Raw genomic sequence first — 57671 nt, 5'->3', positions numbered from 1 at the left:
CGTGCGCATCGGTGAGGACTTCATGGGGGGAGACGGGTATTCCGAGCCCGCGGGCCTTTTCGAGGTGCAGTGCTTCGTTGATGACGAGGTGGGGGTAGTCATGCGGGTCGATCTTCAGGATCGCCGCCCGGCCGAGGGCCTTGACGGGCGTCGTGATCATCGAGGCGGAGGCCTTGGACTGCACCCCGGGAAGTCCGACCGGGTCGACGAGGTCGCTGATCGCGCGGAAGTCGACGCGGCTGTCGCTGAGGTCCACTGCGGGAACGAGCTCCCGCGGTGTTTGCCCGTGAGGCACGATCCTCACATCTCCGGGAGTATCGCCGCCGATGGCGAGGAGGAGCGTGAGTTCGTCATCCAAGGAGGTCTTCACCGCCCGCGCCATGACGCTGAGCCGGTGCCCTTCGGGGAGCAGGCCGGCGAAGAAGCTCGGCACCGCTCCGCCGCCGGCTGTGATGGTTTCGTCCGTCAGGGGCAATGATGTTGAGACGGGGGTTCCCGAGTAGCTGGGAAGATAGGTGAAGGCGATCTCGCCTCCTGCGCTTCGGCGGAGGCGTCCGGCCAGCGCATCGCCCTTGTACACGTCGGCCGTGTCGATGAAGCGGAGCGAGGAGAAGATCATGAGTCCCTGACCTCGAGTCGGAGGCCGAGCGCCGATAGCGTGGACAGGACCGCTTTCAAACTGGGGGAGCCCGTTCCCCTTTCGATGTCGCGCACCGTCTTGTCCGACAGGCCGACGAGATCTCCGAGCTGGGTTTGGGTGAGTCGGTAGCTCTTGCGCATGTCGCGTATGGATCGGCCGATCGTCGCGGCGGTCGTGTCTGTGTCTTGAGGATGCACGGCTCCCTCATTTCTCGGATGAAAGAGCGGAAGAATTCTTCGGAATGCTTCCGTTTCTCTGCTCAGTCTACGATGGCGAGGTGTTAAACGGAAGAATTCTTCGGAATGTGGGGCTGGGTGGTCCGCGGTGAGGCCCCTGCGATCGGAATCCGAATAATTCTTCGGTCGTTTCGAGTCGCCTGCTCCTCCGCCTCCTCCTCAGCGCCCCTTCAGAAGAAACTCCGTCCCGCCCTCGAAAACCGCGCGGCCCGCGTAGCGCAAGGGGCGGCCCGGCCGAAGCCGAACCGCCCCCGAACGCCCGAAGAGCGGGAATCAGAGCAGCGTGAGCGCCTGACGGGCGATCGCGAGCTCTTCATTCGTCGGGTAGACGAGGAGGAGGACCTTCGAATCGGGCGTCGAAACGACGCGCGGCTCGCCGATGCGCCCCTCGTTCTTCTCGACGTCGATCTTCACGCCGAAGGGCTCGAGCGCCTCGGCGAGCTCCCGACGGACTCTCCAGTCGTTCTCGCCGATGCCCGCGGTGAAGGTGATGACGTCGAGGCCGCCGAGCTCGGCCGTGTAGGAGCCGACGTACTTGAGGAGGCGGTTGATGTAGATGTCCATGGCGACCCGGGCCTTCGCCTGGGTCTCGGGATCCTCATCATTGCCGATGAGCCCCCACACCGAGCGCATGTCGGTCTCGCCGGTGAGGCCCTTCATGCCCGATTCCTTGTTGAAGAGGTGGTCGATCTCGTCGATCGACATGCCCGCCTGGCGGGCGAGGTGGAAGACGACCGCCGGGTCGATGTCGCCGGTGCGCGAACCCATCATGAGGCCCTCGAGCGGGGTGAGGCCCATGGAGGTGTCGATCGGCTTGCCGTCCTTCACCGCCGAGACCGAGGCCCCGTTGCCGAGGTGCATGACGATCTGCTTGAGGTCGTCGCGTCCGAGGAGCTTCGCGACCTCGCGCGAGACGAACTGGTGGGAAGTGCCGTGGGCGCCGTAGCGGCGGACCGCGTACTTCTCGGCGACCTCGGCGTTGAGGGCGTAGGTGGAGGCCTTCTCGGGGAGCTGCTGGAAGAACGCGGTGTCGAAGACGGCGACGTGGGGGATGTCGGGCATGAGCTCGCGGGCCACATCGATGCCCTTGAGGTGGGCGGGGTTGTGCAGGGGCGCCATCGGGCAGAGGCGTTCGATGAGGTCGCGGACCTCGTCGGTGACGAGGGCGGGGCCGTCGAAGTACTTGCCCCCCTGAACGATGCGGTGGCCGACGGCGACGATTCCCGCCTCGGAGAGCACGGGGCCCTTCGCGTCGAAGAGGCGGAGGACCTCGCGCATGCCGACCTCGTGGTCGGGGATCGGGAGCTCCTCCTCGGTGACGTCGGCCCCGTGGACGTGCTTGATCGTTCCGAGGGCCTCGCCGATGCGCTCGACGATGCCCTTGGCGATGGCGTCGCCGGTTTCGGGGTCGACGAGCTGGTACTTGATGGAGGAGGAGCCGGAGTTGATGACGAGGACGGTCTGGGTCACGGGGTGGCCTTTCGGGTCGGGGCGAGGCGGGGCTCGACGATGGGGGCGAGGGCGGGGCCGCGAGATCCCCTCGATGAGGAAAGGTGATGCTCTCGCCGGGAGAGAGGGGGAGTGGAAGGGAGTGGTGCTTTCGGTGACGGCACGGCTGTCCGGGTCAGCCCTGGGCCTGGACGGCGGTGAGGGCGACGGTGTTGACGATGTCCTCGACGAGGGCGCCGCGCGACAGATCGTTCACCGGCTTGTTGAGGCCCTGGAGGACCGGGCCGACGGCGACCGCGCCGGAGGAGCGCTGAACCGCCTTGTAACCGATGTTGCCCGCCTCGAGCGAGGGGAAGACGAAGACGGTCGCGCGTCCGGCCACGGGCGAGCCCGGGAGCTTCTTCGAGGCGACGGCCTCATCAACGGCGGCGTCGAACTGGATCGGTCCCTCGATCGCGAGCTCGGGGGCCTTCTCGCGGGCGATCCGGGTCGCCTCGATGACGGCGTCGACATCGGGGCCCGAGCCGGAGTCCCCGGTCGAGTAGGAGAGCATCGCGACCTTCGGCTCGACTCCGAACTGCGCGGCGGTCCGGGCAGAGGAGACCGCGATGTCGGCGAGCTGCTCGGGGGTCGGGTTCGGGTTGACGGCGCAATCGCCGAAGGCCCAGACCCGGTCCTTCATGAGCATGAGGAAGATCGATGAGACGATCGAGACGCCCGGAGCGGTCTTGATGATCTGGAAGGAGGGGACGATCGTGTGCGCGGTCGTGTGGGCGGCGCCCGAGACCATGCCGTCGGCGTCTCCCATGTGGACCATCATCGTGCCGAAGTAGGACACGTCCCGGATCTTCTCGCGCGCCTGCTCGAGGGTGACGCCCTTCTTCGCGCGCAGGCGCGCGAATTCGGCCGCGTATTTCTCGACGAGCTCCGGATCGGAGGTCGAGACGACGCGGGCCTCGGACAGGTCGATGCCGAGCTCGCCGGCGCGGGTCGCGACGGCGGCCGCGTCGCCGACGAGGGTGACGTCGGCGATGCCCCGTGCGAGGACCTCGGCCGCGGCGAGGAGGACGCGGTCGTCCTCGGGCTCGGGCAGGACGATGCGCTTGCGATCAGCGCGGGCGCGATCGATGAGGTCGGCCTGGAAGGCGAGGGGCGTGACGGCGGCGGGCTCGGGCAGGGCGAGCAGGGCGTCGGCCCCTTCGGAGGTGAGGGGCAGGGGGAGCACGAGGACGTCCGCGGTGACCTGCTCGGCGAGCGCTGCGGGGAGCGCCACGGCGGCGAGGGTCGCCTTGGCGGCTGCGGCGCGCCGGGCGAGGATGCGGATCTCCTCTTCGATGAGGTCGACGCTCGCGCCCTCGGCCTCGAGAACGAGGACGATCCCGGCCTTGGCGGCTGCGGCTAGATCGAGGTTCCAGCCGGTCGGGTCGAAGGTCCTGGCGTCGGGGGCGCCCGCTCCGTCGATGAGGACGGCATCGGTGTCGGCTCCGCGGACGGCCTCGAGGGTCGTCGCCAGCGCGGTCGCGGAGCTGAGGGCCGCGTCGGGGGGCGTGACGCCCTCCAAAGCGCTCAGGCGAGCGAGGGTTCCGCGTCCGGTGAGGAGAGCTGCGAGTTCGTCTGCCGCGTCGCGTGCGGCGTTCGCTGATTCAGGCCCGACAACGATGTAACGGGAAGTCACGAAGGCTCCTTCATTCACGTGAAAATGTGCGCGACGTTTCGCGTCGCGTGAATATGGTAGCGCCGCGCGCGTGGCGGGGGCGCCGCCGGAGCCGGAATCGACGAAGCGCCGAGGGGCGTGAACGGATGGGCGGAGCCAGTGGGGTCCGCCGGGCTCGGCGCCCTTCGGGGCGTTGCGCCCTCAGGCGCCGGCGTCGATCCCGTGGCCTGCGAGGAGGATGTCGACGGCCTCGTCCCACAGTTCGACGAGGGAGAGGGACCGGTCCCGCAGCCACTGCTCCTCGAGGCCCCCCATGAGCGCGAGGAGTTGGCGCCCCAACGCGGGGGCCTGCGGAGTCGCATCCGCGAACAAGCCGGACAGGAGGCGCAGGGACCAAGCGTCCCGGGCGACGAAGTAGTCGTGGCTGGGGTGTTCGTCCCCGAGTGACTCGTTGCGCAGGATCGCGTAGAGGCGCACGATCATCGGCTGGGTCTCGTTGTGTTCGACGAGCGCGTGGAGCATGGCGACGGCGGTGCGCGTGTCGAGGGCCGCGCGGCCCGCTTCGACGGCCTCCCAGTCGACGCCCCCGGCCGCCTCGGCCATGACGGCGAGGTCACGGGCGTCGCGGGCGTCGAGGACCATGTGCAGGACGCGCTGCTTGGTACCGATGTGGTGGATGAGTCCGGCGTTGGACAGGCCGCAGCGCTGGGCGAGCTCTCCGACCGAGAAGCCAAAGTACCCCTTGAGGGACAGGAGCTCACTGGCCGTGTCCACGATCTGGGTGAGACGTTCGTCGGGGTTCATCCGAGGCTGCCGTGGCATCTGCCCTCCTGGGAAGCGATGATGGGTGGTCGTCGCGGTCAGGTTACCGTCTCTCCCGCCCGCGACGACCGCATCCGCTCCCAGCCAGGGGTCAGGCCCCGTCTGCCCGCAGCTCGTCGTTCGCCTCGTAAATGCGGAAGGGTAGGAAGACGAGCAGCCGCGCGACGGCGATGAGCACCGGCAGGCCCAGGTAGGACAGGGAGACCACGGTGAGGACCGCTGCCGGCTGGCTGGTCGCGGTGCCGTCGAAGCCGACCATGCCCAGCATCCAGCCGACGGCGGCGGCGCCGACGCCCTGACCGATCTTGATGCCGATCGAGGAGGCCGAGAAGGTCAGTCCCTGGACGTCGTGCCCTGTCGTCATGCGGATGTTGTCGCCGACTGCGGCGACATAGGCCATGAACGTGCCCAGGAAGGACGCGTTACCGACCGCCGCGATGACGAGGGCGATGACGACGCCGGTGAGGCTGTCGCGCACGAACCACGCCAGGAGGTAGCCCGCGATCGCGATAACGGTGGAGATGACGTTGATGCGCCACACCCCGAAGCGGTCGGTGAGGGAGGGCAGGACGGCGAGGACGACGGCCATCGGTGCGAAGATGGCCGTGGTGAGCACGCCGAGGTGCTCCTCGTTGCCCAGGACGTAGGTGGCGTAGTAGACGCCCGCGCCACCGGTGAGGCCGAGGTTGATGTAGAACAGCGTCGTGATCCCGAGGATCATGAGGAAGTACTTGTTGCGCAGGACGGTGACCAGGTCAGCGCCGACGCCACGGGTCCTGAGCGACGCCTGCTGCTTGTCCCGGGCAACCTCGGCCCGTGCCTCCTCCTTCGTCCAGGTCCTGAGCTCCTTGACGGCGAAGCAGGAGATGAGCAGCAGGACGACGATGACGCACCCGTAGAGGGCACCGACCGCCGCCCACCCGGCCCGGCCCGTCCCGAAGTGCCTGACGAGGGGCAGGGTGATGGCGTTGATGACGAGGATCGCCAGGATCGTGCAGATAAACCGGATGGACCCCATGGAGACCCGGGTCGGCTCGTGCGTCGTCGTCAACGCGACGAAGGCGTTGTAGGCGATGTTGGCGGCCGTGTAGAAGAAGGTCCCGACGAGCAGGTACAGCACGAAGAAGTATCCTGCGCGGGCCGACTCGGACAAGCCCTCCGGCACGTTGAAGAGCATGAAGGTGCCGATGGCCAGGGGGAAGGTGGACCAGAACAGCCAGGGTCGGGCCCGTCCCCACCGGGTCCTCGTGCGGTCCAGGAGGAGGCCGAACAGGAGGTCGGAGACGCCGTCGGTCAGGCGGGCGACGAGCATGAGCGTGCCCAGGATGGCGGCGCCGACGCCCATGACGTTCGTCATGTAGAACATGGCGAAGGCGGAGATGAAGCTCCAGGAGAAGTTCATGCCCGCGTCGCCCAGACCGTAGCCGATCTGGCGGATGAGCGGCAGGCGGGTGGACTCGGGCTCGGTGCGTGTCTCGGATGTCATGCTCGGACCTGCCCGTCGAAGGTGATCGCACCCGCGTCGTGGGCGTGGAAGGCGACCTCGAGCTCGACGGGGCCGTCGGCCAGGACGATGCGTCCGGCGTCGGCGTCCCAGGAGCCGAGCTGGGTCAGGCGCACCGGCACGTCCACCTCGCGGCTGCGGCCGGCGGGCACCTCGACCGTGGCGAAGCCGAGCAGCTGGGTCTCGTCGGCGTGCTCGCCGCCGCGGCCGTAGACCTGCACGACCTGGATGCCGTCACGCCCGCCGGTGTTGGACACGGTGGCGCGCACGGTGAGGACGCGGTCGGCGCCCTCGCCGGTGGAGGCGGTGACCCGGGCGTCGTCGAGCCGGTAGGTCGTGTAGGACAGGCCCCAGCCCAGGGGGAAGGCCGCCTCGACGCCGAGGCGGTCCAGGAGCCTCTGGCCGTGCCACCGGTCGTAGGTGACGGTCGTCCACGTGCGGTCGAAGGCGGGCAGGTGGTCCTCGCTGGTCGGGATGGAGAAGGGTAGGCGGCCGGAGGGGTTGACGGCGCCGCTGAGGACGTCGGCGAGGGCGTGGCCGCCCTCCATGCCGGCGTACCACATCATGACGATGGCGGGGACCTTCGAGCGCCAGGCCTCCATCATGATCGTGCCGGCGCCTACGAGGGCGACGACGGTGCGCGGGTTGGCGGCTGCGACCGCCGTGATGATCTCCTCGTCGACGGCGCGCAGGCCGAGGGCGGCGCGGTCGCCGCCGTAGCCGTCGGTCATGATCGAGTTGGAGTCGCCCGCGGGCTCGGAGGCGCCCTCGGGCAGCGGCGGGTAGAGGCTGCGCAGGACGGGGTTGGTCATGGTGTCGGTGCCGACCCACTCGCCCTCGTCGTGCTTGGTGAAGCCGGCGACGACCACGGCCACGTCCGCCTTCGCGGCGGCCTCGGCGGCGGCCTGAGGGTCGTCGGCCTCGACGTGCAGGACCTGCGCCTGCGGGTAGCGGGCCGTCAGGCCTTCCAGCGGTGTGACGTAACTCGGGGGACGGACCTTGGAGGAGCCGGCGTCGCCCATGTTCTCGGCCGTGGCCAGGCGACCGATGACCGCGATCGTGGTCGGCTGCTCGGGCAGCGGCAGGACGGGCACGCCGTCGACGTCGTCGTTCTTGAGCAGGGTCATGGAGCGGTTCGCGACCTCGCGCGCGAGGGCGCGGTGCTCGTCACTGGCGAGGAGGGTCAGGTCCTCGGGGACGTCGTCACGGGTGGCGTAGGAGCGCAGCTGGGCGCCCAGGAGGCGCACGGCGCTGCGGCGCACATCGTCCCAGGAGACCTCACCGGCCTCGAGTGCCCCGGTCATCTGCTCCTTGCGCTGCTGGGTGAAGGGCTCCTCGAGATCGAGACCGGCCTTGAGGGAGGCGGGGCCGTTGCGCAGGCCCCAGATGAAGTCGGAGACGGTGATGCCCTCCCAGCCCCACTGCTCGCGCAGCACGGTGGTGAGGAGGTAGCGGTTCTGCCCGGCCCACTCGCCGTTGACGGAGTTGTAGGCGCTCATGATCGCGGCGACGCCCTCGTCGACGGTCCGCTTGAAGTGGGGCAGGTACTGCTCGTGGAGGGTGGCCTCGTCGACGGTGACGTCGACCTCGAAGCGCTTGTTCTCCATGGAGTTCAGGGCGTAGTGCTTGGCGCAGGCCATGGCGTGGCGCTGGATGCCGCGGGTGAGGGCGGCGCCCATCTCGCCCAGGATGCACGTGTCCTCGCCGTAGGTCTCCTGGATGCGCCCCCAGGCGGGGTGGCGGGGCAGGTTGATGCACACCCCGCCGAAGAAGTTGCCGCCGACGGCGCGGACCTCGGTGCCGATCGCGTCCCCGACCCTCTCTTCGAGGTCGGTGTCCCAGGTGGCGCCGCGCGCCATCGAGACGGGGAAGGCGGTGCCGTTCGCGCTGACGCATCCGCGTGGGCCGTCGACGAAGCGGGTCCCGGGGATTCCGAGGCGGTCGATCCGACCGTGGACGTAGGGGACGGTGTTGTATCCGATCTGCATCATGTCGGACATGCCCTCCCAGAAGGGCGTGTCTCCGTCGAGCAGGGACAGTCGTTCCTCGTCGCTGAGCTGGTCGTAGAGTTTCTCGGCCTCGGCGAAAGGGTCGGCGCCCTGTTCGACTGCGCGGACCGAGTCTTCGAACGGCGTCGCCGTCATGGGATCCTCCTTTGATGTGCTCCATTGCAATCAACAAACCGACTAGTTGGTCGGTATGAGAATTACAGACCCCGCCCCGCCGTCTTGTCAAGAGCCGCAAGGGGAGGGGTTTCCTCCCGGGCGCCCGCGCTCCCCCGCGACCGTTAAGGTGGTGGGCGTGATTGACTCCAGCGAAGGCGACAGGATGCCGGGCCCGGCCATCTGGTGGCAGTGGGCGACCGTGCTCGTGTCCCTGGGTGGCCTGGCCGCGGTCGTCGGCTTCGCCCTGACGAATCATCCGCACCGCGCGGTTCTCGCGCTCGCGGCGACCCTTGGCGCGATGGCGCTCTTGCGCCTGCTCCTTCCGGGGCGCCCCTGGTTCGCCTCGAGGAATCGCTGGATGGATTCGGCGGTCCTGGCGGGCATCGCCCTGGCCCTGTGGTACTTCTCGCCCTTCACGGCGACGATGGGCATCGGCTGAGTGATCGTCTGAGCGGGCGCTTCCGCCCGCGGGGATCGGGATCGTCGAGGGCGAAGGCGCCCCTCGGGCGGGGTTGGACGGATCGGGTCTTGAAAGCGCGCGCCCGGGAGCGCACAATCAAGTAATCTCGATGTCGAGATAAATTTTGCAGGAGCGCCGCTCCCCGAACCGCAGCCCCGGAGGACACATGTCGAAAATCAAGGTCGCCGGTCCCGTCGTCGATCTCGACGGCGATGAGATGACCCGCATCATCTGGCAGTTCATCAAAGACCGCCTGATCTTCCCCTATCTCGATCTCGACCTGCGCTACTACGACCTCTCCATCCAGAACCGCGACGCCACCGACGACCAGGTGACCATCGACGCCGCCAACGCCATCAAGGAACACGGCGTCGGAATCAAATGCGCGACCATCACCCCCGACGAGGCGCGCGTCGAGGAATTCGGCCTCAAGAAGATGTGGAAGTCCCCGAACGGGACGATCCGCAATATCCTCGGCGGCGTCGTCTTCCGCGAGCCGATCATCATCGACAACATCCCCAGGCTCGTCCCCCACTGGACCAAGCCCATCGTCGTCGGCCGCCACGCCTTCGGCGACCAGTACCGCGCGACCGACTTCAAGGTGCCCGGCGCGGGTACGATCACCCTCACCTACACGCCCGACGACGGCTCCGAGCCGATCCAGCACGAAGTGATCCGCATGCCCGAGGGCGGGGGCGTCACGATGGGCATGTACAACTTCAACGAGTCGATCGCCGACTTCGCCCGCGCCTCCTTCGAATACGGGCTCGACCGCAACTACCCGGTCTACCTCTCGACGAAGAACACGATCCTCAAGGCCTACGACGGCGCCTTCAAGGACATCTTCGCCGACGTCTTCGAACGCGAGTACAAGGAGCGCTTCGAGAAGGCGGGCCTGCGCTACGAGCACCGCCTCATCGACGACATGGTCGCCTCCTCCCTCAAATGGAGCGGTGGCTACGTGTGGGCCTGCAAGAACTACGACGGCGACGTCCAGTCCGATACCGTCGCCCAGGGCTTCGGATCGCTCGGGCTCATGACCTCCGTCCTCGTCACCCCCGACGGGCGCACGATGGAGGCCGAGGCCGCCCACGGCACCGTCACGCGCCACTACCGCCGTCACCAGCGCGGCGAGGTGACTTCGACGAACCCGATCGCCTCGATCTTCGCCTGGACCCGCGGTCTCGCCCATCGCGGCAAGCTCGACAACGCGCCCGAGGTCATCGGATTCGCCCGCACCCTGGAGGAGGTCGTGATCTCGACCGTCGCCTCCGGACGCATGACGAAGGACCTCGCGCGCCTCATCGACCCGGATGCGCCGTGGCTCACCACGCAGGGCTTCCTCGAAGCGCTCGACGAGGACTTGAAGGCTCGACTGGTCTGAACGCCTCATCGCCGATGAGCGCCTCCTTCTCGCGCCGGCGCCCCCAGGGGCGGGTTCGGCGCGCGGGTGCCGCGGGCGGCGTCGAGCAGAAGATGCGAGCGCTTCCGCCCGATGCCGCCGGGGCGGCGGGATTCCTCCCGCCGCCCCGCACTCATGTCGGGAGCGTGTTTCTCGCATTGTGGGATGGCCCTGAGGGCATTTCGCGTCCCCGAGCCTCTATGGGCATGCTGGGCCTAAGCATTGGTCAAACACACGTCAGGATCGGTTATGCGAAAGTTCATTGAGAAGAGCGGCATCCTCTTCTGGGTGCTCGTGGCGATCATCCTCGCCCTCATTCTCGGCTCGCTGAAAGTCGGCGACGCCCATCTGGTTCCGCTTTCAGTCGGCAGGATCTTCGCGACCTTCTCCTCCCTGTTCAGCCAGTTCCTCTCCTTCTCGATTCCGCTCATCATCATCGGCCTCGTCACTCCTGCGATCGCCGACCTCGGCCGCGGCGCGGGCAAGTGGCTCGGCATCACCGCCGCGATCGCCTACGGCTCGACCCTCTTCTCCGGATTCCTCACCTACCTCGTGAGCGCGGCGACCTTCCCGAAGCTCCTCGGCGCCGGCCTCGCCGATGTGAAGGAACCGGGCTCCGCCCTCGACACCTACTTCACGGTCGAAATGCCCGCAGCGCTCCAGGTCATGACCGCGCTGCTCCTGTCCTTCGTCGTCGGCATCGGCCTGTCGATGGTCCCCCGCGGCGTCCTGCGCAAGGGCTTCATCGAATTCCGCGCGATCATCACGAAGCTCATCGAGAAGATCATCATCCCGCTGCTCCCGCTCCACATCTTCGGCATCTTCCTCAACCTCACGTACACCGGCGAGGCGTGGAGCATCATGCGGACCCTCGTGCGAGTGGTCGTCGTCGTCCTCCTCCTCGAGGTCGTCATCCTCCTCACGCAGTACATCGTCGCAGGCGCCATCGGCAAAAAGAACCCGATCAAGTCCCTCCTGACGATGATGCCCGCCTACCTCACGGCCCTCGGCACCTCCTCCTCGGCGGCGACGATCCCCGTGACCCTGCGTCAGGCGAAGAAGAACGGCATCTCCGACGCCGTCGCCTCCTTCACCATCCCGCTGTGCGCGACGATCCACCTCGCGGGTTCGACCTCGAAGATCTTCGCATTCGCCTTCGCGATCGTGTTCACTCAGGGCATCGACGTCTCCGCGGCCCAGTGGGTCGGATTCATCTTCATGCTCGGCATCACGATGGTCGCGGCGCCGGGCGTGCCCGGCGGCGCCATCATGGCGGCCACGGGCCTCCTCTCCTCGATGCTCGGCTTCAACGACGCGCAGGTCGCGCTCATGATCGCGACCTACATCGCCCTCGATTCCTTCGGCACGGCCACCAACGTTACCGGGGACGGTGCGATCGCGATCGTCGTCGACAAGCTCGCCGACGGCCGGATCGGCGCCGAGGGCGACCCTGAGAACGCCCGTGAGCTCGCATTCGACGGCATGGCCTACCTGGACAAGGTCTCCGTCGAGGGCGTCGTGAGCGCCGAGGAGCTCGCGGCCTCGGCCGCTCAGAACGCGGTCGTCGAGCAGGGCGCATCCGCCTGAGCCTTCCGCTTCGATCGGGCTCGCCCGGTTCGCCCGGTTCGCCCGGTTCGTCGAGGCCGTCGGGGCCGTCGGGGCCGCTCCGGATCCGGCTGGTCTGGGGCCGGCTGGTCTGGGTCTGAGTTGGGTCGGCTCGGGTTTGACGGGCCCGGAACGGGGTGAGCTGGCTTGGGTCGGTCTGGGTCTGAGTTGGTCTGGACTCGGTCGGATCGGTTCCGGCTGGCCAGGATCGGGTCGGCTCGGGTCTGGCGGGCCCGGAACGGGGTGACCCGAGTCGGGTTGGATCTCTGGGGGTTGTCCCGCTCCGCCGACGGCGGAGCGGGACAACCCCATGAGGTGAGGGTTATGCGCCTTCCCCTCTCCTTGCGGACCCGGATGCGGCTACAAGTCGGACAACAGGAGCGGGGTTCCCGTGGGGTGCTGGCTACAAGTCGGACAGTGGAGTGGGGTCTTCTGCGGGTTGCTGGCTACAGGTCGGACACCGATGAGGGGGAGGGCGGCTACAAGTCGATCAGTAATCGGCCAAAACGCCCCTTTTTCGCTTGAAACCCTCTTGAATTTCCGAGTTGTTGTCAGGGTCGGGGTGTGGCCTGTCTGAGTTGTTGCCGGGGGGGCAGGGTGTGGCCTGTCCGAGTTGTTGTCAGTGATGCTTGAGCGGGTGTCGGAGTTGTTGTCGGAGAGGGGGAGGGGCCGCGTCCCGGGCCACTGCACGCGCTTCACGTGCGAGCGAGCCGTGGATGTCATGGCACGAGTATCACAGCTCCCGGAGCGGGGGCTTGGGATGGTTCGTGGGGCGGGGTCTGGATCGGGGCTTGATATGGCTCCCGGAGCGGGGGCTTGGGATGGTTCGTGGGGCGGGGTCTGAATCAGGGCCTGCTATGGCCCCCGGAGCGGGGGCTTGGGATGGTTCGTGGGGCGGGGTCTGAATCAGGGCCTGCTATGGCCCCCGGATCGGCCGCTTGGGGCGAATCGCGGATCGGGATCTGAGCGGGAGTTTCAGCGATTGCTCTCAGTATCCGATGGAGCCCACTTCCGATCCCGGCGTCCACCGGTGCGCTGGCCGACTGCGTCCACGCATCCGAGGGCCCCACCCTTTGGGGTGCTTCGCGCGGGTGAACCCGACCTATCTGGGTACTCCCCCCGAGGCCGCTTCTGTGCGATCGTTGCCGTACGTTCGACGACGAGTGCGAAGGAGCCCATCATGAGCGATGATCCGATGACGAACCCGGGCAGCTCGGGCGAGCCCGAAGGGGAGGGGGCTCAGCCATTGATGCCCCCGATCGGGCAGCAGAATCCTCCTGGACTCGGCGGTACCGCGCCGGCTCCTCAGGAACCGGTCCCGCCCGTCCCCTATGCGCAGTGGGCGCCGGGAGCTCAGGAGCCCTCTCAGCAGGCGCCCTTCGGAGATCGGCCCGCCCAGGGCGGAGCGTCGCAGTCACAGCCCTACCTCCAACAGCCTCCGATGCCTCAGCAAGCGGGGATCCCGCCTCAGGGACCGGGAGGCTTCCAGCCCGCTCCGCCATCGCAGCAGCCCGGCGTGCCCCAGCAACCCGCTATGCTCCAGCAGGCGGCTCCGCAGCAGCCCCCGGTCCCCCCCCCCGATGCCGAACGCGCCCTACGGTCAGCCCGCTCAGGCTCTGCAGGCCGGAGCAGCGGCCCAACAAGCCGCCACGCCTCCTCAGGCCCTAACTTCCGCTCAGCCCACGGGCCGTGCCCCTACGCCCAGCAGCAGGGCTACCCGCAGCCGGGATTCCAGGGCTCGCAGCCCCCGACCCAGCCCTTCGGCCAGCAGGTGCCCGGCGCGCCCCTCCCTCCCGGCGGAGCCGTACCGCCCGCCCCGATGATGCCCCCGGTCGGCGGCACGGGCGGCGCCCTCGGGAAGAAGGGCATTGCGGGCTACATCGTCATCGCTCTGCTCCTCATCCTCATGCTCGTCTTCGGCCTCAAGGGGTGCGCCGATGTGAAACGGAGCGCCGAAGCGCCGATCGATGTCCCGATCATCGATCCTGAGCCCGCCCCCGATCCCGGACCCGCTCATGGCGGGGACTCGACGGAGAAGCTGATGACCGGGCAATTCCCCGCAGGATACGAATTCAACCTCTTCGAGGAGATGAGGCTGGGCCCGTGGCGCATCCAGTACCAGGGCGTGACGCCGAATGCGATGGGAGTCGTCGAGTCCTCGCCGGAGTCGGGCATGACCTGCGCCCTCGTGAGGGTTCAGGTCGCCTACGAGGGCGACGTCGCCGAGGGCGAGGACTACTACGACGCCCTCGACATCACCTACATCCTCAAAGACGGCACGGAAATCGAATTCTGGCAGTCGAGGAATCTGGCACCCCATGACCTCCTCGCTTTCGAGAACTACGTGCTCAAGCCGGGCGAGGCCAGGACCGGTAAATTCATCTTCGACGTGCCCCTCGACTCGGTGCCGGACAAGGTCCGTTTCACGCTGGTCGGTGGGGAATCCAAGGAATTCCCGCTGCCGACGAGCCTCGATTGATGCTTCTCCGCCTCCCGGTCGATGGAGTGCGCGGCCGGGAAGCGGGGATTCTCGCGTCCTCGCCTGCGCGCAATCGCGGGCCGAGGGCATGCCCTGCGGGCCGAGGGCATGCCCTGCGGGCAAGAGGAAGCATCGTCGGACGGCGGACGCCTCGGTGATGATCTTGCCGGCGACGCTCCGCGGGCAAGGGGGAAGGAGCGGCTAACGAGGGCGCCCCGCGCCCTTCCCGCCCCTGAACGGCGACGAAGGAACGGGAATATGTGCGCCGGGTGTGAACGCGTGCTTTTCCAGTGATCGCAGTGGATCAAGCCCCTCCCGTCTCGGGACGTTTTCACACGTGAGCGTCGATGCGCCATAGACTGCCCATGACTCAATCGCGCCAGAAGTCTCAGGCAGAACGGAACGACATGGGCATCGAACTCGGTCAGACGATCGTCTCGACTGGAAACACTCGCATCGGCGTCCTCACCTCCGGTGGCGACGCGCAGGGAATGAACGCGGCCGTGAGGGCCGTCGTGAGGACGGCGCTCGCGGTCGGTGCGCGCCCCTTCGCCGTGATGGAGGGCTGGGCCGGAGCCGTCAAGGGCGGTGAGGCGATCAAGGAACTCCAATGGTCCGACGTGTCGAGCATCCTCGCCGAGGGCGGCACCGTGATCGGAACCGCGCGCTGCCCGGAGTTCAGGGACTACGAGGGGCGCCATGCGGCGGCCCGCAATCTCATCGAGCGGGGCATCGACCGCCTGGTCGTCATCGGCGGCGACGGATCGCTGTCAGGCACGGACGAGTTCCGGGGCGAATGGTCCCAGCACATGCGCGAGCTCGTCGACGAGGGCGTGATCCCCCAGGAGGTCGCCGACGAGCACCCGGCGCTGATGGTCGTCGGCCTCGTCGGGTCGATCGACAACGACATGGTCGGAACCGACATGACGATCGGCGCGGATACGGCCCTCCACCGCATCGTCGACGCGATCGACCAGCTCACCAGTACCGCGGCCTCCCACCAGCGGACCTTCGTCGTCGAGGTGATGGGGCGCCACTGCGGCTACCTGCCCCTCATGGCCGCGGTCGCCGGCGGCGCGGACTACGTGTTCACCCCCGAGGACCCGGTGGGGCCCGGCTGGGAGGACGATCTCGCCGAGCACCTGCGGCTCGGACGCGAAGCGGGCCGTCGCGAGTCGATCGTCCTGGTCGCCGAGGGCGCGACCGACCGCGAGGGCAATCTGCTCACCACGCAGCACATCGCCGACACCATCACCGTCAAGACCGGAGAGGACGCCCGCGTCACGATCCTCGGACACGTCCAGCGCGGCGGATCGCCCTCGGCCTACGACCGCTGGATGTCGACACTGCTCGGTTACGCGGCCGTCCAGGAGATCCTCTCCACCGGCCCCGAGGACGTGCCGTGCATTCTGGGCGTGCGGCACAATCGCGTGACGCGGATCCCGCTGATGAAGGCCGTCCGGGATACGAGGGCGGTCAAGGACCTGATCGCGGCGGGTGATTTCCCGGCCGCTCAGGCGAGCCGGGGCACCTCCTTCACAACGATGGTCGAGATCAACCGGATCCTGTCGACCCCGCCGCAGCTCACCCCGGTTCCCGAGGGTTCGCGCAGGCGCATCGGCGTCCTCCACGCGGGCGGCCTCGCCCCCGGCATGAACACGGCGGCCCGTGCCGCCGTCCGTCTCGGCATCGCGCGCGGGTGGACGATGCTCGGCGTCAACGGGTCCTGGAGGGGCCTGGCCGATAACGACGTCCGAGAGCTCACCTGGGCGGACGTCGAGGGCTGGGCCTTCAAGGGAGGCGCCGAACTCGGCACCCGTCGTGAAGTCCCCGAGGTCGAGCAGTACTACGCCCTCGGCCGCGCCATCGAACGCAACGGCCTCGACGCCCTCGTCGTCATCGGCGGCCTGAACGCCTATCTCGCAGTGAAGGCGATGATGGACGAGCGCGACCGCTACCCGGCCTTCCGCATCCCGATCGTCCTCATCCCGGCGTCGATCGACAACAACCTGCCCGGCTCGGAGCTGTCGATCGGCGCGGACACCGCGATCAACAACGCGACTTGGGCGCTCGACCGGATCAAGGAGTCGGCGGCTGCGACCAGGCGCTGCTTCGTCGCCGAGATCATGGGCAGGCGCTGCGGCTATCTCACGCTCATGTCCTCCCTGTCGTCCGGGGCCGAGTACATCTACCTCAATGAGGACTCGGTGGATCTGGGGACGATCGCCGCGGATTCGAAGCGCATGGTCGAGTCCTTCGCCGGGGGGCGCAGGCTGTTCCTCGTCCTCGTCAATGAGGCCGTGTCGAAGTTCTACGACCGGGAGTTCCTGGCCTCCGTCTACGAAGCAGAATCCGGCGGCGTCTACGACGTCCGGCACTCGGCGCTGGGGCATCTTCAGCAGGGCGGGGCTCCGAGCCCCTTCGACAGGCTCCTGGCGACCAGGCTCGCGAACCGCGCGCTCGAGCACCTGCACAATCAGTTCACCCGCGGCGAGTCCGAGGGCGTCTACATCGGCCAGGTGGGCAACAGGATCGAGGCGCGCCTCGTGAAGAACATGTTCGACGATCTCGACATCGTGAACAGGCGGCCCTTCGACCAGTGGTGGCGCGAACTCACCCCCGTCCAGCGGATCGTGTCGATGAAGGATTGCGGGACTCCCGCGTCGGCGATCACGATCGCCTCATCCGAGGCCTAATAGACTCGACCTTCGAGGAAACCTCCAAGAACAGGAGCATCATGACCGATATTCCGGCGATCGATCCGATGACGACGCCCGCGTGGGAGGCGCTCGACGCGCGTGCCGACGCTTTCGACCCCGACCTGCGGGCGTGGTTCGCGGCCGACCCGAAGCGGGCGGCCACGTGGACGCGCGATGCGGCCGATCTGCACGTCGACCTCTCGAAGAATCTCATCGACGAGGACGTGCTCGCCGAGCTGCTGGCGCTCGCCGAGCAGACGGGCGTGCTGGACCTGCGCGACCGCATGTTCGCGGGCGAGCACATCAACGTCACCGAGGACCGGGCAGTCCTCCACACGGCGCTGCGGCGCCCGGCCGAGGATTCGCTCGAAGTCGACGGTCAGGACGCGATCGCCGATGTCCACGCGGTCCTCGCGAAGGTCTACGACTTCGCCGACCGCGTGCGCTCGGGCGAATGGACGGGTATCACCGGCAAGCCGGTCGAGACCATCGTGAACGTCGGCATCGGCGGTTCCGATCTCGGCCCGGTCATGGCGTACGAGGCGCTCAAGCCCTTCGTCCGAGAGGGCCTCGAGTGCCGTTTCATCTCGAACATCGACCCCACGGATGCGGGCGAGACGACGAAGGGCCTCGATCCTGAGACGACCCTCGTCATCGTCGCCTCCAAGACCTTCACGACCCTCGAGACGATCACGAACGCGAAGGTCGTGCGCGAGTGGTTCCTCGGCGCGCTGCGCGAACGCGGCCTGGCGACCGACGAGGCGGGGGAGAAGGAGGCGATCGCGAAGCACTTCGTCGCCGTCTCGACCGCTTTGGACAAGGTCGCCGAGTTCGGCATCGATCCGAACAACGCCTTCGGCTTCTGGAGCTGGGTCGGCGGTCGCTACTCCGTGGATTCGGCGGTCGGCACCTCCCTCGCCCTCGCGATCGGTCCGGATGGCTTCGAGGACTTCCTCGCCGGTTTCCGCGCGATGGACGAGCACTTCGCGACCGCTGCGCCCTCGGATAACGTCCCGCTGCTCATGGGCCTGCTCAACGTCTGGTACTCGAACTTCCTCGGCGCCGACACCCACGCGGTCCTGCCCTACTCGCAGTACCTGCACCGGTTCCCGGCCTACCTGCAGCAGCTCACGATGGAGTCGAACGGCAAGTCGGTGCGCCGCGACGGCGCGCCCGTGACCTACGACACGGGCGAGGTCTTCTGGGGGGAGCCCGGCACGAACGGCCAGCACGCCTTCTACCAGCTCATCCACCAGGGCACGCGGATGGTCCCGGCCGACTTCATCGCCTTCGCGAATCCGGCGTGGCCCTTCAAGGAGGGTGAGAAGGACATGCACGAGCTGTTCCTCTCGAACTTCCTCGCGCAGACGAAGGCCCTCGCCTTCGGCAAGACCTCCGAGGAGGTGCGTGCGGAGGGGACGCCCGAGCACATCGTGTCGGCGCGCGTCTTCACGGGCAACCGTCCGACGACTTCGATCATGGCGCCCTCGCTCACCCCGCGCGTCCTCGGCGAGCTCATCGCCCTGTACGAGCACATCACCTTCGTCCAGGGCGCCGTGTGGGGGATCGACTCCTTCGACCAGTGGGGCGTCGAGCTCGGCAAGGTGCTCGCGCTCCAGATCCTCCCGGCGATCGAGGGCGATGCGGATGCCCTGGCCGGACAGGATCAGTCGACGAAGGCGCTCATCGAGTACTACCGGGCGAATCGGGACTGATCGCGCGAAGCCCGGCTCGAACTGAAGGTGCGGGTGGCCTTCCCCAGGCGGGGAGGCCACCCGCATTGCGCGTCCGGTCTTCGATCATGCGCCCGCTCTTCGCCCGTGCGCATGGCCGTCGATCGTGCCCGCTCTTCGAAGGGGGCCGCGCTCGCGGGCAGTGGGACTGCGCTCGGGGGCGGCGGGGCCTTCCGGCGCCTTTCGGGGCCCTTCAGCAGTACAACCCCGAAGGTCCTCAGCCCCCGAAGGCCATCAGCCCCCGAAGGTGGTCAGCCCCCGAAGGCCATCAGCCCCCGAAGGTGGTCAGCCCCCGATCGGGTCAAGGGGCTCGAGAACGATCGTCGACGTGGAGGCGGGTTCGGGGGCGGATTGCGCGGCGATCCGTTCGTTCCGGTGGAGGTGCAGCGCCTCCGGCGAGGTCTGCGCTTCAAGGCGCCGCTTCGCCTCCTCCACATCGAAATCCGCCGCGGGCCACTTCGGGTCGATCTCCTCGAGTGCGCGGACGAGGATCTCCTGGACGGCGAGGCGCGCGTACCACTTGTGATCGGCGGGAACGACGTACCAGGGCGCGATCCGGGTTGAGGTCCGCGAGATGACCTCGGAGTAGGCGCGCTGGTATGCGCTCCACCGGTCCCGGGTATCGAGGTCCCCCATGGAGAACTTCCAGTGCTTATCGGGCCGCTCGAGACGTTCGAGCAGGCGCGCGCCCTGCTCTGCGTAGGAGATGACCAGGCAGATCTTGATCACGCGGGTGCCTGAGCGGATCGCCTCGACTTCCATGTCGTAGATGTCGTGATACCGGCGGTTGAGCTCGTCCTCATCAGCGCAGAATCGCGAGGACTCGCCGGTGAGCGCGGCGGCCGTCGGCACGAGGAGGTCCTCGTAGTGCGAACGGTCGAAGACCCCGATCATGCCCGGTCGCGGGAGACGGGGGCGGATCCGCCAGAGGAAGTCGTGGGCGCGTTCCTCCTCCGTCGGGGCCTTGAAAGCGGTCAGGGCGACGCCCTGCGGGTCGACTTGACCCACGACATGACGGACGATGCCGCCCTTCCCCGCGGTGTCGAGCCCCTGAATGATGAGGAGGACCGAGTCGCGGGCCTCGCCCTTCGACGAGGCGTAGAGGCGTTCTTGAAGTTCCGAGAAGTCCTCGGCGCGGGACGCGAGGGCCTTCTCGGCGGCCTTGCGCCCGCCGGACCAGCCGGGGGTGGCGTCGCGCGCGAGGGATTCCAGATCGAAGTCGGGCCCCACGGCGAGGGCGCTTCGCGGATCGACGTCCCAATCGCGGGCGGGACCGTGAAGACGAGGCTCGGGAGGGGTCTGCGCCCCCGTCCCCTTCTTGTTCTTCTTCCGCTTCTTCGCCCGCGCGTCCTCGGCGATCGCCTTCGCGCGTGAGACCGCCTTCGCGCGCGCCTTCGCCTCGGCCTTCGCCCTCTTCGCGTCCTTCTTGGCGCCCATCGCCGGTCCTCCCCGCTGTCGGCTTCGATCCCCTTTCCACTGTAGTCACTCGGGGGCCTCGTCCCGTGCGTCCGCCGGGGTGCGGGACCGGGCTGCGGGACCGGGGATCCTCGGACGGGGGAGCGGAAGGGACGAGTCGCGCCCAGCCGGGGGAGGGGCGCTCCCCGCCGGATCCTCCGGCCGCTGAGCGATGGGGAGGCGGAATGACTGAGATCACGCGTTGAGAAGATCCTCCTTCTTGGATCCTGGGACTGCATACCCTTACCGACGAGGGCCGCTCCGCTTAGGCTATGGGGCATGGGTGCGCGGTGCGCACCGCCACCAGTCGGCGTCGATATCCGGCGCCGCTTACGAATATGAAGGAGTGCCGCATCATGGCAGAACCTCGCATCGTCACCGTCACCGGCGCCGCCGGAAACATCGGCTACGCCCTCCTGTTCCGGATCGCCTCCGGCCAGCTGTTCGGTCCCGATGTCCCCGTCAAGCTTCACCTCCTCGAGATCCCCCAGGCCGTGAAGGCCGCTGAGGGCACCGCGATGGAACTCGACGACTGCGCCTTCCCGATGCTGTCGGGCATCGAGATCTTCGACGATGCCGCCAAGGCCTTCGAAGGCACGAACGTCGCCTACCTCGTCGGCGCGATGCCGCGCCGCCAGGGCATGGAGCGCGCCGACCTCCTCGAGGCGAACGCCGGCATCTTCGGCCCGCAGGGCAAGGCGATCAACGACGGCGCCGCCGATGACGTGCGGGTCCTCGTCGTGGGCAACCCGGCGAACACCAACGCCACGATCGCGCAGAACGCGGCCCCGGACGTCCCGGCCTCCCGCTTCACCGCGATGATGCGCCTCGACCACAACCGTGCGGTCGCCCAGCTCGCCCACAAGACCGGCGCCGCCGTCGCCGACATCAAGAACCTCGTCGTGTGGGGCAACCACTCCGCCGACCAGTACCCGGACGTCTCCTACGCGACCGTCGCCGGCAAGCCCGCCGCCGAGCTCGTCGACGAGGCCTGGCTGGCCGAGACCTACCGTCCGGTCGTCGCCAAGCGCGGCGCCGCGATCATCGAGGCGCGCGGAGCCTCCTCGGCGGCCTCCGCCGCGAATGCCGCGATCGACCACATGTACTCGTGGATCCACGGCACGCCCGAGGGCGAGTGGGTGACCTCCGCGATCATGTCCGACGGCACGCACTACGGCGTTCCCGCGGGCCTGTGCTACGGCTTCCCCGTCACCTCCGACGGCGGCGAGTGGCAGGTCGTCGACGGCCTGGAGATCTCCGAGGCGACCCAGGCGGGCATCGACCACAACATCGCCGCCCTCCAGGAGGAGTACGACGCCGTCAAGGCGCTCGGCTTCATCAAGTGATCCAGGCGCGCTCGCACTGAGCGCGCCCCCGGTCACCGCCGGGAGCGCGAATGACGAGGCGGCCGCGAACCGAAAGGTTCGCGGCCGCTTTCACCGTTCTCGGCGGAAGACCGGTCCGAAGCATCACGCGGAGGCGCCGACCTCGAGGATGAGCCGGGCCGTGTCCTCATCGATGATGATGGATTTCGCGAGACCGGAGCGCATGCACACGACGAGGGGGCGGGCCTTGTTCGGGCCCCAACCGATCGCGAGCGTGCGCTTCGCCCGCTTCACGGCGTCGAGAGTGACGGCGATCGTCCGATGCTCGAGCTCCGCCGACACCGGTCTGCCCTCGGCGTCGACGAAATGCGAGAAGAGATCGGTGACCGCGCCGAGGTCGCGGAGCCTGTCCATGCCGCGCGCCGTGAGGAAACCTGAACGCACGAGGACCGATTCGGGTTCGAGGATCCCGGGGGAGAAGACGACGAGATCGGAATCGGGTCCCGCCTCGAGAGTCGTCGCAACCGATGGCTCCCGCCGCAAACGGATCCCCAGATCCGGGTCCGTGACGATCGCCGGAGCGGGGATCATGTGACCGACACCGTGACCGCGCCTGGCCATGAGGCCGATCGAATCGGCGACCTCATCGTCGTTCGAACGGACGAGCCCCCCGTACATCTGGTAGACGTCGAGACCAGAGGTCCACTCGTCGGGCATCGCCCGTGCGACCGCGGTGAGCGAACGCCCCCAGGCGATGCCGAGCGAACGCGGAGTCGGGCGGATCGCGGTGATGTAGTCCGCAGTTGCGGAGGCGACGAGCGCGCCCGTCGCCGCGAGGGACTCCTGCGCGCGGACGACGATCGCCTCCACGATCCCGAACCCGGAGATGATCTCCTTCTCGAGGTCGCGCACGCGCGCCCTCGGGTGATTGATCGTGATCGAAACGATTCCCGATTGGCGGGCCTCCTCGAGGAGACGACCGACTGTCCACCGCGTGCAGTTCATGCGGTCGGCGATCGCGTCCTGCGTCATGTTCTCGTAGTAGTAGAGCTGCGCTGCTCGGAGCACGAGCAGTTCGCGATCGCCGTCCATGATGCCTTTCATCCCCCTTAGCGGGCGCTCGCGCTGAGCGCCTCCACGCGCACTCCGTGAAGGTCGTGCATCATTTCGAGTTCCCGTCCGAACAGGTCGTACAGCCTCCTGTACTGCGTGTAAAGCGCATCGTAAGCCACCGCGGAGGACTCGTTCGGTTCGTAGGAAACCTCGGAGACGCCCGCCATCGCCTTCGCGGCCTCGGCCACGTCCTCGTAGGCTCCGGCGGCGACGGCCGCGAAGATCGCTGAACCGTGAGCGCCCGCCTGGAGGGTGCGGGCGGTCCTGAGCGGGCGCCGTGTGACATCGGCGTACATCTGCATGAGGAATGAATTCCGCAGCAGGCCGCCGGCGATGAAGATCTCCTCGACCGGCACTCCGCACGCCTCGAAATTCTCGATGATGACGCGGGCGCCGAAGGCCGTCGACTCGAGGAGCGCACGGTACTGCTCCTCCGGGGTCGTCCGGAGCGTCTGCCCGATCATGAGGCCGGAGAGCTGCGAGTCGACGAGGGTCGACCGGTTCCCGTTCCACCAGTCGAGGGCGATGAGGCCGTGCTCCCCGACCTTCTGCTTCGCCGCACGCTCGGTGAGAACCTCGTGGACCGACACGTCGCGAACGCGGGCCTCCTCGAGGTAGGAGGCGGGCACCGAGGAGTCGACGAACCAGGCGAAGATGTCGCCGACGGCCGACTGCCCGGCCTCGTAGGCCCATGCGCCCTCGCTCACGCCACCATCAACGACCCCGAAAACTCCGGGGACCTCCTCGAGAGCCGCCGAGGGGAGGATCCAGCACGAGGACGTGCCGAGAATACCGGTGAGCTGACCGGGGGCGATCGCACCGACGGATACGCACTGGACGTGCGCGTCGATATTGCCGGCGGCGACGGCGATCCCTGCGGGGACGCCGAAGGCGATCGCCCACTCCTCGCGCAGACCGTCGACGCAGGAGCCGAGGGGGACGATCGGGTGGCTCATCTTCTCGGTGAAGACCTTCCCGAACCCGGGAGCGAGCGCCTCAAGGAAATCAGGATCGGGGTATTTCCCGTTCTGGTACATGCGCTTGTATCCGGAGTCGCCCGCGGCGTAGGCGAGGGTGCCCGAGAGCACCCATGTCAGCCAATCAACGAGATCGAGGATCTCGGCGGTGCGGGCGTAGAGCTCGGGAGCGCGTTCGAAGAGCTCGAGGGACTTCGGGAGGAGCATCTCGGAGGAGAGGATCCCGCCGTAGCGGGGGAGCCATTCCTCGCCGCGCTCCTTCGCGAGGGCGACGATGCGGTCGGCCTGCTGCTGAGCGCCGTGGTGCTTCCACAGCTTGAGGTACGCCTGAGGTTCGGCGGTGAACTCGGGGCGTTCGCACATTGGCCTCCCCACTGCGTCGGTCGTGAGGACCGAGGCCGAGGTGCAATCAAGGCCGATGCCGACGACGCGGGAGCCATCGATGCCGGAGGCCCGGATCGCATCGGGCACCGCCTCGCGCATCGCGGTGAGGTAGTCGCCGGGGACTTGGAGGGCGTAGCCGGGCGGAAGGGGAGCCCCGCCCGCGACGGTGAGCGCCCGATCCATGATCGGAGTCGCGTACTCGCGCACGGCGTCGGCGAGGACCTCGCCGTCGCTCACGCGCACGACCGCAGCCCTCACGGAGAGCGTGCCGAAGTCGAGTCCGATGGTGTAGGTGTTCGTGGGGTCGTCGTTGACCATGTGTCGTCCTCTTCGAGTGGGGGAATGCGTGCAGGGCGGAGGGCCCTACGGGGATCCGGCCCCGCCTCGATGAGACGGGGCCGGGAATCACGAGAGCTGCGGGGTCAGACGCCGGGGTGACGGCCCCAGTAGCCGTCCGGGGAGAAGAGCCTGGCGATGACCTCGTCGAACAGGCCCATGTCGACGAGGGCGTCGAGGATCGTGTAGCGCGACCGGATCATCTGGGCCTTGACGTGGGTCTCGCGGAAGCGATCCATATCGATGCCGATCATCTCCGGGTGGGAGGGGGCGCCCACCTTCTCGAGGCGTTCGGCGGCTTTCTCCGGCGCAATGAGCTGCGGGCGGACCCGCTCGACAAGACGCGGCCACACGCGTTTGAGATCGGCGAGGCGGGCGCGCAGCTCATCGCCCTGAAGGTTCTTGAACACGGTGTGCTTGACGGCCTCGTCCGCGATCCGCGGGATCATGAGCGAGCGGACCTTCGCCTCGACCTCCTCGTCGCTCGGGGCCGCGACGACGACCGCTTCGACGTCGATCGCCCCGACGTCGATCTTCAGGGCCTCCTCCCAGATCGCGCAGGAGGCGACCGTGCCGACGCCGACCTTCATGCCGTGAGAGAGCGGGGGCTCCCAGTCGAGGCCGTGGCCCTCCATCTCCCACACGTGGGAGAACTGGTGCCCGGCGCCCGAGGCGGGGCGCGAGGATTGGGCGGCCTGCATTGCGAGTCCCGACATGATGTTGCCCTCGGCGAGCCCGGTGATCGCTTCGACATCGCCCTCGCCGATCCGCTCGGGGTCTGCGAGTGCGTCGCGGAGCGGGCCCTGGACGAGGGACCACACGTAGTCGTCGATCGCTTCGATGCCGAGCTCGTCGGCGAGGATCCAGTCCGCGCCGGCGGGGATTTTCTCGATGAGGTCGCCGTAGCCGGTCGCGATGAGGCGCTTCGGAGAGGCGGCGATGACGCGGAGATCGGCGACGAGGGCGGCCGGTGCCGGGCAGTCGCGGGTGATCTTGAAGCCGTCGCGCGAGATCGAGGCTCCGAAGGACGCGTAGCCGTCGACGGAGGGGGCGGTGCACACGTTCATGTACTCGCGTCCGAGTTCGCCCGAGGCGAGCTTCGCGATGTCGTTGAGCGTTCCCGAGGCGATCGAGCACACGACGGTGTTCTCGAGGGGGCGGATGTGCTCGCGGAGGATCTCGACGTTCTCGTATCCGGCGTAGAGGGTCGGGGTGCCGGGGAAGACGTAGGGCTCCTCCGCCGCTTCGACTCCGGCCGCCGCGAGGGAGGCGACGACCTCCTCCCCGGCGGCGGCGAAGGTGTTGCCGTCGGCGACGACGAGCACGCGGGCGCCGGGGAAGACGCGGGCGAAGAGCTCACCGGTGCGGCCGAGGACGTCGGCGCCGAAGAGGATGTCCTTCGTGTCCGTCGCCGTCTTCAGCGCCTGCTCGATCAATTCCTGAGACATGTCGTTACTCTTTCCGGTCGGTCACGCGAGGTGATCGACCATCTGGTGGGAGAGCTCCTGCATCCGCGGGTAGGTCTCCATGTACTTTTCGAGGTAGAACTGGTATTCCTCGTGAACCTCGGGCCGGGGCTCGATGCGAGCGGTCTCGCGGACCATGTTGCGGGCCGCGTCCTGGATCGACTGGTACTGGCCCGAGCCGACGGCGGCGAGCATGCACGAGCCGAGGACGACCGCGTCGCCGACCTCAGTGAGGGTGACGGGCAGGCCGGTGACGTCGGCGTGCATCTGCATCCAGTCCCGCGACTTCGTGGCGCCGCCGCAGGCGACGAGCTCGGTCGAGGCGAATCCGGCGTCCTTGAAGGCCTTGAGGACGTGCGCGGTGCCGTAGCAGACCGCCTCCTCGATCGCGTGGTAGACCTGCTCGGGTGTTGTGCCGAGGGTGAGGCCCCACATGATGCCGCGCGCCTTGGAATCGGTGTAGGGCGTCCGGTTGCCCTGGAAGTACTCGTTGATGATGAGGCCGTTCGAGCCGACGGGAATGTCGGCGACGCGTTCGTCGAGGATCTTGTAGGGGTTCATGCCGAGGCGCTCGGCGGCGCCGGTGATGTCTCTGCAGAAATTGTCCTTGAACCATTTGAGGACTGAGCCGGAGGAGACGAGGCCGCCCTCGCAGGTGTACTGACCGGGGATGACTCCGTCGGTGTAGCCGCCGAAGAAGCCCTCGCCGTGGAGGGGGCTGCCGGACTGGCCGGTGATGACGTGGGAGGAGCCGGTGATGACGGCGGTCTTGCCCGGGGAAACGACGCCGAGGCCGATCTGGCCGGCCCACGCGTCCGCGCAGCCCTGGGCGACCGGGGTGCCGGGGAGCAGCCCGAGCTCCTGGGCGGCGGAGACGGAGAGGCCGCCGATCGGGACGCCGAGGTCGCAGACCTTCTCGGGGATCTTCTCGAAGACGTCGCCGCAGCCGATGTGCTCGTAGAACTCGACGGGCCAGCCGCCCTTGTCGCGGTTGTAGTACATGCGCAGTGCGGCGGAGTTGATGTTGAGGGTCCACTCGCCGGTGAGCTTGTAGGTGAGCCATTCGGGGGCGTCGACGAGGCGGTGGGCCCGCTTGTAGGTCTCCGGCTCGTTCTCCTTGAGCCAGGCGGCCTTGAAGGGGTACCACTCGGCGGTGGCAGGCATCGTGCCGCCGCCGTTGTACAGGCGCGCCCAGTGGGCGATGGTTTCGGCGCGGGACGATTGCTCTGTCGCGCGGACGTCCATCCACATGATCGCGTTGCGCAGCTCGCGCCCGTTCTCGTCCATCGCGACGACGGTCATCGTCGTCGCGTCGTAGGAGATGCCGGCGATGTGACGGGCGGGGATGCCGGTCTCGTCGAGGACCTTGCGGGTCGAGGCGACGAGGGCGTTCCACCAGTCGCTCGGGTTCTGCTCCGCTTGGCCGGGGCGCGGGTGGTAGGTCTTGTAGGGGGTCGCGGCGAAGGCGATCGGGTGGCCGGCGAGGTCGAAGATCGCCGCGCGGCACGACTCGGTGCCGTAATCGAAGCCGATGACGAAGGGGCCTTCGTATCCGGGTGCAACCATTTCGGTCTCTTCCTTTCTGGCCGCTCAGGGGCGGTACTGGCGGTGCGGGCGGCCGAGCGTCATGGGTCGGCGCCGTCCCCGCGGGTCAGACGATGGGGTCGTTGTCCTCGCTCCAGCCGATCTCGTCCCACATGGCGCGCGGGATGAGCCGGTCGATTCGGTCGAGGACGTGGTCGGGGCGGTGCTCGTCGTCGAGGTCGAGCGCCTCGGCGAGGGTGGATTCGCCGGTGAGGGGCATTGCGGAGTGCATGCCCGTGTTCACCGCCATTTGGATGTCGGTCATGATGCGGTCGCCGACCATCACGCAGTTCGCCGGATCGACGTCGAGGTCGCCGAGTGCGGCGGAGAGCATGACGGGGTCGGGCTTGCCGACGACCATTTCGCACTTCGTGTTCGTGCAGGCCTCGATCGCGGCGATGATCGAGGCGCAGTCGGGTTCGCCGCGGCCCCCGGGGAAGGGGCAGAAACGGTCGGGGTTCGTCGCGATGAGGACGGCCCGCTTGTGGAACCAGATGGCGTCGAAGGCGATCTGGAGTTTGCGGTAGTCGAAGGTCCGGTCGTAGGAGGCGACGACGACGTCGATCTCCTCGGGGTTCTCGCTCATCCGGATCCCCGCCTTCGCGAAGGTCCGCTTGAGGGGTTCTTCAGAGATCGGGAAGACGGTGAGGCCCGGCTTGTTCTCGAGGAGCCAGCGGGTCGTCGTGACGACGGTGTTCGCGATTTCCTCGACCGGGGTCGGCAGGCCGAGCCCGGCGAGTTTGGCGACGTACTGCTCGGGGTCCTTCGTCGGATTGTTCGAGAGGAAACGGACGGGGATGCCGCGGCGGCGGAGCTCCTCGATGAGCCTCTTCGCTCCTGGGAGGAGGCGGTCCCCCAAGTAGATCGTGCCGTCCATGTCGAAAACGTAGGCTTCGTACAGGCGTTCGGGCCATGCAGTGAGTTCGGCTGCTGTTTCCACCGTCCGTTCCTTTCTCGTGCCGTGCGGTGCCGCGGATTCCGCGTCAGGCGATGAGCGCCGCGCTGGAGACCGCGAGGGTATTCATGAGCCAGATGACGCCGGCCGGTGGGTCGATGTGCGTGTCGCCGTGGGCGTAGGCGAGCCGCGCGAAGTACTCGCCCGCGAAGCCCGCGAGGATGCCGAACGCGGTGCCGACGCTGATTGCGAGGAAGCCGGAGCCGGTCGCGTTGAAGAAGAGGACGGCGGCGAGGCCCGCGGAGATCGTCATGTGGTGGGTGACCGGGAACTTCAGGCCGCCTGCGACGAAGAAGATGCACAGGGCCGAGATCGCGAAGGGGATCACCTGAGCGTTCGCGATGATGGCCTCGGGATTCGCTGAGAGGGGTGCGATGTAGCCGACGAGCATGGTCGCGATGCCGGCGGCGAAGAGGCCGGAGGAGGCGGACACGGTGAGGAGCTGGCCGGGGGTCTCCTGCCAGTCGAGCCAGCGGGTGGTGCCCTCGGGCTTGGTGATCGAGTGGAGCACGCCGGTGCGTCCGAAGAGGATGCGGACGAGGACGCCGGAGCAGACGACGGTGAAGGCGATTGAGTCGGTGTGGGAGCCGAACCACGGGATGTGGGTGACGAGCCGCTGGAAGAGGTAGCCCCCGACGCCGAAGAGCGCGCCGATGAGGAGGACATCCGCTCTGCCGAGGCCGGCGAGCGGGCTGTTGACGTCCTTGCCGCCCGACGTAAGGTAGCCCTTCTTCGCCGCGTAGGCGGCGGCCGCGACGCCGCCGGCGAAGGCGATGTGCGGGCCGAAGGCCGGGCCGAAGGAGATGTAATCGAGGACCATCGTATTGCCGGTGGCTGCGGCGACGCCGAATCCGAGGAGGATCGTCACGCCTGTGAAGGAGAATGCGTAGTTCGCGCCGATCATTGTGCCGAACACTCCGCCGGCGGCGGCGAGAATGAGCCAGAAGAGGTCGAAATTGGACGCGAAGGTCGCAACTGCATCAGGTGTCATGTCTTCGTCCTTGAAGAGAAACGGGGCCCGTCTCGACGGTGAGTTGGGGCCGGAGGGGATCGTGCGAGCCTCGCCCCCGGAGGGGCGCTGGGGCCGCCCGCGCTCGCAAACGGGCGACCCCGTGTTCTGGGTCAGATCGCCGGTTCGTACGCCGGATCGGCATCGTAGGCTTCGAGGGCGGCGACCTTCGGTGCGGAGGCCGAGGTCTCGTCGAAGGTGTGGCCGAGCCATTCCTTCGCGAGCCGGCGCGCGAGTTCGAGGCCGATCACGCGTTCGCCGAAGGTGAGGACCTGAGCGTTGTTCGATTTGATGAGGCGTTCGACGGAGAAGGAGTCGTGCGCGACGGAGGCGCGGATGCCGGGGACCTTGTTCGCCGCCATCGCGACGCCCATACCGGTGCCGCAGACGAAGAGCCCGCGGTCGGCCCTTCCGTTGGCGATGAGGCGCGCGGCCTTGACGGCGACGTGGGGGTAGTCGACCTCCTCGCCCGGGGCGAGGCCGGCGTCGATGACCTCATCGACTCGGGGATCGGCTTCGAGGTCCTTCTTGAGGACTTCCTTGTACTCGATTCCGGCGGAATCCGCGGCGACGACGATTCTCAGTCCCACTGCTGCCTCCTTGCTCCGAATCGGGGCCTTTCTCGATCGGGCTCCGATGATTTCGATGACGTCATCGTGCCGAGGCCGGGGAGTCCGCCGCTGAAAATGCACCCAGGTGCGAGGGGCGTCTGGGTGCACGAATGTTGCGCGCATCATGTTCGTGACGCATGTGCGCGCTCGCACTGAGCGCGCCCCCGGTCACCGCCGGGAGCGCGAATGACGAGGCGGCCGCGAACCGAAAGGTTCGCGGCCGCCTCTGGTGTCAGGCCGTTGCGGGCGTCATCCGGCCTGGCAGACGGTGCCCTCCTCCGGCAGGGCGCCGGTGTTGAGGTAGTCGACGGCTGCCGCGTCGACGCAGCTCGAACGGTCGGAGAAGGAGGCTCCGTGGCCGGTCCCCTCGAGGGTGAGGAAGGAGGCTTTGCCGAGCTGCTCGGCGAGTTCCTTGCCGTGCTGGAAGGGGGTGGCGTGGTCGCCGGTGATGCCGATGACGAGGAGCGGGTTCTTCACCTTGGAGGCGTCGAAGGTGTCCGTGAAGTCCGTGCCGGTCTCGGGCAGCGACGCGCACTCGAACTTCGTGTACTCGGAGATCACCTCGTCGGTGAGCTCGGGGCCGCCGATGAACTCGGGGACGCCCACCTTCTTGATGTGCTCGATGAGGCCGGCGACGTCGGGCGTCTTCGGCGTGGAGGGGCAGACGGTGAGCTGGCCGGCGGTGTCGATCTCGGCGCCGCCGCTCGCGATCTGCGCGGAGAGCTCGTCGATCGCCTGCTGGTCGCCGGACTTGGCCTTGCCGAGGAGATCGAGGGAGGAGGCCTGGGCCTCGGGGAAGTTGTAGAGGGCGCTCGTGAGGAAGTCGCGGAGCACCGAGCCGGTGATCTCCGTGCCGTCGCTCGCCTTGAGCGGCGTCTCGTCGAGGGACTTCTTGTAGTCGAGCATCTCCCGTTCGGAGGTGAAGGGACAGGTGACGGGCGCGCCCTCCAGGGTGGTCATCTTCGTGCAGGAGTCGGCCAGGGCGCCGGCCGCCTTTGCGACGGCGACCTGCTGGTCGTAGTTGTGCTCGATGCTTCCCCACTTCGCGTTCTCGGCGGAGTCGAGGATCATGCGTCCGGCGGTCGAGGGGAAGAGGGTCGCGTAGGTCGCGCCGAGCATCGTCCCGTAGGAGTAGCCGAGGTAGTCGAGGCGCGGCGCGCCCGAGAGGACTCGGAGGAGCTCCATGTCGCGGGCGACGTAGGAGGTGCCCATGTAGTGGGCGACCGGGTTCGCCTTGGCGCATTCAGCGAGCTGCACGGCGCCGAGCTCGGACTCGGAGGGGCAGGAGACCGGGGTCGAGCGTCCGACGCCCCGGGGGTCGAAGCCCCAGGTCTCATGGGTCTCCATGACCTTGGCGTAGGCCGGGGTCGCAGGCATGGCCATCGCCTGCTGGACGCCGCTGGCGCCGGGGCCGCCCGGATTCATGAAGAGCGGGATCGCCTTATCGGGATCGCCGGTGGAGGGGATCCTCACGACGGCGAGGTCGATCGTCCTCGTGTCGGAGGGGTTCGTCCAGTCCATCGGCGCCTTCACGGTGCCGCATTCGTAAGCCGAGACGTCGACCTTGGCCTCTTCGAGGACCGGGGAGACCTGGTCGTCCAGTCCGTCCTCGGACGCGCAGGGGTGCCAGTCGATCTTCTGCTCGTAGATGCTCTTGTAGGTCCGCTGCTGCCATGCGCCGTCCAGGGTGGTGTCCGAGGCGAGGGGCGCTCCGGATTGAGCGCTCGAGTCCCGGGTCGGGGCGGCAGGCGAGCAGGCGGCGAGGCCGATCACGGCGAGCATCGCACTGGTGAGGGCGAGGGGCTTGCGCCAGGAGGCGCGGCCGGTCGTCATTGCGGTCACGGAAGGGGTCTCCTTTTCGCTGAGGTCGAGATGAAGCGGGGTGCGTTTGCCGGAGGTCCTGCCCGGGGTCACTGATCGGCTCCGTCGGCGATGGTGGTGCCTTCGGCGGGAAGAGTGCCGTTCACCAGGTAGTCGGCGACCGTCCGGTCGAGGAGCGGGGAGCGTCCGCCGAAGGAGAGTCCGTGCCCGTGCGCGTCGAAGGTGAGCAGACGGGCGTTGCCGAGCTGTTCGACGAGGCGCTCCGAGAAGGCGTAGGGCGTCGCGTGGTCGCCCTTCGTCCCGATGACGAGGATCGGGGTCTTCGTGTTGGGCGCGTGGAAGCTCGTGTTGATGTCGGTTCCGACCTCGGGGAGGACCGCGCAGCGCAGGTCGACGAAGTCGCCGATGGTCTTGTCGTTGACTTCGGGGCCGCCGATGAGCGCGGGCACGCCGGTCTTCTTCATGTGTTCGACGAGGCCGGCGACGTCGGGGGTCTTCATTGCGGAGTGGCAGGTGATGACCTCACCGGTGGGGTCGAAGAGGGGACCGGAGGGGGCTTCCGGGGCGCCCGACTGGGCGCCGTCGGCACCGGACTGGCCGCCGTCCGCCGGCTTGTCGGCGGGGGAGGAGCTGATACCGGCGAGGATGAGGAGTTCGTCGATGTCCGCCTGGGCCCCTCCGGCTGCCTTCTTCACGACGGAGAGGCGCTGGGCGCGTTCGGCCGGGGACTTGTAGAGCGTGTCGACGAGGAACTGGACGAGCATGCCGCCGGAGAGCTCGGCGCCGTCGCTCCCCTTCCAGGGGGAGGCGTCGAGGGAATCGCGCAGGGCGAGCAGGCCCTCGGTGTCGGTGAAGGGGCAGGTGGTCCCGTCAGCGCAGGTGGTCGCGATCATGGCGTCGATCTCTGCGGAGAGGGCGACCTGCTGGTCGAAGCCCGTGGTCAGGTGCGCCCAGTCGCCCGCGAGGGCGGAGTCGAGGACCATGCGCCCGGCGTTGCCGGGGAAGAGCGTGGCGTAGGTCGAGCCGAGGACCGTTCCGTAGGAGTAGCCGAGGTAGTCGAAGCGCTCGGCGCCGGTGAGGGAGCGCATCATCTCCATGTCGCGGGCGACTTGGGAGGTGCCCATGTAGCGGGTGAGGGGGTTCTTCGCGATGCATTCGGAGAGGCGGCGCGCGGGGATTGTCGAGGAGGACTGGCAGCCCAGGGGGCTCGAGGCTCCGACGCCGCGCGGGTCGACGGCGTAGACGTCGTACTCCTTGAGGACGGTGCCGAAGGTGGCCTGCTTCGCCAGGTCGAGGGCGAGCGAGGACGCGGTGAGGCCGGGGCCGCCGGGGTTGATGAAGAGGGGCTTGCCGCCCTTGCCGTTCTCCGAGCCCGCTGCCGCATCCGAGGCCTTGGAACGCAGCCTCATGACGGCCAGTTCGGTGGTCCGTTCATCTTCGGGATCGGCCCAGTTCATCGGGGCCTGCACTCGGGCGCAGTCGAAGTTCTCGGCGGTGATGCCCTGCTCCTTGGCGGCCTCGAGGCCCGTGGCGGTGAGTCCGTCTTCTTCGGTGCAGGGGCGCCATGCGATCTTCTGCTTGTAGAGGTCGGTGTAGGTGGATTGCTGCCATGCCGAGGTGAGGGAGACGTCCGAGGCGACGCGGGGCCCCGGATTCTCGCCGGCCCCCTTGAAGACGGTCGAGGGCGAGCACGCGGTCAGGGCGAGGGCCGCGAGGGCTGCGCTGGTGAGAGCGAGAGGTCGGCGCCAGGTGGAGCGGCCGGTGGTCGGTCGGGTCACTGAGGGATCTCCTTGCTGTGTGATCGTGTCCGTTGATCACGTGATGCGGTCAGGGCTTGCCTTCGGCGGATCGCCGAGGGCGCGGGCCGGGAAGGGGCGGGGTGTGCGCCCCGGGCGCCGATGGGCTCACGCTCTCAATGCTTCCTGAATGTTCCCTGGACGATGAAAGCGGCGGAATCGCGCGCTTCTGGGGCTCTCAGTGATGTTCCCTAAGGGGAAAATGCGGGGGTTCCCGGGTGCGCTACTCTGTCCCCATGATTGACGCAGCTCCTCGCGATTCGAAGTTCATCCTCACCCTGTCGTGCCCCGACCAGCCGGGCATCGTGCATGCCGTGTCCGGCGTCATCGGCGAGGTCGAGGGCAACATCATCCAGTCGCAGCAGTTCGGGGATCCCGATTCGGGCCTCTTCTTCATGCGCGTCGAGGTGGATTCTCCGGTCGGGCGGGGCCCGGTCGAGGACGGGCTGAAGCGGGTTGCGGAGCGTTTCGGGGCGACGTGGTCCCTCGATGCCCTGGGGCGTCCGCTGCGGACGATCATCATGGTGTCGCGCGAGGGCCACTGCCTCACTGATCTCCTGTACCGTCAGCGCTCGCAGGGCCTGCCGATCGAGGTCGTCGCCGTGGTCGGCAACCATCCGGATCTGGCGCCCGTCGCGCAGTTCTACGGCGTGCCCTTCCTCAACATCCCGGTGACGAAGGAGACGAAGGCGAAGGCGGAGGAGGAGCTGCTCGCCCTCATCCGCTCCGAGAAGGTCGAGCTCGTCGTCCTCGCCCGTTACATGCAGATCCTTTCGGACAAGGTGTGCGAGGAGATGTCGGGTCGGATCATCAACATCCACCACTCCTTCCTTCCGTCGTTCAAGGGCGCGCGCCCCTATGCGCAGGCCCACGATCGCGGCGTGAAGCTCATCGGCGCGACCGCACACTACGTGACGGCCGATCTCGATGAGGGGCCGATCATCGAGCAGGACGTCACCCGGGTGACGCACGCCGATTCGACGCCGGACATGGTGGCCCTGGGCCAGGACGTCGAGCGCCGGGTCCTCGCCCAGGCGGTCCGCTGGCACGTCGAGCGCCGCGTCCTCATGGACGGCTCCAGGACCGTCGTCTTCTCCCGCTGACGCCCCGGCCCCGCTCCCGCGAAGAAGCCTCAGCTTCGCCCCGTCGGGAGGCGAGTGGCGGCCCCTGCGGCGTCGTTCACGGGTGAACGAGCGCATCCGCGCAGTTCTCGGACGCGGAGTCGACTTCGATCGTCGTGTGCCCGATGGCGACCGGGAAGTGCGTCGCCGCGCATTCGCGGACGAGGGCGACCAGGGCGTCCCGGCCGCGCGCATCGAGCTCGGCGGAGACTTTCAGGTGCGCGGTGAGCGTGACGATTCCGGTTGAGATCGTCGAGACGTGAAGGTCGTGGACGTCCTCGACGCCCGGCATCGCTTCGAGGTGCGCGCGCAGCCGCGTGGTGTCGAGCCCTTCCGGTGCGGTTTCGAGGAGGATCCTCGCCGAGGCGCGCAGGAGGCTGAGGGCGCGCGGCGCCATGAATGCCGCGATCGCGAGTGAGGCGAGGGCGTCGGCTCCGCCCCATCCGGTCGTGAGAGTGACGATGGCGGCGAGGATGACTGCGAAGGATCCGAGTGCGTCGGCGGTGACCTCGAGGAAGGCCGCGCGGATATTGAGGTTGTCGTTGCGGCCTCCTGCGAGGACGGCGAATGACGCGGCGTTCGCGACCAGGCCGATGATGCCGACGACGAGTACCGGCAGGGGCTCCATCGAGGGCGGCGCGGCGAGGCGCGAGAGGGCTTCGACGACGATCACGGCGGTGAGCACCATGAGCATTCCGGCCTGCAGTCCGCCTGCGAGGACCTCCGCCCTTGCGAATCCCCATGATCGTTCGTCGGTGCGCGGCTTCGTCGCGAGGCGCGAGGCGATGAGGGCGACCGCCAATCCGGTCGAGTCGACGGCCATGTGTCCGGCGTCCGCTGCGAGTGAGAGGGAGCCTGAGATGAGCGCGGCGATGAGTTCGGCGACGAGAACGGTGCCCGTAACGGCGACGGCGATGTTCAGGCGCAGGCGAATCGACGCCGAGTCGGGCAGGGGGCGGGTGCGGCCGTGGTCGTGCGCGTGCATCTGAGAATCATCCTCCTTGTACCCCTGGGGGGTATTTCCTTCATCCATGTATACCCCTCCGCTCACGTGCAGTCCAGACCTCTTCGCGTCCCGGTGCTTGCTTCACGCTGATCTTTCGGAGAAATCCCTTCGAAAACGCCTGTGGAGCAAGCAGTCGGGCCCCGTTGCGGGACATGAGGCGCCCGAAGGGGCGTGGTCCCCGATGCGCGCGGGCGATCCGGCGCGCTAGGGTGGGGGAGTCGTGACTGGCGAACAGGTGGGAAACCACCGGGGAGCGATGAACTGGCATCGAGGCCGCCCGCCTGGGCCCAGATGTCGACCGAGAAATCGGCGGTTCGGAGAAACAGGAGAACCAATGGATTCCCTCAATGACATGACCCTTGCCGAGCTCGATCCGGAGATCAGGGCGGTCCTCGATCAGGAGCTCGAGCGTCAGCGGACGACGCTCGAGATGATCGCCTCGGAGAACTTCGTCCCCCGCGCGGTGCTCGAGGCGCAAGGATCGGTGCTGACGAACAAGTACGCGGAGGGCTACCCCGGCCACCGCTACTACGGCGGCTGCGAGTTCGTCGACGTCGCCGAGTCCCTCGCGATCGAGCGCGCGAAGAAGGTCTTCGAAGGCGCGGACTACGTGAACGTCCAGCCCCACGCCGGCGCGCAGGCGAACGCCGCGGCGCTCATGGCGATGGCGAACGTCGGTGACGCGATCCTCGGCCTCTCGCTCGCCCACGGCGGTCACCTCACCCACGGCATGAAGATCAACTTCTCGGGGAAGAACTACAGGGCCGTCGCCTACGAGGTCGACCGCGAGACGATGCGGATCGAGCCCGAGCAGGTCCGCGAAGCGGCGCTGCGAGAACGTCCGAAGGTCATCATCGCGGGCTGGTCCGCCTACCCGCGCCACCTCGACTTCTCGGCCTTCCGCGAGATCGCCGACGAGGTCGGAGCCGCCCTGTGGGTCGACATGGCCCATTTCGCGGGCCTGGTGGCAGCCGGCCTCCATCCGAGCCCCGTCCCCCACGCCGATGTGGTCACCACGACCGTTCACAAGACCCTCGGGGGGCCGCGTTCGGGCATGATCCTGTCTTCGCGCGGCGAGCAGTGGGGCAAGAAGATCAACTCCGCGGTCTTCCCCGGCCAGCAGGGCGGTCCTCTCATGCACGCGATCGCCGCCAAGGCAATCGCGATGAAGGTCGCGCAGACCGAGGAGTTCAAGGACCGCCAGCGCCGTACCCTCGAGGGCGCGCAGATCCTCGCCGAGCGCCTCGGAGCGGACGACGCGAAGGCCGCGGGCGTCAAGCTCGTCACCGGCGGAACCGATGTCCACCTCGTCCTGGTCGATCTCGTGGATTCCGTCCTCGACGGCCAGCAGGCCGAGGACCTCCTCCACGAGGTCGGAATCACCGTCAACCGGAACGCGGTGCCCTTCGACCCGCGCCCCCCGAAGATCACCTCGGGCCTGCGGATCGGTACCCCTGCGCTGGCCACGCGCGGTTTCGACGCGAAGGACTTCGCCGAGGTCGCCGACATCATCGGCACGACCCTCGTCCAGGGCGCCTCCGGCGCGTCCGTCGACGTCGAGGGGCTGCGCGCCCGCGTGAAGGCCCTCACCGACGCCCATCCGCTCTACGCGGGAATCGGCGAATGAGGGCGCCTTGGGAGGGGCCCGCGAAGGTCCTCGACGGTTCGGCGACCGCGGCCGCGATCAAGGCCGAGCTCGCCGAACGGGTGGCCGTCCTGCGCGAACGCGGTATCGTTCCCGGTCTGGGGACGATCCTCGTCGGCCAGGACCCGGGCTCGGTCGCCTACGTGGCGGGCAAGCACCGGGATTGCGCCGAGGTCGGCATCGCCTCGATCCGCGTCGACCTGCCCGAGACGGCGACCCAGGAGGAGATCGAGGCCGCCGTCGACAGGCTCAACGCCGACCCGGCCTGCACGGGCTACATCGTGCAGCTCCCCCTGCCCAAGGGGATCGATCAGAACGCGGTGCTCGAGCGGATCGATCCGGCCAAGGACGCCGACGGCCTCCACCCGACGAACCTCGGCCGCCTCGTCCTGCGCGCCTCCGGACCGATCGACTCGCCGCTGCCCTGCACGCCCCGGGCCGTCATCGAACTCATGACCCGTCACGGGATCGACCTCGCAGGCAAGGACGTGTGCGTCGTCGGCCGCGGCGTCACCGTCGGCCGATCCATCGGACTGCTGCTCATGCGCCGTGAGATCAACGCGACGGTCACCATCTGCCACACGGGCACCGCCGACCTCGCCGATCACGTGTCCCGTGCGGACGTCGTCGTGGCGGCCGCGGGATCGGTCGGCCTCATCACTAGGGACATGGTCAAGCCCGGAGCCGTCGTCCTCGACGTCGGCGTCTCCCGGGTCCTCGCCGAGGAGGGCAAGTCGCGCCTCTTCGGGGACGTCGCCGACGGAGTCGACGAGGTCGCCTCCTGGCTCTCGCCCAATCCGAAGGGCGTGGGGCCGATGACGCGCGCCCTGCTCGTCATGAATGTCGTCGAGGCCGCAGAACGCGCCGCCGAGTAGTGCTGCGGGGGCGGGCCCAGGGCCCGCCCCCGCGCCCGCTCGCGCCGATGAGAAGGGAAGTCCATTCATGCTGCCGCACGTCGATTCCGAGGTCGGGCGCCTCGTCTCCGTGCTCACCCACAGGCCGGGCAAGGAGATGAACAGGCTCACGCCCTCGAATATGGGCGAGCTGCTCTTCGACGACCTCATCTGGTTGGAGCGCGCCCAGGCGGAGCACGATGCGATGACCTCGCTCATGCGCGCCCGCGGCATCGAGGTGCTGTATTTCGCCGATCTCCTCGCCGAGGCGCTCGCCCAACCGGGAGGCCGTGAGGAATCCCTCGAGCTGGTCTTCACCGAGCGGACCGTCGGCCCCGCCGCCCTCGACGCCCTTCGGGACTTCGGCGCCTCCCTCGCCCCCCGCGACCTCGCCGAGGTTCTCATCGCCGGGCTGACGAAGCGCGAGCTCCTCGAGCGCGCGCCCGAACCGGCCTCGACGTGGATCTCGGGCATGGACCTCGACGACTTCATCCTCGCGCCCCTTCCGAACCATCTGTTCACGCGGGACACCTCCTCGTGGATCGCCGGCGGCGTCGCCGTCTCGTCGATGCGCAAGGCCGCCCGTCGCCGCGAGACTATCAATCAGGAGATCGTCTACCGCCTCCACCCGCGCTTCGCCTCGAAGGAGATCCCCTTCTGGAAGCACGGGACCCTCGACGGTTCGGCGACGATCGAGGGCGGCGACATCCTCAATGTCGGCAATGGCGCGCTCATCGTCGGCGCCTCGGAGCGCACGACCCCTCAGGGCGTCGAAAGACTCGCCCAGCGGCTCTTCGCGCAGGGGGCGGCCAGGGAGATCATCGTCCTCCAGATCGCGAAGAAGCGCGCCCAGATGCATCTCGACACGATTCTCACGATGCTCGATGAGCGCACCTTCACCGCTTACGCGAGGCTCGGACGCGTGCGCACGCAGGTGATCCGCCCGGGCTCGGGAGGCGCCCTCGAGATCACGGTCCATGAGGCGGAGGAGATGGAGTCGGTCTTCGCCGCGGCGCTCGGCGTCGATGAGATCCGAATCCTCACCGTGCCCGCGGATTCGCTCACCGCCGAGCGCGAGCAGTGGAACGACGGTTCGAACCTGCTCGCCCTCGAACCCGGGGTCGTCATGGCGTACGAGCGCAATGCGGCCTCGAACGACTTCTTCGCCGCCCAGGGCTTCGAGGTCGTGACCATTCCGGGTAATGAGCTCGGGCGGGGGCGCGGCGGCGCGCACTGCATGACCTGCCCGATCAACCGCGATAGCTTGTCCCGGCACTGAGGACCGCGCAGACTGATCCTCGAAGCCACCGCATCCGAAAGCCGACGGGCCCTTCCCGGGCCCCGATAGGAGACACCCGCTCATGACGCACCCCCTGCACGGACGCCACCTCCTCCGCGAGATCGACTTCACCCCCGCGGAGTGGCTCTCCCTCATCGACCTCGCCGCCGAGCTCAAGGCCGCGAAGCGGAACGGCACCGAGGTGCAGCGCCTCAAGGGCAAGAACATCGCCCTCGTCTTCGAGAAGACCTCGACGAGGACCCGCTGCTCCTTCGAGGTGGCAGCCTTCGACCAGGGCGCGCACACGACGTACCTGGACCCCTCCGGCTCCCAGATCGGGCACAAGGAGTCCGTCGCGGACACCGCGCGCGTCCTCGGGCGTTTCTTCGACGGCATTGAATACCGCGGCGACGACCAGTCGAAGGTCGAGCTCTTGGCGGAGCTGTCGGGAGTGCCCGTGTGGAACGGCCTCACCGATGACTGGCACCCCACTCAGATGCTCTGCGATGCGCTCACGATGCGCGAGCACGCGGGCAAGCCCCTGAGCGAGGTCTCCTTCGCCTACGTGGGCGATGCGCGCTTCAACACCGGGCGCTCGCTCCTCGTCAACGGCGCCCTCATCGGCGCGGACGTCCGCATCGTCGCCCCGAAGCAGCTGTGGCCCTCCGGCGAGGTCGTCGAGGCTGCCGAGGCGATCGCGAAGGAGACCGGCGCCCGGATCGCCCTCACCGAGTCGATCGACGAGGGCGTGGCCGGCGTGGACTTCGTCCACACCGACATCTGGGTGTCGATGGGAGAGCCGAAGGAGGTGTGGGACGAGCGGATCGCCCTGCTCAAGCCCTATCAGGTGAACGCCGCCCTCATGGCCAAGGCCGCTCCGGGCGCGAAGTTCATGCACTGCCTGCCCGCCTTCCACGACCGCAACACGACGGTCGGCGAGCAGATCTTCCAAGCGACCGGTCTTGCCGAGCTCGAGGTGACGGACGAGGTCTTCGAAGGCCCGGCGTCGATCGTCTTCGACCAGGCGGAGAACCGGATGCACACGATCAAGGCGGTCATGGTCGCCACCCTCGGCGACTGAACCGCGCACGAGGGCGGGGCCGGCCCTCCCGAGGGGGCGGGGCCGGCCGTTGAACACCGCCCTCCGGGCAGATGAAGGAGAGTCACGTCATGACCGAGCACGACGGCCCGGACCTCACCGATGCGCAGCGTGCGCACGTCCTCGGCGAGGCCCTCACGTGGATGCGGGAGTTCCGCGGGCAGATCATCGTCATCAAGTACGGCGGTCACGCGATGACGGATCCGGATGCGCAGGAGGCCTTCGCCTCGGACGTCCAGTTCCTCCAGCACGTCGGATTGTTCCCCGTCGTCGTCCACGGCGGCGGGCCGCAGGTGAGCGCGATGCTGTCGAGACTCGGGATCGAGACCCCCTTCAGGGAGGGCGTGCGCGTGACGACTCCGGAGGCGATGGAGATCGTCCGCATGGTCCTCACCGGGCAGGTGCAGCGGCGCCTCGTCTCGCGCCTCAACAGCCGGGACAATCTCGCGGTGGGCATCTCCGGCGAGGACGGCGCGCTCTTCAAGGCGAAGAGGCGCCGCGGGGTCGACGCTGCGGGCGACGAGGTCGATTTCGGGCTGGTCGGGGACATTTCGGGCGTCGATCCGGGCGCGGTCCTCGAGCTCCTCGAGGCGGGGCGCATCCCCGTGGTCTCCTCGATCGCGATCGACGAGGACGAACCGAGCCGCGTCCTCAACATCAACGCCGACGCCGCGGCATCGGCGATGGCGGTCGCCCTCAAGGCCTCGAAGCTCCTCATGCTCACCGATGTCGAGGGCGTCTACGCGGACTACCCGGATCCGGATTCCCTCATCCGGCTGACGACCGCCTCGCGGCTGCGCGCCCTAGGGGAGGCGGTCTCCTCGGGGATGATCCCGAAGGTGCGGGCGTGCCTCGAGGCCATCGAGGGCGGGGTCGGGGCGGTCCACGTCGTCGACGGCCGCGCCCCGCATTCGGTCCTCATCGAGGTGATGACCGACGAGGGCACGGGCACGATGGTCGTTCCCGATGAGAAGGAGGAGGCGGAGTGAAGATCTCGACCGTCAACGTCAACGGCATCCGAGCCGCGGCCCGCAAGGGCATGCACGAGTGGCTGAGCTCGGAGGACCCCGATGTGGTCCTCATGCAGGAGGTGCGGGCCGATGCCGGGATCGCCTCCGATCTGCTCGGCGAGGAGTGGCAGACCGTATCGGTCCCGTGCCGCATCAAGGGCCGTGCGGGCGTCCTCGTCGCCGTCCGCAGGGGGCGCGCCCTCGTCCTCGAAACCCGTGAGGTCCTCGACGGCATCGAGACGGATGCGGATTCGGGGCGCTGGGTGGAGGCCGTCGTCGAGGCCGAGGGCGGGCGCATGCGGGTGGTCTCCGCCTACTTCCATTCGGGTGAGAAGGACACGCCGAAGCAGGAGGCGAAGATGGCGCACCTGCCGAGGATCGGGGCGCGCCTGTCCGAGCTCCTGGCGAGCGGCGAGGACGTCGTCGTGGCCGGTGATTTCAACATCGTGCGCTCACGGATCGACATCAAGAACTGGACGCCGAATCACAACAAGCGGGCGGGCGTCCTCGACGAGGAGATCGCCTTCCTCGACGAGTGGATCGCCTCCGGGTGGCGCGATGTCGTCCGCGATCTCGCGGGCGAGGTCCAGGGCCCGTATTCGTGGTGGTCGCAGCGGGGCAAGGCCTTCGACAACGACACGGGCTGGCGGATCGACTACCAGTTCGCGACGCCCGGGCTCGCCGAGCGCGCGCGGGGGTTCTCGATCGCGAGGGCGGTGTCCTACGACGCGCGATTCTCCGATCATGCTCCCGTGAGCGTCGTCTACGCCTGAGGCCTCAGGGCTGCGAGGGCGCCCGCCCCTCGGCGTCATCGGGAACGTCGGCGTCATCGGGCGGGTCGGGACGGACCTCGCCGCTCACGGGGTCGTACTGCCAGGCGAGCGTCGCGGGGACGGATCGCGTGACGTAGTTCGGGGTTTCGAGGAAGTGGGTCGCGCGCGCCGAGGCCGGTTTCTCGGGCGCCGGGGGATCGGCGATCCACGCGCAGATGAGGAGGACTGCGCGGACTTGCAGGTTGATCCACAGGACGAGGGTGATGAGCGTCGCCGCCGTGGCGAGCAAAGGGCCCTTCGCGGCGCCGACGACGCTCGTTCCCGCGATGCGGAGGACGACCGAGGCGAGCGCGATGAGGACGACTCCCGGCATGAGTCGCCGCATCGGCACCCGGACCTGGGCGACGACGCCGATGAGCACCCAGGAGACGAGCGCGTACACGAGGAGCGCCAGGAGGGTGCTCAGGGCGTCGAGGAGTGCGAGGGGGACCCCGGAGGAATCGAGGCCGAGAAGGCCCGGGAGGGCCTCGCCCGTCATGTCCACGGCGACGCCGAGCCCCGCGCCGAGAACGAGGGAGAGGCCGAGGGCGAGGGCGCCGAGGGCGTTGCGCGCGATCAGGACGAGCGGATGGGAGGGGACGACCCGGATGGCGAACATCGCGCGGATCGATGCGCCGAACTGGCCGACCACGCTCACCGCGCTCCACGCCATGACCGCCAGGGCGATCATGCCGGTTGCGGACACGGCCCCGCTCATGACGAGCGACTCGGGATCGATGAGGCCCGAGGGGTCCTCGTCCGTCTTCAAGAGGTTCGGGATCGTCTGGGCGATTCCCGAGAAGAGGGCCTCCCGCATCGTCTCGTTCCCGCCGAGCACGGCCATGAAGGCCGTCACGGCCACGGTGAGGGCCGCGGTCAGTGACAGGAGCGAGGTGAGCGCCATCCCCGAGGACAGGAGCGGGCCGTTGGCGCCGTTGTAGCGCGCGAGGGCCCTGGCGATCCGCGTCCGGTTCCACCATTCGCCGAGCGCCGCGCCCTTCGCCGCGAGGCCCGGCGCCTGAAGGGCGGCCTTCAGCGAGGGGGAGGGTCGAGGGGAATGAGCGGCGTTCATGGTTCCACGGTATCGGCGCTCGCCTGCGCGCGCCCGTTCAACGCCGGGGGAGCGGCGCTGCGGGGCCGTTGGCGCGGGCTCATACCGACGCGGCTTCGAAGTCGAAGAGCGCCATCGTCGAATACATCTCGTTCGCGTCGACCCGGTCGAGGCGGAACCCGGGGACGAGCCAGGTCGCCTCGAAGGTGTCGCCGACGTCGAGGGCGAGGTCGAGGGCGGGGTCGTCGACGTCCTGGGCGAGGGTGACGTGCGGGTGATAGGGGAAGCGCTGGGGCACGTCGAGGGGGCCCGTGCGGATGTCCTCGGCGAGATCCGTGCATTCGGGGCCGCCCTCGGCGAGCGTGAGGAAGGCGACCTGGGAGAGGGGGCGGAAGGAGTCGCTCCCCCTGAGGGTGATGCGGAAGGGGCGGTGGTGCTTCGCGACCTCGCGGAGGTGACGGATCACTTCTGCGCGCTTCTCGGTCGGGAAGGGCGTCGGCGGCAGGATCGTGATGTGCGCGGGGACCCGGGATCCTTGAAGGTCGCCGAGGCCGAGTCGCAGATCGGTGAGCTGGGTGACCCAGGGTTCGGGGATGGCGATGACGACTCCGAGCCAGTCCTGATCGGGGGAACGCTGCGGGAGGAACATACTCGCCTTCGGGTCGGCCGGTTGGGTCCGGCCCGCGCTGCGGCGGGCCTGCACTACTATCGTAGGCGGCGTCCGCGCTCATGAGCCGGAATGGCGAGTGCGAAGCTTCGCGGCGCCGCTCGACCGAAGGAGGTGTGGTGAAGTGGTGACCTGGAATGAGGCCGCTTCCCGTGAGGAAGGCGCCGCTCAGGCGCGGGCACTGTTCGTTCAGACCTTCGGGGCCGAGCCCGCGGGGGTCTGGTCGGCTCCGGGCCGCGTGAACGTCATCGGCGAGCACGTCGACTACAACGGCGGGCCCTGCCTCCCGATCGCGCTCCCGCACCGCGCCTACGTCGCCGTCGCTCTTCGCGATGATCGGCTCGTCCGCCTCGTCTCGCCGCAGACGGCCGACGCGGTCGACGTCCTCGACCTCGATCGTGTCGCCCCCCGGGGGTCCGAGGGCGAGGTGAGGAATTGGGCGGCCTACCTCGTCGGGGTCGCTTGGGCCCTCGAACAGGCCGGATACGGGCCCCTGCCCGGATTCGACGTCGCCCTGTGGAACTGCGTGCCCAGGGGAGGGGGGCTCTCCTCCTCGGCCGCGCTCGAATGCTCGATGGCCGTCGCCCTCGACGAACTCGCGGGGCTCGGACTCGCCGGCGGCGCCGATGCGCCGAACGAGGAGGGGCGCAAGATCCTCGTCGACGCGTGCAGGCGCGCCGAGAACGAGATCGCGGGCGCGAACACCGGCGGGCTCGATCAGACGGCTTCGCTGCGCTGCGCGGGAGGGCACGCCCTCGAGCTCGACTGCCGCGACATGTCGACCGCGCTCATCCCCTTCGACCTGGCCGCGCAGGATCTGGAACTCCTCGTCATCGACACGCGGGCGAAGCACTCCCTCAACGACGGCCAGTACGCGGCCCGGCGGGCCGACTGCGAGGAGGCGGCGCGGATCCTCGGGGTGGACCTGCTCGTCGAGGTTTCCGACCTCGATTCGGCCCTCGGCTCCTTGGAGGAGGAGCGCCTGCGGATGCGGGTGCGCCACGTCGTCTCCGAGATCGCGAGGACGGGCGCCTTCGTCGAGATCCTCAAGGAGGGGCCGCTCGAGGGCGAGCGCCTCGGCGTGGCCGGAGCCCTGCTCACGGACTCCCACGAGTCGCTGCGCGATGACTACGAGGTGACCTGTCCGGAACTCGACGTCGCGGTCGAAGCGGCGCTCGCGGCCGGGGCTCATGGCGCCCGGATGACGGGCGGCGGTTTCGGCGGGAGCGCGATCGCCCTCGTCGATGCGGGGAGCGGAACGCGGGTCGCCGAAGCGGTTGCCGGGGCCTTCGAGCGGGCGGGCTTCACCGAGCCCCATTTCATGATCGCCGTGCCCGAGGGCCCCGCGGGCCGGGAGGCCTGAGGCGCTGCCTCCCTCCGCCGGGAGCACTGCCCGCCCCCGTCGAAAGCATCACTTATGCGCGTCGAGGGGATGCGGGCGTGACCTTTCCCGCCCGCTCCGATGGGGAACGAGGGCGATGCGGGTGGCAGAATCGGGCGTATGAATGCGCAGACCCCCTGGCTCGTCGTGGGCCTCGGAAACCCGGGCGCCGAATACGCTCAGACCCGGCACAACGTCGGTCACCTCACCCTCGATGTGCTGCTCGGGCGCGCCTCGGCGCAGTTCACACGCCACCGCACGGGCACGCGAACGGCCGACGTCCGCCTCGGGATGCTCCCCGGCGGCCTCCCGGGCCCGAGGGCGGTCCTCGCGATCTGCGAGTCGTACATGAACACGAGCGGCGGGCCGGTGGGGCGCCTCATGAGCTTCCTCAAGATCGGCCCGGAGAACCTCCTCGTCGTCCATGACGACCTCGACCTGCCGGCGCACGAACTGCGTCTCAAGCGCGGCGGCGGCGAGGGCGGCCACAACGGCCTCAAGTCGATCTCGCAGGTCCTCGGGACGAAGGACTACCACAGGCTGCGTATCGGCATTGGGCGCCCGCCGGGCCGCCAGGACCCGGCCGACTACGTCCTGGCGAGGATCTCCGCGAAGGAGCGCCCCGAATGGGACGTGACCTTCGAGGAGGCCGCCGACGTCGTCGAGGACGTCCTCATCCGCGGTTTCCCGCAGACCCAGCAGGCCCTGCACTCGAAGAACTCGGGGCGCTGAATCATGATCCTCACGGGACTCGCCCGCCTCATCGAATCCGACACCGCCTTGGACCGGGCGACGGGCTCGCTCGCCTCGGGGCGCTCCGGGGTCCTCGTCATGCCCAAGGGGGCGCGCCCGCCCGCGATCGCCGCGCTCGCGCGCAGCGCGCAGGCGAGGCCCGCGCTCGTCCTCACGGCGACGGGGCGCGATGCGGAGCGTCTGACGAACGCCCTGCGCTCGTGGATCGACGGCGTCGAGATGATGCCCGCCTGGGAGACCCTGCCGCACGAGCGCCTTTCGCCCCAGGTCGACACCATGGCCCGCAGGATCGCGGTCCTGCGCAGGCTGGCGCACCCCGTTGAAGGCGACAAGCATGCGGGTCCGATCTCGGTCCTGGTCGTTCCGATCAGGGCCTTCCTCCAGCCGGTGATCTGCGGGCTCGGAGAGCTCGAACCCGTGCGTGTGCATCCCGGGGACCGCGTCGACCTCGAGGATCTCGCGCACCGGCTGGCCGCCCTCGGCTATGAGCGGGTCGACATGGTCGAATCGAGGGGGCAGCTGTCCGTGCGCGGAGGGATCCTCGACGTCTTCCCGCCGCAGGAGGCCCACCCGGTGCGCGTGGAGCTGTGGGACGACGAGGTGGATGAGATCCGCGCCTTCTCCGTGCAGGACCAGCGCACGCTCAGCCTCCTCGAGGAGGGGCTGTGGGCCCCGGCCTGCCGCGAACTGCTCCTCACCGACGCCGTGCGCGCCCGCGCCCGCGACCTCACCGATGACCTGCCCGGGGCGGCGGAGATGCTGTCCCTGGCGAGCGAGGGCATCGCGGCGCCCGGAATCGAGTCCCTCGCGCCGCTGCTCGCTTCGGGCATGGAGCGGCTCGTCGACCTCGTTCCGAAGGATTCGCCGATCCTCGCCGCGGATCCGGAGCGCATCCGTGCGCGCGCCGCCGACCTCGTGGCCACGACCGAGGAGTTCCTCGCCGCGGCGTGGTCCGTCGCCGCGGGCGGGGGAGCGACCCCGCTTCAGGCCTCGGCCGCCTCCTTCCTCCACCTCGACGATCTGATCGCCGAGGGCGGCCGCCCCTGGTGGGAGCTCACGGAACTGCCCCCGGCCGAACTGGCCGGAATCGATGAGGACGCGCACGAGTCCGTCGAGGACGGGGCTTCGCCCTCGGGGCCCCGGGCGAGCGTCGTATCGCCGACGCTCATGCGCATGGGGATGCGCGAGGTGCGCCCCTACCGGGGTGATTTCGCCGCGGCGTGCCACGACCTCAAGGCCCTCGCGGATGCGCGCTGGACGATCGTCGTCGCGACGGAGGGGCCCGGGCCCGCGAAGCGCATTCGGACGATCCTCGCCGAATCGGGCCTGCACGCCGCCTTCGTCGAAGACCTCGGGCAAACGCCCGAAGCGGGATCGATCCTCGTCACGACTGCGCAGGCCGAAGCGGGTTTCGTCGCCCCCGAGCTCAAGCTCGCGATCCTCACGGAGTCCGATCTCACCGGGCGTGCGGGGGCCTCGACGCGCGACATGCGCAAGATGCCCTCGCGCCGCAAGAAGGGCATCGACCCGCTGGCCCTGCACCCGGGCGACTACATCGTTCACGATCAGCACGGCATCGGCCGTTTCGTCGAGCTCGTGTCCCGGACCGTGGGGCGCGCCGACTCGGCCGTGACCCGCGACTACCTCGTCTTGGAGTACGCGCCCTCGAAGCGCGGGCAGCCGGGCGACCGCCTCTACGTGCCGACCGATTCCCTCGACCAGATCTCGAAGTACACGGGTTCGGATCAGCCGGCGCTGACGAAGATGGGCGGCGCCGAGTGGGCGAAGACGAAGGCGCGCGCGAAGAAGGCGGTGAACGAGGTCGCCAAGGAGCTCATCCGCCTCTACGCCGCCCGGCAGGCGACCAAGGGCCGCGCATTCGGGCCGGACACGCCCTGGCAGCGCGAGCTCGAGGACGCCTTCCCCTACGTGGAGACACCGGACCAGTTGGTGACGATCGATGAGGTCAAGGCGGATATGGAGAAGTCGGTCCCGATGGATCGTCTTCTCACCGGCGATGTGGGCTACGGCAAGACGGAGATCGCGGTCCGGGCGGCTTTCAAGGCGATCCAGGACGGGGCGCAGGTGGCGCTCCTCGTGCCGACGACCCTGCTCGTCCAGCAGCATGTCGAGACCTTCACGGAGCGCTACGCCGGGTTCCCCGTTTCGATCGCGTCCCTGTCGCGCTTCTCGAGCGCGAAGGAGGCCGAGGAGGTGAAGGCGGGCCTGGCTTCGGGCAAGATCGACCTCGTCATCGGCACGCACTCCCTGCTCACCGGGACCGTGTCCTTCAAGAACCTCGGGCTCGTCGTCATCGACGAGGAGCAGCGCTTCGGCGTCGAGCACAAGGAGACCCTCAAGGCGCTGCGCACGGACGTCGACGTCTTGTCGATGTCGGCGACGCCGATCCCGCGCACGCTGGAGATGGCGGTGTCGGGCATCCGCGAGATGTCGATCCTCCAGACGCCGCCGGAGGAGCGCCAGCCCGTCCTCACTTTCGTCGGCTCCTATACGGATCAGCAGGTGAGCGCTGCGATCCGGCGCGAGCTCCTGCGAGACGGCCAGGTCTTCTTCGTTCACAACCGGGTCGATTCGATCACTTCGGTGGCCGCCCATGTTCAGGAGCTCGTCCCCGAGGCGAGGATCCGCGTCGCGCACGGCAAGCTCTCCGAGCACCAGCTCGAGGAGGTGATCGTCGATTTCTGGAATCACGAGTTCGACGTCCTCGTCTGCACGACGATCGTGGAGACGGGCCTGGACATCTCGAACGCGAACACGCTGATCGTGGACCGGGCGGACGTCTTCGGCCTCTCCCAGCTCCACCAGTTGCGGGGCCGCGTGGGCCGAGGGCGCGAGCGCGCCTACGCCTACTTCTTCTACCCGGGCGATAAGACGCTCACGGAGACCGCGCACGAGCGCTTGAAGACGATCGCGGCGAATACGGATCTGGGCGCGGGGCTCGCGGTCGCGCAGAAGGACTTGGAGATCCGGGGTGCGGGCAACCTGCTGGGCGGCGCCCAGTCGGGGCACATCGAGGGCGTGGGCTTCGACCTGTACGTGCGGATGGTCGCCGACGCGGTCGCCATGTTCAAGGGCGAGGTCCCCGAGGTCAAGCCCGCCCTGAGGCTGGACATCCCGGTCGACGCCCATATCCCCGAGTCCTACGTGCCGGGGGAGCGTCTGCGCCTGGAGGTGTACGGGAAGATCGCGGCCGTGGCCACCGCCGAGCAGGAGGCTGATCTGCGCGACGAGCTCGCCGACCGTTACGGTCCGATCCCGCGTCAGGTCGAGTTGCTCTTCGCGGTCGCGAGGATGAGGGAGCTCCTGCGGTCGCGCGGACTGGAGGAAGCGGTCCTCCAGGGGAAGTACCTGCGCGTGAATCCGATCGAACTGCGCGAATCGCAGGTCCTGCGGCTCAAACGGCTGCATCCCGGCACCGTCATCAAGGCGGCGGTCCGTCAGCTCCTCGTGCCCGTGCCGATGACCAAGCGCATGGGCGGCGATCCGCTCACGGACGAGTCCTTCCTCGAATGGCTCGAGGTCCTCGTCACCAAGGTGCTCACGCCTTTTGAGCGGTAGCGCGGCTGCGTGCCGGGAGCTCGATTCCCGGTTCTGCTTCGTGCTAGGGCACTCGCAGTTCGTGGAGGGGATCGCGGGCAGACGCCCACGCCGCAGGGAGGACCGCCAAGGTGCAGGAGCTGAGGACGAGGGCCGAGGCGCCTGCGCAGACGAAGGCTCCTCCGGGAAGGGGCGCGCCGCGTGCGAGGAGCAGGACGAGCCCTGCTCCCGTGCCGAGGAATGCTCCGACGATGGAGGCGAGTGCGACCTGGCCGATGGTGAGGACGAGGATGGTCGTCCGTGTCGCCCCGAGGGCTCGTCGGCGCCCGAAGTCCTTGCGGCGCATGAGGACCGTCCCCCAGACGACGATCATCGCTGAGACTGCTGCGATCGTGAGCGTCGCGAGGATGAGAGTCCGGTTCGAAGAAGTGAGCGAACCGTCGAGGGCGGTGCGAAGCGCGGCGAACTGCTGCGAAGAAGCGAGGGTGTAGGTCGAGGAGGGGATCCCCGACAGATGATCGATGACGAGTCGTTCAACGAAGGGGAGATTCGCTGCGGAGTCCGCGACGATGAGGATCGATGCGACCGGTGTGGTGGGATCGGCGCGAGTCGGGATGAGGATCGTCGGGACGTAGTCGTCGAGGAACTCCGGGAGTGCTTCTTCTGCGACGACTTGGAATTCCGGGCCGTCATCGATGGTGCGCACCGCTCCGCCCGAGGGTGCGAGTCCGAGTCGGTCGAGGACGCCGGGAGAGGCGATCGCCCTGACGGGGACGGGCGGATGGGACTTGTCGAGCCGATCCTCTCGTTCGGTCGCCCAACGCCCGTAGACGCGCCGTGCGCTGACACGAGGCGCCCCGGAGTCGGTGCGGGCCGACACGTCGAAGACCTCGGAGAAGGCCGTGGTCTGAGCGACGATGTCGTATCCGGCGAGTGCGTTTGCGAGTCCTAACGTGAGCGGGGAGTCGGATTGGGCGGTGCGGATGGTGAGGGATCGCGTGCCCATGTCGTCGATCGTCGAGAGGATCTGCTGCTGGCGTCCCGCGGCGTAGCCGGCGGTCGCGATGACTGAAGCCGTGGCGATCGCCATGATGAGTCCGACGACGAGGGAGGCAAGGCGCTGGGCGAGCGCACTCGCGCGGATCTCTCTCAGCAGGGGGAGCGGGGAGGTCATTCGCCCTCCCCGATATCGATGCGCCGATCGGCGAGGGCGGCGATCGGCGCATCGTGGGTGACGACGATGACGAGCGCTCCTTCGCGGGCCCTCTCGGCGAGGATCTCCATGACGAGTCCGCCCGTGCGGGAGTCGAGGTTGCCCGTCGGCTCGTCGGCGAAGATCACAGTCGGATCACTCACGAGTGCGCGGCACAGTGCGATCCTCTGCGCCTGCCCGCCCGAAAGCTCTCCGGGGCGCCGATGCGCCGGAAGATCGAGTCCGACGGCGTCAAGGAGTTCTCGGGCGCGTGTTTCGGCCTCGCGACGGGACTGTCCGCGGTAGAGAGCGGATTCCGTGATGTTGTCGAGGACGGAACGCGTCGGGTCGAGCGCGGCGTCCTGGAAGATGAATCCGCATCTCTCCGCGCGGAAGCGCGAACGGGCGGAGTCTGTGAGCGCGTCGATCCTCGTCCCCTCGAAGACGATCTCGCCGGAATCCGGGCGCAGGAGGGTCGCGAGGAGGAAGAGCCTCGTCGACTTGCCCGTCCCGGAGCCTCCTGTGATCGCGGTGAGCGAGCCGGATTCGAAGGAATCGGACCACGCGTCGACGACGGGAGCCGGGGTGCGCGGGTAGGCGAAGGCGACCCTCCGCGCTTCAAGGAGCGGCATCGTTCTCACCGCGCCGATGAGGAGGAATCGTCAGACGCGGGTTCGTCGCCGGGCGAAGCCGCGCCTCCTTCGTCGGCGAGAACCCTCACGCGAGTGCCCTCGTCGATCCCGGAGACGACGGATCGGCCCTGCGTGCTTGTGAGGACCTCGACGGGGAGCAGGGTCCCGTCCTCGGAGATGAGCACCGTCTTCGCGTCGGCGTCGACGCGAAGAGCCGCAGTCGGCACGATCACGCCGGTGATCTCGGGGACGACGGTGATCGACGTCGGGAGTCCTTTCGCGCCTTCGACCCCGATGAGTGCGCATTCGTCGCCGCAGATCGAATCCGCGCCTTCGACGGGGACGAGCTGGGCTTTCGCCTCTGAGGTTTCCTCGTCGATCGTGATCGGACCGATGCGTGCGGCCCAGATGCTCGATCCCATCGCGATTGAGGCGGGCATTCCCGCGGAGATGATGGAGAGCTGCCCGCTCGGGATCGTCATCGTGAAGCGCGGCTCGGATTGGAGCGTCTTCGCGATCGCGTCTCCGACGCGGACGGGCATTCCGATATCGACGCCTTCCGCCCAAGTCAGGGCCGTCGGCACATGCGAGGTGAAGAGGAGGCGCCCGAGGGGGACGCTCGCCTCGTTTGCGAAGCCGAGCCCCATGTTCCAGTCGAGAACGGCATTCCTCGTCTGCGCTCCGAAGTTCCCGTCCTCGGCGAGGCCGTAGCCGCCGATCGTATTGAGGAATCCTTGGAGCTGAGCGACGTCGGGGCCCCTCATCCCCTCGGCGAGTTCCCTGTAGGCGGGGACCTCGCCGTGAGCGAGGACGACGGGGTTCATGTCGACCGTGTAGAGGAGGTCGCCGATCTGCTTGGGCTCCCCCTCGGCTGCGTCGAGCGAGGTCAGCGTGCCTTCGAGCTGGGTCGGCAGGGTCGTCCCGCTTGTTCGCTCAGCCGAGGCGTTGAGGGTGAGCATGCGGCCGAGTGTCCCCGTCTCTGCGGTGACGATCGCATAGGGGGAGGGCGTTTCGCTCGGAGTCGGGGGAGCGAGGAGGACGTGCAGCGACCACCCGCCGAGCGCTCCGAAGCACAGGAGGGCGAGCCCGGCGGCGAGAAAACGGGGGAGACGGCGGACGGCGGACATGCTCACTCCCACGGGCAGATGCCGTACAGCTCTTCGAAGGACCGGTATTCGCCGCCCGAATGTCCTTCGCCGACATCCCGGAGGGGGTCCCAGGTCGGGCGCCCGTTGAGAAGGTCATCAGTGAAGGATTCCTGCGTCGGCGGGTCCGAGATCGCGTAGTCCTCGGCTTCCAAGCAGGTCTTCAGCCGCAATCGGTCGGCGTACTTCGCCGCTGCGTATTCCGCTGTCAGCGGCGGGCTCGTCGGGCTGGGCCCCACGGCATGCGCGCATTCTCTGGCATCAGCGTTGAAGGCGGAGAATTGGCCGTCGATCCCGGCGAGGTCGAGGGCGACATTCGGCGTGTCGGGGGCGGTGACTGCGATCTCGGTCCACCCGCGGTCGTTGAGGCAGGAGGCGAATGCGGTGTTCCACTCCGTCACCTGCCGATTGAATTCATTGTCGTTCGCGGCGGGCGGAAGGCTTCCCGCCGAGTCGAAAACGGACAAATCGACATCTTCTGCCTCGCCCATTGAGGCTGAAGCCCCGCTTGATTCTGATGATTCGGGGCTGTAGCGGGTGAGGGGAGGCGAGTGGGTCTCCGGTGAAGAACACGCCCCGAGGACCGTCGCCAAGCAGAGTGCTGAGACCGCGACTGCAAACGGTTGTTTCACGAGTCAGTCCCTCCTCCGACTCCGCCCGCATCCACCGGGAATTGAAGGATCACCCTTCCCACCAGGCGCGAAGCCCTTGCGAGCGGGACTTCAGTGTCCTCATTGCTGAACCTCCCGTTTAAGTACGTGGCGGATGCGTCGGTGTCTCCGACGGAGGAGAGGCTATCGTCTTCGCTTGTGACGGTCGACACCTTCCTCGGTTTCGATTTGGTTTCGAAACCTCTCAATTCGGATGGTCGAGGTGCGGATGCCGCTGGCGGGGCGTGAGGGGAGACGAGTGTTGAGCGGGTGTCGGTGAGGTCTTCGAGGATTCACAGCCGTCTGGTCTACACTGGCCGCGGTCAAGCGGGGCCACCGTCAGGAAGGACATGGTTGTGAGAGTCAAGACCGCGGCATTGATCGCCGCCGCGTCGATCGGCGTGCTCGGACTGGGGGCCTGCACCGCCCAGCCCGGCACCGCAGTCAGTGTCAACGGGGTCGCCTACTCGGAAGCGGACATCACCCGCGGAGTCGAGGACTACGCGGCGCTCACCGGTAAGACCCTCGACCGCTCGACGGTGGTCCGTATGGTCCCCAATGCCCTCAAGCTCACCGAGCTCGCCGACGAGCTCGATCTCGCAGCGGGAGATGAAGAGGTCCAGGCCCACCTCGACGGCCTCGTGGCCTCCGGCAAGGTCGTGGCCCCCGAGGACGGGATCGGCAAGGTGCTGACCGAGATCCTGCGCTACACGGTCATCAATTCGCAGATCGGCGCCCTCGATGAGCAGACCGTCGCGGAGGCTCAGCAGAAGTTCCAGGAGATCGCCGCCTCCCAGCAGGTCGAGATCAATCCGCGCTACGGGAGCGCCCTGCCCGATGGGACCGCTGTTCCGCCCAGGTTCGGCGATGTCGTCGAACTGTCGGACCTCGCGGCCGCCGAAGGCGCCGAGGGCGTCCTCCCCCAGTAGGCGTGGCCCGGCGGGCGCCGGGTTCGAAGGATCCGCCCCGCCCTCGTCGACGAGGACGATCGGGCGGCTGTGATGCATCACTCCACCGGCCCGGGGCCCATCCGGGACCAATGTCGCGCCTGAGCGGATCCCTGTGCGCCCCTCGGCTGAAGGGCTGCAAGGATTCGCAGTTGGGCTAGGACTCGCGCCGCCGACGCACTATCGTTGGGAGCGACCAAGGTCCACGAAATTGATCGATTGGAGAATGACGTGGCAAGGATTGAGGCAATTGGAGCTCGCGAGATTCTCGACTCGCGCGGTAACCCGACCGTTGAGGTCGAGGTCATGCTCGAGGACGGCACCCTCTCGCGTGCATCCGTTCCCTCCGGCGCTTCCACCGGCGCCTTCGAGGCCGTTGAGCGCCGTGACGGCGACAAGGGCCGCTACCTCGGCAAGGGCGTCCAGGACGCCGTCGACGCGGTGACCGACGTCATCGCCCCCGAGCTCATCGACGAGGACGCCTCGGACCAGCGCGCCATCGATCAGGCCATGATCGACCTCGACGGCACCGACAACAAGGGCCGCCTCGGCGCGAACGCCATCCTCGGCGTCTCCCTCGCCGTCGCGCGCGCCGCCGCCGACTCGGCCGGCCTCCCGCTCTACCACTACCTCGGCGGACCGAACGCGCACATCCTTCCGGTCCCGATGATGAACATCCTCAACGGCGGCTCCCACGCGGACACCAACGTCGACATCCAGGAGTTCATGATCGCCCCCCTCGGCGCGCCGACCTTCCGCGATGCGCTCCGCTGGGGCGCCGAGGTGTACCACACCCTCAAGGCCGTCATCAAGGATCGCGGCCTCTCCACCGGCCTGGGCGACGAGGGCGGCTTCGCCCCGAACCTCGATTCGAACGCCGCTGCGCTCGACCTCATCATCGAGGCCATCGAGAAGGCCGGCTTCAAGCCCGGCCAGGATGTCGCGCTCGCGCTCGACGTCGCCTCGACCGAGTTCTTCAAGGACGGCCTCTACCAGTTCGAGGGCGAGGGCCGCCCGACCGAGTACATGGTCGACTACTACGAGAAGCTCATCTCGAACTACCCGCTCGTCTCCATCGAGGACCCGCTCTCCGAGGACGAATGGGACGCCTGGAAGTCGCTCACCGCGAAGATCGGCGGCCGCGTCCAGCTCGTCGGCGACGACCTCTTCGTCACCAACCCGGCCCGCCTGCGCAAGGGCATCGAGCTCGGCGCCGCGAACGCCCTCCTCGTGAAGGTGAATCAGATCGGTTCGCTCACCGAGACCCTCGACGCCGTCGAAGAGGCGCACCGCAACGGCTACCGTTCGATGACCTCGCACCGCTCCGGCGAGACCGAAGACACGACGATCGCCGACCTCGCGGTCGCGACCAACTCCGGCCAGATCAAGACCGGCGCCCCGGCCCGTTCCGAGCGCGTCGCGAAGTACAACCAGCTCCTCCGCATCGAGGAGGAGCTCGGCGATGCCGCGGTCTACGCGGGTCGTTCCTCCTTCCCGCGCTTCTCCTTCTGAGACGCGGGGCGGGACGCCTCCGCCTGACGCAACCCGGAGCCCCGGACCATCACGGTCCGGGGCTCCGGCCCTTTCCGCCCGGGGGCGCGGCGGGGCCGCGCGCCGACCGCCCGACCCGGTGAAGCGGGAGCGGCCCGGACCCCGGGCCCGTGCGTGTGCGCCTCGCGACTGCTCGGGGCGCGCCGGGGCTCCGATGCGACGCGAGGGCGCGCGTGGGGCACCATGGTCCCATGGCTTCTTCACCGCGCAACGGGCGTCCGCACGCCCCGAGACGACCCGCGGGTCAGAGCGACAATGCTCGACCCGCTGCGGCCGGGCGCACCGCTTCGTCGCGGCGCGGGGGCTTGTCCGGCGGCGCTCGTGCCTCGGGCGGGGAGCCCGCGGGAAATGCGGAGTCGTCATCGTCGAAGCGCTCGGCCGCTTCGGGCCGCACGCCCTCGTCCAGCCGTTCCTTCGCCTCGAATCGCCGTGCCCGCCAGACGCGCGCGCGTGCGACGACCGGGCCGCGCCAGCCGAAGAATCGGGATCAGAGGGAGCGCCGGGACTCGGCGCGTGAGCAGGGGCGCGCGTCGCGGGTCCGCGATGGGCGCACCTTCGTGGTCGGCGGCCTGGAGATCTCGACGCGCCTCCTGTCGGTGATACTCCTCGCGGGCGTCCTCGCCGTCCTCCTCGTTCCGAACCTGTACGCATGGTGGCGCCAGGAGCAAGAACTGCGCGACATCACGGCGCGCGTGCAGGCGGCCCAGGAGCGCAATGACGAGATGAAGCAGGAGCTCGACCTGTGGCAGAACCCGGACTACATCGCCTCCCAGGCCCGTGAACGGCTGGGGTACGTGAAGCCGGGCGAAACCCAGTTCACAGTCGTCGATCCGGGCGAGGACTATCAGGACGAGGCCCAGATCGCGGCGGCGCAGGCGCAGGGGCCGACTCGCCCGTGGGTGCAGGTGGTCGGTATCCTCCTCAAAGAAGCCGATTCGCCGCGCGAGTCGACCCCCGTTCCGGGTGCGGATGCGGGTCAGTCGGACGGATCGGGGTAGTCCGCACTCACGTCGCAGCAAGGGTCAGGCCTCGTTGAACCGGGCTGCTCGAAGCGAAGGAGGCTCCAGTGAGCACCGCTCCCGTCGATCCGGCAACGGAAGAGGACCTCGAGGTCCTGCGCGAACAGCTCGGCCGAGTGCCGAGGGGCGTCGTGGGGATCGCCGCGCGCTGCGTCTGCGGTCGTCCGACCGTCGTGATGACGGCTCCGCGCCTGGAGGACGGCAGCCCCTTCCCGACGACCTTCTACCTGACCTGCCCCCCGATCGTGAAGGCGTGTTCGACGCTGGAGGCCGAGCACGTCATGGAGGAGTACAACGCCCTGCTCGCCGAGGACGAGGGGGTGCGGGCGCGGTATGCGCAGGCGCATCACGACTACATCGCGCGCCGGGATCTCCTCGGCGAGGTCGAAGAGATCGCGGGGGTGTCCGCGGGCGGAATGCCTGAGCGCGTGAAGTGCCTGCACGCCCTCGTCGGTCACGCGCTTGCGGCGGGCCCCGGAGTGAATCCCATCGCGGATCGGGCCCTGGAAGTGATGGAGGAACGCGGAATGTGGAGCAGGGCGCGCTGTTCGTGCTGAACTGCCGACTGCCGGCGTGTGGG

The 57671-nt window shown here is 68.5% G+C and carries 45 protein-coding genes and 1 riboswitch (1 of these 46 only partly in view); of the genes, 21 read left to right on the top strand and 24 right to left on the bottom strand.

The genetic code is table 11. The features are described 5' to 3' along the window. From HD592_RS09315 to HD592_RS09285, 7 genes are all read right to left on the bottom strand, one after another. A protein-coding gene (locus tag HD592_RS09315; RefSeq protein ID WP_184453605.1) for a type II toxin-antitoxin system HipA family toxin crosses the window boundary here: on the bottom strand, positions 1-619 show its 5' portion. Its footprint begins 557 nt before the window's first position; the window shows 619 of its 1176 coding nt (coding positions 1-619); it begins with the start codon at positions 617-619; its stop codon lies off the left edge, out of view. Next, complete coding sequence (locus HD592_RS12385) at positions 616-837, bottom strand: helix-turn-helix domain-containing protein (RefSeq protein WP_221437872.1); 222 nt, start codon at positions 835-837, stop codon at positions 616-618. The genes HD592_RS09315 and HD592_RS12385 overlap by 4 nt, the downstream gene beginning before the upstream one ends. Before the next feature lie 312 nt (positions 838-1149). Then, positions 1150-2346, bottom strand: a complete 1197-nt coding sequence (locus HD592_RS09305) for an acetate/propionate family kinase (RefSeq protein ID WP_184453603.1) — start codon at positions 2344-2346, stop codon at positions 1150-1152. A 154-nt stretch (positions 2347-2500) separates the two neighbouring features. Continuing rightward, positions 2501-4000, bottom strand: coding sequence for a phosphate acetyltransferase (gene pta, locus HD592_RS09300; protein WP_184453601.1), 1500 nt, complete (start codon positions 3998-4000; stop codon positions 2501-2503). A 180-nt stretch (positions 4001-4180) separates the two neighbouring features. Next, positions 4181-4801 carry a TetR/AcrR family transcriptional regulator gene (locus HD592_RS09295; protein ID WP_184453599.1) on the bottom strand — a complete coding sequence of 207 codons (621 nt, stop codon included), beginning with the start codon at positions 4799-4801 and terminating at the stop codon, positions 4181-4183. Between the two features lie 91 nt (positions 4802-4892). Then, positions 4893-6287: an MFS transporter gene (locus HD592_RS09290; protein ID WP_184453597.1), complete on the bottom strand. Its 1395-nt coding sequence runs from the start codon at positions 6285-6287 to the stop codon at positions 4893-4895. Further along, complete coding sequence (locus HD592_RS09285) at positions 6284-8449, bottom strand: beta-glucosidase (protein WP_184453595.1); 2166 nt, start codon at positions 8447-8449, stop codon at positions 6284-6286. The genes HD592_RS09290 and HD592_RS09285 overlap by 4 nt, the downstream gene beginning before the upstream one ends. 157 nt (positions 8450-8606) lie before the next feature. Between HD592_RS09285 and HD592_RS09280 the strand changes: the two genes are divergently transcribed. The 6 genes from HD592_RS09280 (at position 8607) to pgi (ending at position 18830) form a co-directional block, all read left to right on the top strand. After that, the gene (locus HD592_RS09280; RefSeq protein WP_343058786.1) at positions 8607-8909 is read left to right on the top strand and encodes a DUF3017 domain-containing protein; all 303 of its coding nucleotides are present in this window, start codon (positions 8607-8609) and stop codon (positions 8907-8909) included. 187 nt (positions 8910-9096) lie between these two features. Further along, entirely contained in the window at positions 9097-10314 is a 1218-nt protein-coding gene (locus HD592_RS09275) for an NADP-dependent isocitrate dehydrogenase (protein WP_184453593.1), read from the top strand. Positions 10315-10581: 267 nt separating this feature from the next. Beyond that, a complete protein-coding gene (locus HD592_RS09270) occupies positions 10582-11919 on the top strand; it encodes a dicarboxylate/amino acid:cation symporter (RefSeq protein WP_184453591.1) in 1338 nt (445 codons plus the stop codon). Positions 11920-13117: 1198 nt separating this feature from the next. Further along, positions 13118-14416 carry a hypothetical protein gene (locus HD592_RS09265; protein ID WP_184453589.1) on the top strand — a complete coding sequence of 433 codons (1299 nt, stop codon included), beginning with the start codon at positions 13118-13120 and terminating at the stop codon, positions 14414-14416. A 407-nt stretch (positions 14417-14823) separates the two neighbouring features. Continuing rightward, positions 14824-17112, top strand: a complete 2289-nt coding sequence (locus tag HD592_RS09260) for a 6-phosphofructokinase (RefSeq protein WP_184454612.1) — start codon at positions 14824-14826, stop codon at positions 17110-17112. A 41-nt stretch (positions 17113-17153) separates the two neighbouring features. Further along, the gene (gene pgi / locus HD592_RS09255) at positions 17154-18830 is read left to right on the top strand and encodes a glucose-6-phosphate isomerase (protein WP_184453587.1); all 1677 of its coding nucleotides are present in this window, start codon (positions 17154-17156) and stop codon (positions 18828-18830) included. A 303-nt stretch (positions 18831-19133) separates the two neighbouring features. Here pgi and HD592_RS09250 read toward each other — a convergent pair whose 3' ends face one another. After that, a complete protein-coding gene (locus HD592_RS09250; RefSeq protein ID WP_184453585.1) occupies positions 19134-20285 on the bottom strand; it encodes a PPK2 family polyphosphate kinase in 1152 nt (383 codons plus the stop codon). 374 nt (positions 20286-20659) lie between these two features. On the opposite strand from HD592_RS09250, the gene HD592_RS09245 reads away from it, so the two are divergent. Next, on the top strand, positions 20660-21649 hold the full coding sequence (locus tag HD592_RS09245) for a malate dehydrogenase (RefSeq protein WP_184453583.1): 990 nt from the start codon (positions 20660-20662) through the stop codon (positions 21647-21649). A 123-nt stretch (positions 21650-21772) separates the two neighbouring features. Here HD592_RS09245 and HD592_RS09240 read toward each other — a convergent pair whose 3' ends face one another. The 9 genes from HD592_RS09240 to HD592_RS09200 form a co-directional block, all read right to left on the bottom strand. Continuing rightward, on the bottom strand, positions 21773-22732 hold the full coding sequence (locus tag HD592_RS09240; RefSeq protein WP_246430010.1) for a sugar-binding transcriptional regulator: 960 nt from the start codon (positions 22730-22732) through the stop codon (positions 21773-21775). A gap of 5 nt (positions 22733-22737) precedes the next feature. After that, entirely contained in the window at positions 22738-24420 is a 1683-nt protein-coding gene (locus HD592_RS09235) for a ribulokinase (protein WP_184453581.1), read from the bottom strand. Positions 24421-24524: 104 nt separating this feature from the next. After that, positions 24525-25886: a sn-glycerol-1-phosphate dehydrogenase gene (locus HD592_RS09230; protein WP_184453579.1), complete on the bottom strand. Its 1362-nt coding sequence runs from the start codon at positions 25884-25886 to the stop codon at positions 24525-24527. Between the two features lie 21 nt (positions 25887-25907). Continuing rightward, positions 25908-27470, bottom strand: coding sequence for an FGGY-family carbohydrate kinase (locus HD592_RS09225; RefSeq protein WP_184453577.1), 1563 nt, complete (start codon positions 27468-27470; stop codon positions 25908-25910). 85 nt (positions 27471-27555) lie between these two features. Beyond that, positions 27556-28365: an HAD-IIA family hydrolase gene (locus tag HD592_RS09220; RefSeq protein WP_184454608.1), complete on the bottom strand. Its 810-nt coding sequence runs from the start codon at positions 28363-28365 to the stop codon at positions 27556-27558. A 106-nt stretch (positions 28366-28471) separates the two neighbouring features. Next, positions 28472-29434 (bottom strand): DUF7973 family transport facilitator, encoded by a 963-nt coding sequence (locus HD592_RS09215; protein ID WP_184453576.1) that lies wholly within the window; start codon positions 29432-29434, stop codon positions 28472-28474. Between the two features lie 131 nt (positions 29435-29565). Next, complete coding sequence (locus HD592_RS09210) at positions 29566-30042, bottom strand: ribose-5-phosphate isomerase (RefSeq protein WP_184453574.1); 477 nt, start codon at positions 30040-30042, stop codon at positions 29566-29568. 270 nt (positions 30043-30312) lie between these two features. Then, the gene (locus tag HD592_RS09205; protein ID WP_246430141.1) at positions 30313-31896 is read right to left on the bottom strand and encodes an alpha/beta fold hydrolase; all 1584 of its coding nucleotides are present in this window, start codon (positions 31894-31896) and stop codon (positions 30313-30315) included. A gap of 77 nt (positions 31897-31973) precedes the next feature. Continuing rightward, on the bottom strand, positions 31974-33662 hold the full coding sequence (locus HD592_RS09200) for an alpha/beta fold hydrolase (RefSeq protein WP_184453570.1): 1689 nt from the start codon (positions 33660-33662) through the stop codon (positions 31974-31976). Between the two features lie 254 nt (positions 33663-33916). Here HD592_RS09200 and purU point away from each other — a divergent pair, with 254 nt between their 5' ends. Beyond that, positions 33917-34783 (top strand): formyltetrahydrofolate deformylase, encoded by an 867-nt coding sequence (purU, locus tag HD592_RS09195; protein WP_184453568.1) that lies wholly within the window; start codon positions 33917-33919, stop codon positions 34781-34783. Between the two features lie 76 nt (positions 34784-34859). Here purU and HD592_RS09190 read toward each other — a convergent pair whose 3' ends face one another. Next, complete coding sequence (locus HD592_RS09190) at positions 34860-35834, bottom strand: cation diffusion facilitator family transporter (RefSeq protein ID WP_184453566.1); 975 nt, start codon at positions 35832-35834, stop codon at positions 34860-34862. 183 nt (positions 35835-36017) lie between these two features. Further along, a riboswitch (ZMP/ZTP riboswitch) is annotated at positions 36018-36101 on the top strand. 40 nt (positions 36102-36141) lie between these two features. On the opposite strand from HD592_RS09190, the gene glyA reads away from it, so the two are divergent. The 6 genes from glyA to HD592_RS09160 all read left to right on the top strand — a co-directional run bounded on the left by glyA (position 36142) and on the right by HD592_RS09160 (position 42506). Next, positions 36142-37434, top strand: coding sequence for a serine hydroxymethyltransferase (gene glyA, locus HD592_RS09185; RefSeq protein WP_221437871.1), 1293 nt, complete (start codon positions 36142-36144; stop codon positions 37432-37434). Continuing rightward, on the top strand, positions 37431-38327 hold the full coding sequence (locus tag HD592_RS09180; RefSeq protein ID WP_184453563.1) for a bifunctional methylenetetrahydrofolate dehydrogenase/methenyltetrahydrofolate cyclohydrolase: 897 nt from the start codon (positions 37431-37433) through the stop codon (positions 38325-38327). The genes glyA and HD592_RS09180 overlap by 4 nt, the downstream gene beginning before the upstream one ends. A gap of 67 nt (positions 38328-38394) precedes the next feature. After that, on the top strand, positions 38395-39624 hold the full coding sequence (locus tag HD592_RS09175) for an arginine deiminase (protein WP_184453561.1): 1230 nt from the start codon (positions 38395-38397) through the stop codon (positions 39622-39624). A gap of 82 nt (positions 39625-39706) precedes the next feature. Further along, a complete protein-coding gene (gene argF, locus HD592_RS09170; protein WP_184453559.1) occupies positions 39707-40705 on the top strand; it encodes an ornithine carbamoyltransferase in 999 nt (332 codons plus the stop codon). Positions 40706-40794: 89 nt separating this feature from the next. Beyond that, on the top strand, positions 40795-41712 hold the full coding sequence (gene argB, locus HD592_RS09165; protein WP_184453557.1) for an acetylglutamate kinase: 918 nt from the start codon (positions 40795-40797) through the stop codon (positions 41710-41712). Next, positions 41709-42506 carry an exodeoxyribonuclease III gene (locus HD592_RS09160; RefSeq protein ID WP_184453555.1) on the top strand — a complete coding sequence of 266 codons (798 nt, stop codon included), beginning with the start codon at positions 41709-41711 and terminating at the stop codon, positions 42504-42506. The genes argB and HD592_RS09160 overlap by 4 nt, the downstream gene beginning before the upstream one ends. Positions 42507-42510: 4 nt before the next feature. On the opposite strand, the gene HD592_RS09155 is transcribed toward HD592_RS09160, so the two are convergent. Continuing rightward, positions 42511-43617 (bottom strand): YhjD/YihY/BrkB family envelope integrity protein, encoded by a 1107-nt coding sequence (locus HD592_RS09155; RefSeq protein ID WP_184453553.1) that lies wholly within the window; start codon positions 43615-43617, stop codon positions 42511-42513. A 79-nt stretch (positions 43618-43696) separates the two neighbouring features. Beyond that, on the bottom strand, positions 43697-44245 hold the full coding sequence (locus HD592_RS09150) for a 2'-5' RNA ligase family protein (RefSeq protein WP_154476403.1): 549 nt from the start codon (positions 44243-44245) through the stop codon (positions 43697-43699). Positions 44246-44387: 142 nt separating this feature from the next. On the opposite strand from HD592_RS09150, the gene galK reads away from it, so the two are divergent. From galK to mfd, 3 genes are all read left to right on the top strand, one after another. Next, the gene (gene galK, locus HD592_RS09145; RefSeq protein WP_184453551.1) at positions 44388-45626 is read left to right on the top strand and encodes a galactokinase; all 1239 of its coding nucleotides are present in this window, start codon (positions 44388-44390) and stop codon (positions 45624-45626) included. 138 nt (positions 45627-45764) lie between these two features. Then, a complete protein-coding gene (pth, locus tag HD592_RS09140; RefSeq protein ID WP_184453549.1) occupies positions 45765-46376 on the top strand; it encodes an aminoacyl-tRNA hydrolase in 612 nt (203 codons plus the stop codon). Between the two features lie 3 nt (positions 46377-46379). After that, positions 46380-49976, top strand: a complete 3597-nt coding sequence (gene mfd, locus HD592_RS09135) for a transcription-repair coupling factor (RefSeq protein ID WP_184453548.1) — start codon at positions 46380-46382, stop codon at positions 49974-49976. Between the two features lie 43 nt (positions 49977-50019). Here the strand turns inward: mfd and HD592_RS09130 are convergent, their stop codons facing one another. Genes HD592_RS09130 through HD592_RS09115 form a run of 4 tightly spaced genes read right to left on the bottom strand, consistent with a single transcriptional unit; the run spans position 50020 to position 53325 of the window. Then, positions 50020-51129, bottom strand: a complete 1110-nt coding sequence (locus HD592_RS09130) for an ABC transporter permease (RefSeq protein ID WP_184453546.1) — start codon at positions 51127-51129, stop codon at positions 50020-50022. After that, entirely contained in the window at positions 51126-51779 is a 654-nt protein-coding gene (locus tag HD592_RS09125; RefSeq protein WP_184454604.1) for an ABC transporter ATP-binding protein, read from the bottom strand. The genes HD592_RS09130 and HD592_RS09125 overlap by 4 nt, the downstream gene beginning before the upstream one ends. A gap of 5 nt (positions 51780-51784) precedes the next feature. Next, complete coding sequence (locus HD592_RS09120) at positions 51785-52906, bottom strand: peptidoglycan-binding protein (RefSeq protein WP_184453543.1); 1122 nt, start codon at positions 52904-52906, stop codon at positions 51785-51787. Between the two features lie 2 nt (positions 52907-52908). Continuing rightward, positions 52909-53325 carry a hypothetical protein gene (locus tag HD592_RS09115; protein ID WP_184453541.1) on the bottom strand — a complete coding sequence of 139 codons (417 nt, stop codon included), beginning with the start codon at positions 53323-53325 and terminating at the stop codon, positions 52909-52911. 605 nt (positions 53326-53930) lie between these two features. On the opposite strand from HD592_RS09115, the gene HD592_RS09110 reads away from it, so the two are divergent. From HD592_RS09110 to HD592_RS09095, 4 genes are all read left to right on the top strand, one after another. Beyond that, positions 53931-54503 carry a hypothetical protein gene (locus HD592_RS09110; RefSeq protein ID WP_184453539.1) on the top strand — a complete coding sequence of 191 codons (573 nt, stop codon included), beginning with the start codon at positions 53931-53933 and terminating at the stop codon, positions 54501-54503. 249 nt (positions 54504-54752) lie between these two features. Then, entirely contained in the window at positions 54753-56033 is a 1281-nt protein-coding gene (gene eno, locus HD592_RS09105; RefSeq protein WP_184453538.1) for a phosphopyruvate hydratase, read from the top strand. Between the two features lie 230 nt (positions 56034-56263). Then, entirely contained in the window at positions 56264-57070 is an 807-nt protein-coding gene (locus tag HD592_RS09100) for an FtsB family cell division protein (RefSeq protein WP_184453536.1), read from the top strand. A gap of 68 nt (positions 57071-57138) precedes the next feature. After that, a complete protein-coding gene (locus tag HD592_RS09095; protein ID WP_184453534.1) occupies positions 57139-57648 on the top strand; it encodes a DUF501 domain-containing protein in 510 nt (169 codons plus the stop codon). Positions 57649-57671: the final 23 nt, after the last annotated feature.

Origin of the sequence: Schaalia hyovaginalis (genome assembly GCF_014208035.1) — a bacterium.
Lineage (GTDB): Bacteria > Actinomycetota > Actinomycetes > Actinomycetales > Actinomycetaceae > Pauljensenia > Pauljensenia hyovaginalis.
Note: the sequence above shows the minus strand (reverse complement) of the source record. Positions and strands in the feature narration are given on the sequence as shown.

Excerpts from the sequence above, each read along its gene's own strand:
- HD592_RS09295 (WP_184453599.1), bottom strand. The coding sequence starts at position 4,801 with ATGCCACGGCAGCCTCGGATGAACCCCGACGAACGTCTCACCCAGATC.
- HD592_RS09290 (WP_184453597.1), bottom strand. The coding sequence starts at position 6,287 with ATGACATCCGAGACACGCACCGAGCCCGAGTCCACCCGCCTGCCGCTC.
- HD592_RS09285 (WP_184453595.1), bottom strand. The coding sequence starts at position 8,449 with ATGACGGCGACGCCGTTCGAAGACTCGGTCCGCGCAGTCGAACAGGGC.
- HD592_RS09275 (WP_184453593.1), top strand. The coding sequence starts at position 9,097 with ATGTCGAAAATCAAGGTCGCCGGTCCCGTCGTCGATCTCGACGGCGAT.
- HD592_RS09270 (WP_184453591.1), top strand. The coding sequence starts at position 10,582 with ATGCGAAAGTTCATTGAGAAGAGCGGCATCCTCTTCTGGGTGCTCGTG.
- HD592_RS09265 (WP_184453589.1), top strand. The coding sequence starts at position 13,118 with ATGAGCGATGATCCGATGACGAACCCGGGCAGCTCGGGCGAGCCCGAA.
- HD592_RS09260 (WP_184454612.1), top strand. The coding sequence starts at position 14,824 with ATGGGCATCGAACTCGGTCAGACGATCGTCTCGACTGGAAACACTCGC.
- pgi (WP_184453587.1), top strand. The coding sequence starts at position 17,154 with ATGACCGATATTCCGGCGATCGATCCGATGACGACGCCCGCGTGGGAG.
- HD592_RS09250 (WP_184453585.1), bottom strand. The coding sequence starts at position 20,285 with ATGGGCGCCAAGAAGGACGCGAAGAGGGCGAAGGCCGAGGCGAAGGCG.
- HD592_RS09245 (WP_184453583.1), top strand. The coding sequence starts at position 20,660 with ATGGCAGAACCTCGCATCGTCACCGTCACCGGCGCCGCCGGAAACATC.
- HD592_RS09240 (WP_246430010.1), bottom strand. The coding sequence starts at position 22,732 with ATGAAAGGCATCATGGACGGCGATCGCGAACTGCTCGTGCTCCGAGCA.
- HD592_RS09235 (WP_184453581.1), bottom strand. The coding sequence starts at position 24,420 with ATGGTCAACGACGACCCCACGAACACCTACACCATCGGACTCGACTTC.
- HD592_RS09230 (WP_184453579.1), bottom strand. The coding sequence starts at position 25,886 with ATGTCTCAGGAATTGATCGAGCAGGCGCTGAAGACGGCGACGGACACG.
- HD592_RS09225 (WP_184453577.1), bottom strand. The coding sequence starts at position 27,470 with ATGGTTGCACCCGGATACGAAGGCCCCTTCGTCATCGGCTTCGATTAC.
- HD592_RS09220 (WP_184454608.1), bottom strand. The coding sequence starts at position 28,365 with ATGGACGGCACGATCTACTTGGGGGACCGCCTCCTCCCAGGAGCGAAG.
- HD592_RS09215 (WP_184453576.1), bottom strand. The coding sequence starts at position 29,434 with ATGACACCTGATGCAGTTGCGACCTTCGCGTCCAATTTCGACCTCTTC.
- HD592_RS09205 (WP_246430141.1), bottom strand. The coding sequence starts at position 31,896 with ATGACGACCGGCCGCGCCTCCTGGCGCAAGCCCCTCGCCCTCACCAGT.
- purU (WP_184453568.1), top strand. The coding sequence starts at position 33,917 with ATGATTGACGCAGCTCCTCGCGATTCGAAGTTCATCCTCACCCTGTCG.
- HD592_RS09190 (WP_184453566.1), bottom strand. The coding sequence starts at position 35,834 with ATGGATGAAGGAAATACCCCCCAGGGGTACAAGGAGGATGATTCTCAG.
- glyA (WP_221437871.1), top strand. The coding sequence starts at position 36,142 with ATGGATTCCCTCAATGACATGACCCTTGCCGAGCTCGATCCGGAGATC.
- HD592_RS09180 (WP_184453563.1), top strand. The coding sequence starts at position 37,431 with ATGAGGGCGCCTTGGGAGGGGCCCGCGAAGGTCCTCGACGGTTCGGCG.
- HD592_RS09175 (WP_184453561.1), top strand. The coding sequence starts at position 38,395 with ATGCTGCCGCACGTCGATTCCGAGGTCGGGCGCCTCGTCTCCGTGCTC.
- argF (WP_184453559.1), top strand. The coding sequence starts at position 39,707 with ATGACGCACCCCCTGCACGGACGCCACCTCCTCCGCGAGATCGACTTC.
- argB (WP_184453557.1), top strand. The coding sequence starts at position 40,795 with ATGACCGAGCACGACGGCCCGGACCTCACCGATGCGCAGCGTGCGCAC.
- HD592_RS09155 (WP_184453553.1), bottom strand. The coding sequence starts at position 43,617 with ATGAACGCCGCTCATTCCCCTCGACCCTCCCCCTCGCTGAAGGCCGCC.
- HD592_RS09150 (WP_154476403.1), bottom strand. The coding sequence starts at position 44,245 with ATGTTCCTCCCGCAGCGTTCCCCCGATCAGGACTGGCTCGGAGTCGTC.
- pth (WP_184453549.1), top strand. The coding sequence starts at position 45,765 with ATGAATGCGCAGACCCCCTGGCTCGTCGTGGGCCTCGGAAACCCGGGC.
- mfd (WP_184453548.1), top strand. The coding sequence starts at position 46,380 with ATGATCCTCACGGGACTCGCCCGCCTCATCGAATCCGACACCGCCTTG.
- HD592_RS09130 (WP_184453546.1), bottom strand. The coding sequence starts at position 51,129 with ATGACCTCCCCGCTCCCCCTGCTGAGAGAGATCCGCGCGAGTGCGCTC.
- HD592_RS09125 (WP_184454604.1), bottom strand. The coding sequence starts at position 51,779 with ATGCCGCTCCTTGAAGCGCGGAGGGTCGCCTTCGCCTACCCGCGCACC.
- HD592_RS09120 (WP_184453543.1), bottom strand. The coding sequence starts at position 52,906 with ATGTCCGCCGTCCGCCGTCTCCCCCGTTTTCTCGCCGCCGGGCTCGCC.
- HD592_RS09100 (WP_184453536.1), top strand. The coding sequence starts at position 56,264 with ATGGCTTCTTCACCGCGCAACGGGCGTCCGCACGCCCCGAGACGACCC.